The sequence below is a fragment of the Salmonella sp. SAL04213 genome, from assembly GCF_046550535.1.
Classification (GTDB): domain Bacteria; phylum Pseudomonadota; class Gammaproteobacteria; order Enterobacterales; family Enterobacteriaceae; genus Salmonella; species Salmonella enterica.
Map to the genome: position 1 here is coordinate 112047 of NZ_JBGDXS010000003.1, position 57671 is coordinate 169717.

Consider the following 57671-nt stretch of genomic DNA (forward strand, 5'->3'; position numbering starts at 1 on the left):
TTAAGCCACTCAGAGCGTAACAATGTTCGTGCTGCGTATATTCATACTTCTGAGCATTTAGACGAGCGTCGATTGATGGTTCAATGGTGGGCTGATTATTTAGATAGTAATAAAGAAAAATATGTAACACCCTATGATTATGCTAAATGAAAAAAGTAGCATGATGGAAAATGACATTTATTCTAATTGCAGCAATGAAAATATAAAGGTGACTTATGATTAGCAAAGGAAATGTATTAAGCGCGTATAATTGCTTGAAGTCATATGCATATTACGAAAATTTAAATTTCTATCTGAAAGCTGAAATAGCAAAATTTGAAAACACAGGATTCGATCGTAAAATAAAAAAAGTGGTTGATTTATTCAATGGCGATGATAAATCCGTTTTTGATCAATGGTTACAAGGCATCAATGTTGAAATTTTACCAAAGAAGATTAAAAGTCATTTAGAGAGTGAGCAAAGTAATGGTGCTTTGTTTCTGAGTAATAATAAAACAGCGAGCGAATATATAGTTGAATCTGTAAATTATTTGGTTGTGGCACCTGTTGAAATATATCTTATTGAGACATTGTGGTCAATATATGTTGGTTCTTTGCTGGACGAAAATTTCACCAATTACACCTATGGTAATCGAGTATCAAATGTGGTAAAAAAATACGCAAGAGATTACCCGACAGAAGAATCAATTTCTTCTGTTAATATATTCCAGAAATATGTTGATAACTATAACAAATGGCGTGATGGCGGAATAAATAAAGCAATTGATACTGTTGAAAAAGATCAGGAAAATGTAGCTATATTATCAATAGACTTAAAAAGCTTTTATTATAATATAAATATAGATTTTAAAAAAATAGAAAAGGTGATAATAGATAACTCTCCATCTGAGAGCATGGAATTGTCATTGTATTTGAATGAAAAGATTTCACAAATGCATGACATGTATAAGCAGATTATAGCTCCTTATATTTGTGTTACACATGAAGAGTCTGTATCGAAAGGTATTCCAATAGGATTTACTTCTTCAGCTATATTAGCCAATTGGTATCTTTCAGATTTTGATGCTGATATTAAATCTAAAATCAACCCTGCATATTATGGTCGTTATGTAGATGATATTTTATTTGTGTTCTCTTCTCCTTCGATACAGCCTTCTGAAAAGGGTAAGGAAATTATAAATTTTATTGATAGTGCATTAGGGGATTTTATAAATCATGATAATAAAGGTGATGCAATTTTTAGATTGTCAGATGAATATCATTCCTTACCTATACAAAAAGACAAATTAATTTTTCATTATTTTGATAGGAACCATAGTCTGGCAGGGTTACGAGTCTTTAAACAAGAGGTTGAAAACCGTAGTAGTGCATTTCGTTTTTTACCCGATGAGCATATAGAGAGTGATTTAGATAAATTTGCCTATGATGTTTTATTAAATGGTTCGGCTAATAAATTCAGAAGCATTATGGGGTTGGCAGAGAATGAAACTGAACTTTCAAAATATATATCATCGCATATTCTTGCTCATCGTTTATGCAACCTAACGTCTAATGAATCAACATTAAAGCAAATCACTCTTTTCTTTAGAGGAGAGAATTGCATACGATTCAGTAGATTATGGGAAAAAGTATTAGCGTATACATTGATAACTAAGAAATATACCTTTTCTCGATCGTTTTATAAATCTATTCAAGACAGTATTGAAAAGATAAAATGGCATGGGGACAATGATGAAAGTGATATCTCATCAAAAATTAAAACTGCAATGAACGAGTACGCTGATATTTCACTTTGCCTGAATCTTGCACTGCTTGATCTTGATGTAATCCTAAATGATACACAAGAGACAGAGCAGAAGGAGTTAATTCCTATACGCAAAATGATTAATGGTGATGCGGATAAGGTAAAATTAATTGAACGTTTCAGAGATAGTAATTTAATTAGACACAATTTGGTTTCTTGGCCATTAGTGAATTATACGAATTATAGAGGAGATTTGACAGAAGAAGAACTTTATAAAAATATATCTGAGCTTGATATTGAGCTTGTGAAAAGTAAAAAATCAAAAACTCCAAGATTTATACATGCTGATGAATATCAACTTTTTTATCTGATTAGATCTTTGAAAAAAAAAGAATTGCATAAATTTACAACAAGAAATGATTTTCATCAGGGGGCTTGCGTTGTAAATAAAAACAAAAACACAATTTCGATAAAGGTTAATGATAAGTTTAGTTCTAAAAATGATAAAATAAAAGTTGCGTTAGCTAACATGTTGGTTGATAGAGACTCTATACAAAGAGCATGTCGAAAGGATCAGTCGCCAAATCTAAGTTATCAAAGACAAAAAGGACTGTATCATATTCTTAATGCAGCAAATAAAGAGGAAGCTGATGTATTATTACTGCCGGAATTGTCTATCCCAGTTTCATGGCTACCATTTATGGCTGCTCACTCTCGAAGAAAACAAATTGCGCTTATATTCGGTCTTGAACATTGGGTTCTTGATGAGCGCGCATATAATATACTTGTTGAAATGTTACCTTATAATACTGATGAGAATTATAAATCAAGCATGCTTGTGTTTAGAGTTAAAAACTATTACGCTCCTAAGGAAATTGAACTCTTACATACATTAAGACTTAGAGCAGGAGCACCAAAGCCTAAGAAGCAACGATATCATCTTATTAGATGGAAAAATGTATCATTCGCTACATATAACTGCTTCGAACTCGCGAATATTGAGCATCGCGCTTTGTTTAAGTCAAAGTTGGATATTCTTTTTGCTTGCGTTTGGAATAGGGATGTTAATTATTATCAACATATAACCGAATCAGCGGCAAGAGATTTGCATTGTTATGTAGCTCAGTCAAATACTTCTCATTATGGAGGGTCGTGCGTTCTTCAGCCATCGAGAAGCTCTATCTCAAACAAAATATACGTAAAAGGTGGAGAGAATCACTGTATTCTAACTACAACATTAGATATTAAAGCCTTAAGGGAGGCTCAATATCGTTCTTTTAGAGATAATAATGACATAATCAAGCATAATCCCCCCGGGTTTGATTATGATGCTTTATTAGAAAGGGCCAAAAAATGAATCAGATTATAAATGATATCTTATCTTCAAGTATCGCATTAGGTATTATTGCATTTATATGCAAGATGATTCTCAAACATATGGATAAGAGAGGGTTGGAGACCTATAAAAATAAATTAAAAATTGAAAGTGATTTATTAGCGAAAAGAATAGATTTCGAGTTTTCACAAAAAAAAGAAAGGGAAATAGAATTAGGGCGTTGGGGATTAACTTTATTGAGTTCCATTAACGGTTTAATAGGGCGTTTGAAGTATATTAAAGACAATGGGTCGTTGACGGAGGACCCTTATTATGAAGTTAGCACTAGATATTATGTGTGCCAGTTCCTGTGTTGGGCGCAGCTTTTTCGTAAGGAAAGAAATACTGTTGTTATATCTCCTGTTAATGATGAAATTTTGATAGGCGAATTACTTAAAAATATATCCATTGTTTTAAGGAATAATAATTTCAACTTTCCTGCTATTCGCTCTCTCGAACAACAATATATTGGTGAATCATTGATTTATGAAGGAAGTTGCATGCAGTTTAAAAACTTTAATGATTCTAAAATATTGCAAGATTATGATGTTCTAAATGGTTATATAAATGCTCTCTTGAGTGGCGATAATATTGAATATATCAATGAGCTTATAAGTAAATTAGAGGATTTACAAAAACATTTCAGGAAAATTCTTTCCTTAAATTAAATTTTCAAGGGTTGTTTAGTTTGTTTAAATGACCCTTGCACAGTCACCCGTACTCAGACTTTATTCTTAGCAAGGATTGGCGGGATAATCCACTTATTTTCGCGATTGCGCACAGCCCCGCCCGCCTGCCCGCTTCGCTTAACAGACTGGTTTTCATGCATTCCGTAAATCGTCTCAGAAGCCACCACACAAGGGTTTTCGCGTCAAAAATGGCGCATGAGACTCATGCGTTTTCATGCACCATAGATATACACTTATACGATCTCAGGCCAGCCAGGGAAAAGGCGTAAAAAATCTCGGTACTGGACCGGGACTATATGGGCGTATTTTTCTAATCAGACAGGAATTTGCTGACGCCGTGAAGCCAGCGGTTGAGCAGGTGTGAAGCGCACATAATCTTCCTCCGGCATTTAGACATCGCGGGTAAGCCGGATGCGTTGGTGGATCTAGGCATCCACCTCGCTTTCCAGCTAGGCGACGTGGCGGCTGTTGAGTCGGATGGACGGCGGAAACTGTTGCAGCTGGATTTGTCGATAAATCCACGATTTACCGAAGCCGATTTTGTCTTCCACCTGGCGTAAGCGTAAAAATCTGTCGCTATTCATAACCATTCCTCCTGTGTCCAGATTCGTTCACATCAGCACGATGGGCGTGGTTATCAAAGCAGCAGCGACCCTGCCAGGCAGTAAAAATCCTTATCTGGGTTAGTGAGAGTTGTTAGTTGAAAGAGTTAGTTGATTGCGTTATGGCGGAGCGCCGCGCTGGAGTGCGGTTTTCAACGTCTCGCCACTCAGTGGCTGGTGCATACCATCCTCACGTGCCCAGCGTTCGAAAATGTTCAACAGTTTGTAGGGATGGTCCAGTAGTTCATCATCCAGTAGCGGGTTGTGCTTGCAGGCCAGCTACAGTAAACGGGAGAGCGCGGAGGTGATCCGTTCCTTTGATTCCGGCTGATGGCGGGTCAGGAAGGCTTCGAGATGAGTGCGGCGGATGACGAATAGTGCGTCAGGAGGCAGCGTGTCCTGCAGGTAGCAGACGGACAGACTGAGCCGGGATTTAAGGTCATTGCGGCCATTGCCATACAGCTGGCCAATCAGCAGATGCAGCTCTTCCTGAAGGTTGTTTTGCGTGGCGAGCAGTTCCAGTAAAAGCTCCCGCAACGATTTGCGACAACAGAGTTGGTAGTAGCTGTCGTTCTCATCGCAGACCACAATGCCAATCTGGTTGCAGCAGTGGGTATCTTTGGGGCAAGGACGATTCAACGTTTTCGCCAGTTGCTGGTGGAGCAGTAGGAGCTCAAGGCCGATTAACGGCAAATTCCACAGATGGCTGGTGGTCAGTTGCAGAGTCGGGTCGCGTCTGCATGGTGGAGAGTTCGCCATCACTTTGCGGTTGCCGGGTTTGTTGCACTGCGAAGGTGGAAAGGGCGGCTTGCTGAATCGGCAGGCCAGGCGGCGAGGAGGATTGAGCGGCTTCAGGAGGACTGGCGAGGGGAAGTAGACCGAGAGCGACAGATCGCTGTGAAGGGCATGGCGGATCAGGTCGGCGGGCAGCAATGTGATGTTGTGCTGTCGGATGACTTCTGCGGCCTCGTCCAGCGCCAGCCACTCCTGACGGATTTTGTGTGGGGGCATAGCGTGTTCCTTTTTGTGTTTTGAGTGCGTACGAAAGTAATTGTAAATAGCCATAAATTATTGGATGTGTTGTTTTATTCATATAAAACAATTGGTTATGTATTTTCTGTTTGTAGATAAAACTGTTGGATAGCTTGACAATGAGAAAGATACGAGAATAATGAATCCCATAGAAAGATAATGGGATGTATACATCGCAACACGTTAAATCTAAAAGGAAAAAAGAATGCCAAAACTCACATTTGAATATCCCGCAATAAAAATCAAACAAAATGAAATGTGTAGTGATGTTGTGTTGTTTGGTGCTTCTGCTTATGAGATTCATCAATGGGCAGGTGTCCCACAAAAAAAATCATTTGAAGATATAGAAACAGTTGGTTTTCAGCGTGTTGACAATAGAGCAAGATTAAATGAGCTGAAAAAATTTTATCTGAATCAGAAAAATGTAGTTCAAAATACACTTATTTGTGCAATAAGAGATATAGCTGGGTGTAAGGTTAGCTTCAAGGGTAAGGATAGCAGTGATTGTGCTGGGACTTTAAAAATTGAATTTCCTAGCTTTTATGATATGCCGATAATCGATTTGTTTGGCATCTTAAGGCAGTCTCTTGAAAGTCGGTTAAATGGTAAAGTAAAAATTTCAATTTCGGAAGAAGATAAGCAGGAACTTAAGAAACAACTATCAATTCTGAATGAAGCGAAAATAGATGACCAAGAAGATAAACATCCGCTAGATGATTTAGAAAGTGAGAATGTTGAAGAAATAAAAGAGTCCGAACAGGATTCTTTGATTTTTGATGAATCACATATAGCTGATTTTATTAAAGAAATAGCTTTACGTCATGAAATTCTGAAAGAAAATCCTGAATTATATATAGAGCGGGACGAATTTTTAGGATTTAAAAAAGATTCTCTTATTTCGTTTATTCTTCCTGTTTCATTAGTTGATGGACAGCATAGGTTGTTAGGTGCTATTGGTGAAATAAATACCAGATTGGAAACGGGTGAGTTTGATGATGAGTTATCATTATCTTTGAATAATGGTACCGATGCTACAATGGCTAATACTGAAATTTTGAAAAAACATACACGAGTTTTGCCGGTTTCGTTATTAATGTCAGATAGTCCATCTGAACAAGTATTTCAGTTTGTTGTTATTAACCAGAAAGCTACACCAATTGAACGCTCATTGCTAGGAACTATAGTATCAACAACATTAACTAATGATGAAATGGAAGTTGTATCTCAGCGCTTAATGGATTCTGGTATCAAGCTCGAAGAAGCTCGTGCTATAACATGGATAGCTAAAAACCCAGTCAGCCCATTTTCAAACCTTGTAGAGCGTGGTGTAAACAGCGATTCTAAAGATATGTTGCAATGGTCTGTTATGGGGAAAATCATAAATATTTTTAAAGAGTTGAGAGGCGGGATTTTATTTGGTGAAAGGAACGACTACGCTAAAATTTGGCAAGAAAAATACCTTTCCACATCTGGGGTTGTTTCTGAGTTTGATGATAATGTATTTTCATCAGCATATGATTATTGGCGTTCTCTTGAAGGGCCTTGGAGAGAATTATTTGTTTGTTTTTGGAACAAAGTTAGCGATAAACTCGCTCAACGTGAAAATAAAGATAGGAAAAATTTTTGGGGAGCACCTCGAGAATCTAATATTTTTAACAAAATATCTTTAATGATCCTGTCTTCAGATTTTTTCCAATTTCTTGTTGAAACGCGAACTGGGATTGATTCTAAAGAGCATCTAAAGTCTTTAGTTGATGAATGGTTACAGGATATTAAACCAGCATATTTTGATCGTGATTGGGAATTATCTGGTGTTAAAAAAGACTCAAAAGGAATCAGAGACCGATGGGCTCAGCTGTGGTCTGATTATAGAAAAAATCCATCAGCTTTACCTCAAATTAGAATGTATCGTAACCCTAAAAAGACTGACTGACTTATGGAAAGAGACTTCAATTTTGTCATCAATAGTATATTAAATATACAAAAAGCATGGTGTAATGATACGCAAAATGAGTTGTCTCATATGTCTTTTCCGGATCCAATGCTTGGATTCAGAAGAGATCTTTTAAAGGGCGATATGTATCGAGAATGGGGGCGTTGGTTTATTGAGCAATTTATTGATGTAAAATACCTATCGAGTAATGTGACTTATCCTGAAATATTTTATGATGTCTTTCGCATTATCGATACAATATGTGGATGGACTTATGACCGAACTGATAAGATGGAAGTGTCGGGTATAATATCAAGATATGTTTTGCAAAGGGTAAAAATCATCACTGAGAGTAATAAACGAAGGAGAGTTTCTTTATCAGAACGACGTGAATTATTGGATCTTCTTGGTGAAAAACCTCGTTGCTGGTTGACTGGCATGCCTTTTTCACCTGAGGCTATTGCTATTTTTTTAGGTGAGCGCGATGTCAAAATAAAATTGCCTGATTATGTAGATAAATATATGCCAATTGGTTTGGTTGAACGAGATCTAAAAATAGAAGTAGATCATCTCTATCCTTTTGCATTAGGAGGCGATGATTCTATCGAAAACTTTAGATTAATTTGCGGGTGGGCCAATATGGTGAAAAGTTCACAGGTATCAATGTATGGTCGAGGAACCAAATATACTAAATCTATACGGCCTTATCAAAGTATTGATAATTATTATTGGGCGATAAGGACATTAGGGTTGAAGAGAAAATGTGAATGTGATGGGTGTAAAAATAATTTGGAAAATTCACAGTTAACAATATCGTCATTTCATGGTGCTGGAAAAATAATAAATCCTATAAGTATGAAAATCATGTGCTACGAACATGCTTATGAAAATGACCGTTTTGTTTTGCGCACGAATTTTGAGCTTTAATGATCAGTAAATTTTATAATTTAACTCAAAAAGGCACATGTTATATTTGTGCCTTTTTTGGTATATAATTACATTTCTATTATGTCATCAATGCTATTGACTTTATTTATCATATATGAAATGCCACGGTGCAAGTGAATTTTGAATAGATAATTTATATCTATATTTTCATGATGTTCATTATAATCATCATGAATTCGTTGTTTTAATATCGCTAAATATATTTCTGATTGATCACCAGAAAACGTTTTCCATGTCATTTCAATTGAGCTATCGGTGATAATATCCTCATGCGGAGGAACGGCTTTCTCCGCAAGAGATAGGCAAAATGCCCAACGACACAGTACATTCCAATTATCGATGCCAGTTCGTCGTTTTAGAGTGATCAGCTGCTGTTTTGCTTTTTCGGAAAGTCTTACATGCTCGATGCTCATAATGCACTCTCCAGATATCCATTTGAAAAATATGAAGTTTTTTCTGTTTCATTATAGACAATATTATATTCTTGAGCTATGAATGGCTTCAATTTGGAATAGTATTGACCATAAATCTCTTCATCCGTAGATAAAAGAATAACTTGTGAGGCAGCATTTGGAAAATATTTCTCTATTAGGCGAGTTCTGTGTTCTCCATCTAGTCTTCCCATAGGAGTATCAATTATTGTTGGTAATTCTTTTCCCGAACTATCGGCTAATCCCCAGAGAATAGCTATGGCGAGTAATTGTCTCTCTCCGGCAGAAAGGCGATCTGCTGGGATTTCTAGTCTACCCGAGGTATACAAAGTCATAGAATAATCAGTCGGACTAATTTCTATCCTATTCACTAAACTTTCTTTTCTTTTCAATTGATCAAACTTTGATTTTATTTTTTTCTCAAGCTTGCTAATATTTTCACTTACAAGTTGTTTATTAAAGGATATAATTATTTCTTTTAATGTATCAATGTGATTGATAATTTGACTCTGTCTTTTCTGCTCGAAATGGGCCGAGTTGCTACTAATTAAAAGAGTATTATACTCAGTTTCATTGCTTTTTATCTCGTTATCTATTTCTTCTAATGAAACCAATAATATTTCTTTTTCTTTTCTGACTGAGCGTAATTTTTCTTCTTGTTTTGCATATTCTGAAAATAAGCCTTTTACTGATTCAAAGGTTGGGATTGTATTTATTTTTCGATCTATTAAAATAATTTCTTCTTCTATCTTTTTCTTTACTAAAAGTAGATTGACTGCTGAATTTTTGTCTTGATGAATTCGGCTATTTAAATCAAAAAAATACAGAGGATCGGTGTTTATATAACAATCTACCGTATGTTTTTCCTTTTCGATGATTTGTGCTTCATCAAATTTCATTTTTAGATCAGACAGTTCGATACTATCAACTTTATCAGAAAGCATATTTAAGAGTTGTTCTTTCTGTTTCTGTAAAAGTGATTCAGCATCATTAAATATTCTATAGTTTTTTTCAAGTAAAGCCTGTTTTTCTGCTTTAATAGCTACATGTTGTACTAATCCTAAAGGCAGTACTCCAGAGGCTAATTTTAATAATTCATGTTTAACCACGAAAAGTTTTTGTTCTAATTCTTTTTTTTCTTTTTCAAAAGATGTTTTTAATTCTAACTTGTCAGCACCGCTAGACTGTAACTTTTCTTGGAGAAACGACAAGTTTTCATCTTCATCTTTCTCTTTCTCCTCTAGAATGCCTATCTGAGAAGTTAACTGCTTTTTCTGTTCGTTTAATGACGCTATTTTTGTTTTTATTTCATCTACACTGACAGCATCTTCTTTTTTAAGTAGTTTTTCTTGTTTTTTCTTTTGTAATTCGTTTAAATCACTCGATAGAGTTGAAAGTAGTTCTAGCCCTAGTAAAGCTTCTATTCCCGTTTTAAGTAATTCGGCAGAACGCTTAGGATCTGCTAAATTTTCTATTTTTTCACCATCAAAGAAAAATAACTCTGATATTGACTGAGGGATAAATTCGTTGACAAATTCCTCCCAATGTTCACTGATCAATTGATCATACTTGCCATTAAAATGAACAGAGATATTTTCTTTACATTCTTTGTTCCCATTTTTTTTCCAAGATCTCTTAATTTCATATATTTGAGCGGTCTTTTTGTTATCTCCATGACGAAACCGTAAAGTGATGCTCGCAGATCTGTCTGTAGAAAATGAATTAATGTTTTTTTCTAGATAGGTTAGGTAGCCTAACCGCCCTCTGTTGGAACATTTCGCAAATTTGCCATATAGTGCCAACTGGAGAGCATCAAGGAAAGTAGTTTTCCCTGCGCCATTAAGAGCACCTATCAATATAATTGGTTTTTTATGATCAGGACTATCAAGGGAGATAGTATGATGTCCTTGATATATTCCAAAGTTATAAAGTCTTATTTCTTCAAAAATCATAATTGTATCTCTTGAACATCAATTTGTTCTAATTGCAAATAATCATAGTTAATGAGAGATTTCTCTATTTTTTCTATTTCCCATTGTAGTTTGTTTCTCTCATCGTCATTTATACCTTTATCTTCAATCTTATAGATGTTCTCATTTAATCGTTTTTCAAGTGCGAATTTCCGAGCTTCTGAAATATCATTAAAGGCAGTTTTGTCTAAAGCTGATTCTAACTCTTTATAAAGTGTAGAACGCCGTAGAAGATGTTTGTGCTTGTCTGCAATCGTAAGTAATTCACGGACCTGTTCATATTTCAAACCATCAGTATCATCAAATTCAGCACATTTTTCTTTTAATTTTTGCATAATGTTACGGTTCAGCAATGGATGATTTTTACCTTTACTACCTGGATAAGGTTTATTCATCACTGACTGGTAAATTGTAGGTACGCTATCCTCAACTTCATTTTTGCTTTCTACCCACAATTCTCTGATAGCTTCCAGATCATCAATTGTGAGAAGCTCCAATTCTTTCACTTCTTCAGGACCCAGAGCTTGAACTTGAAGTTGAGCCTCCAGTACTTTACGTAACATATGTTCACGGAAAGCCTGTCGATAAGGTCCTCGAACCAAGTCTGCGCCATATTCATTAATATGAACTGTTAAGCTTCCATTCATTCGCCTAAAATCGCGACGGTCTTTATCTGCCTGTATTTTTTTAGCTTTTTTGTCTTTGTTTGAATCATTTATGTCGATCTCGTTCCGTAGTGCAAGAAGTGGATACATCCACTCTTTTTCACTATCGTTCTGAATCATTGCCGACATTGACTTATCTTCTCCTACCATCGTGCAGACATAACATCCAAAACGGCTATCACCGCAGCTTGGAGTTGATTTGTCGACGACTAAGGGGCATTCCCCATCTTCCGTTGCACCTTGATACATAGTTAGTAGTTCTTGGTTTTTAAAACCCCAAGGATTTTTTACTTGCATCAAAAATTGCCATACATCGTCGTTGCTCCAGTCAGCAATTGGGGTATATACCCAGACTCTGTCTAGTTCCTTATTAACAGACAAACCAGCAGCACGTCGGGTGTTATCTGCACGATTTTCGTAGACTTCCATTGTTGTTGCACGAGCTGTACTCTCTGCTTTACGAGTCCCTAGAACCAAAATTGCTTCGCCATTATTCTGGACAACACTTTTAATGAAGTTGTTTGATGGACTAATTTTTAAGCGATCTGTACACCATCTGAACTTATAACGTGGAGCAGGGTAACCTCTACCGATTAAATTCACCCAAAATCGATCATTTACTGCTGGTGTCAAACGGTGAGGTATCAATGGAATTTTTTGCTCATCTACAGCTCTTTCCATCTGTTTGAGAGAGCGGGTAACCCACAAAGCAACAATAGGATTTTCGACTAACGTATCAGTGCTGATGACATGCACCTGCTTGTGAGCCTTGTTATCAAGAGCGAGCTCTGAAAGCGCCTGCCAGACTAACTGAAGAATTGCTGTTGAGTCTTTGCCCCCGCTATAGCCGATAACCCAAGGGATATCATCACTCAAGTAGAGGTCCTTAGTTTGCTGTACTAGCCTGACAACAGTCTCTCTGAATCCAAGATCGTCAAAGGCTGAGCGGGTTGATTGATGATTCTGTACTGTCATTTTCTACCTTTGGTTAGTCTGAGAGCTTGAAGCGCTACTTTAGCAACAACTACAACATCCACAATTGGCGTACCACTATGTAAACCACGAAAGCAACCTCTAACTTTACAACCTATGATGGATTTTGTCTCTTAAATGCGATATCGGGAGGAATCGTACTATTTTTGGCGGAGAAACGTTAACTTGCAGACAAATCTATCTATTTATCACTACATTCTATGTGGGTAATTTGGTTATCAAGTCCTCTTTCATGATGGCTATCTTAAGGTGTTGGCGGATGGCGTCAATAGTTAGCCTACTATAAGCACTATATGTCTATACAGCTAATTGATTTAGAAAGTGCGCTTACACTTCTTGATGTACCAAGGTCGGTATGTCAGCATATAGTGCCCAAGAACCTGTAATCTTATGTGAGTGGAACCTTGATGACTATCTACCTTGATTGCAATGCAACAGCCCCTATTTCTCCCTCGGTTTCAGCTCTGGTTACACATTACATGTGTGAGGAATTTGGGAACGCAGGCAGTCGTACACATGAGTTTGGTTTGAAGGCGAAGCAGGCTGTGGAGAAGGCTCGAGGGCAAGTAGCATCTTTGGCCGACGCTGATAGAAGCGAAGTATTTTTTACCAGTGGCGCGACAGAAAGTAATAATATTGCCATTTTAGGATTGAGAGCAGAAGCAGCTAAGAGTGGGAAAAAACATATAATTACAACCTCCATTGAACATAAAGCTGTTCTCGAGCCTATTGATTACCTTACCAAAAATGGGTTTGATGTAACATATTTAAAGGTCAACAAAAGTGGTATTGTAGATCCGACAGATCTTCGAAAGGCATTACGTGAAGATACTCTTTTAGTATCTATTATGCATATAAATAATGAAACAGGTTCAATTCAACCTATTAGTGAGATTTGTAAAGTACTCGCAGGCCATAGTGCTTATTTTCATATTGATGCAGCGCAAGGTTATGGAAAATATCCCGAAGAGCTAACAAACAAAAGAATTGATATGTTGAGTGTTAGCGGGCATAAATTATATGCCCCTAAAGGTATCGGTGCACTTATTGCCAGAAGACGAGATTTTGTAAAAATTCCTTTGGAACCATTAATGTTTGGTGGTGGGCAGGAGAAGGGGTTACGACCGGGAACACTTCCAGTTGCATTGATTGTAGGACTGGGTTTAGCCTGTTTTGAAGCCCGGGAAAAACATTTGGAGTGGCGTGAGAAATGCCAAAAAATTAAATCTTCACTACTCGATACTCTTTTGCCACTCGGTGCTAAAGTGAATGGAGAAAATACTGCTAGTCATGTTTTAAATATTTCTATACCGCATGTGAATTCTGAAGCCGCAATGGTCGCTTTAAAAGGGGTAGTAGCAGTATCGAATGGTTCAGCCTGCACTTCCCAAAATTATACTGCAAGCCATGTTCTTGAGGCGATGGGCTGTGATGAAGAACGTATTGATGGGGCAATCCGCATTTCATGGTGTCATATGACAGAATCGCTTCCTCTAGATATCATTTTTGAGAAAATTCAGGGATTGCTGTGATATCGAAAAGTATAGCAAAAGCAGCCATTGAGGCATTAAATATACTCAATCGTGCATCATCTGTTTCTGATATATATAATGCCATCATTGAGTATAAACTATATGAATTTGGAGCCAGAGATCCAAAGTCTGTCGTAAGAATAACTTTGGAACGACATTGTATAAATAAGACTATTGGTGTTATGCATCAAAAACGTTTTTTTAAGAAACTAAATGATGGTCGATATGCCTTAATGTCTAATATAAAGAGTGAGAGCGAATGCGTATTGAATGAAAATAAAAATAATACAGATGATGTTTATCGCTCAATACTAGAACTTTATTCTTTAGCATCTTTACAGAAAGATAGGGTAAAAAAAGAAATTATTGAATATTTAAGAGGCTTAACAGCGGAACAATTTGAAGACTTTTGTCGAATATTTTTAATAAAATATGGTTTTCTAGAAATGAAACTAACGAAAAGAGGGCGTGATGGTGGTGTCGATGTCAGTGGATTATTGAGAGTAGGTTTGGCAAGCATGAGGGTTGCTGTGCAATGTAAAAAATACGCCGCAGAGAACAAAATAGGAAGGAGCATGATATCAGCATTTCGTGGGGATATTACTGGGGAGTTTGAACAAGGTATATTTATCACAACTAGCAGTTATACAAAAGAGGCTTTGGAAATATCTTTTAAACCATCATGTGTTCCAGTTGTGCTTATCGATGGTGAACAATTGGCAGACTTTATGATTGATAAAAGAATTGGAGTTCAGAGGGAGTTAATTGAAATATATGACTTTGAACAAGATCTACTATGGGACTAAAATAATAAATTGTAGTTATATTGTAAGTATCCCGCATAATCGTGCCATTCGCATTTAGAGATCCTCCGGCATAATCAATCTGCCAACAAAGGAGATCGCTGTGCGTAAAGCCCGTTTTACTGAGCATCAGATCATTGCCGTAATTAAATCGGTTGAAGCCGGACGAACCGTTAAAGATGTCTGCCGGGAGGCTGGTATATCTGAAGCCACCTGGTACAACTGGAAGTCCAGATACGGCGGCATGGAGACTTCTGATATTAAAAAGATCAAGGATCTTGAGGACGAGAATCGGCGTCTCAAACAGATGTTTGCCGACCTGAGCCTTGAGAACCGTGCGCTGAAAGACGTTATCGAAAAAAAGCTTTAAAACCAGCCTTTAAGCGTGAGCTGGTCACTCATCTGATAACGACATTTGGACTCAGTATCCGTCAGGCCTGCCGGAGTCTGAACCTGAGCAGAACGGTTTACCATTACCATCCGGATACCACGCGTGACGAACCCGTTATTGTCGTGTTGCAGGCAGTGGCAGAGCGATACCCACGGTACGGTTTTCCAAAACTTTTCCAGGTTCTGTGGCTGCAGGGATACCCGTGGAATCACAAAAGGATCCATCGTATTTATTGTCTGCTGAAGCTGAATTTTCGCCGTAAAGGCAAACAACGGTTGCCGGTGCGTAATCCCTCGCCACTGGCCACACCGGAAGCGCTTAACCAGAGCTGGTCTGTCGATTTTATGCATGATGCTCTGGTCTGTGGCCGTCGTTTTCGCACGTTCAATGTCGTTGATGACTTTAACCGTGAGGCATTGTCGATTGAAATCGATCTGAATCTGCCAGCTTTGCGCGTGGTCCGGGTACTCGACAGGATCGCGGCAAATCGCGGCTATCCGGTTATGCTACGCATGGATAATGGTCCGGAATTTATCTCACTTGCACTGGCTGAATGGGCAGAGCAACATGCAGTAAAACTGGAATTTATTCAGCCGGGTAAGCCGACGCAGAACGCTTTTATTGAGCGCTTTAACCGAACATACCGTACAGAAATACTCGATTTTTATCTGTTCAGAACGCTGAATGAAGTGCGGGAAATCACGGAAAGATGGGTGTCAGAATATAACTGTGAACGCCCTCATGAATCACTGAACAATATGACGCAGGAGGAATATCGGCAACACAATCATTTGGCCGGGATCTCAAAAAATGCCTGGAACTAAAACGGGTCTATTTACATTCAGAGGAGGGCATTGATCTGGGGGAGTATTTTGAGTGTGGTATACGTTATCTGTTAAAAATAGCTCCACATCAAAAGCATCGAAGTAATCGGCCACGGTTCTCGCACTATGGTCTGTAGCGCGCTGGTGGAGTCACACCTGTGGTCAAGCGGCGCGTAGAGCACCAGATGAGCCATCATGAGCACAAGCAGAATTTATAAGGGCGGTGCCTTAAAGAGCACAGGGAGATTGTAAGTAGCCCGATATTGCTGGCTTTTGCTTATCTTGCTGACGGGATTCGTCGTATGAAACATGAAAATTACCTCATGTTTTATATAAGGATTCGACACTATATCAAAACCGGTAACTCTCAATCTTTCAAAGCTATGTGTCAGATCAGGTCGTGATAAGACACATAAATTTAAAGATCTATATATCTGGCCAGATAGACTTTTTTATAACAGCTTTATAAATTAAACAAATCTGCCATAGAGACAGATTTGTTTAATTTATAATTAGAGGTTTGCAACGTTATGATATACTTTTTGCACATCATCATCATCTTCAAGGGCATCAACAAGTCCTTCAAAGATTTCTAAATCTTCTGGTGAAAGTTCAACTTCTGATTGAGCAATCATTTCTAATTCTGTTGTTGAAAATTCAGAAATTCCAGCTGCTTTTAGCGCTGCGATTCCTTTGTGCAGGTCTGTAGCTTCAGTATAAATAACGATGTTTCCTTCTTCTTCGGTTACATCACGAACATCAACTTCAGCATCAAGCAAAATTTCAAAAATATGGTCAGGGTCTGTTCCTTTAAATACAATCACTCCAGTATTGTCAAACATATAGCTGACAGCACCTGCCGCTCCGATATTCCCGCCTTTTTTATTAAAAATTGTGCGGATATTAGCAATCGTACGGTTAACATTAGACGTCAACGTTTCAGCGATAACCATTGAACCATTGGGTCCAAAGCCTTCATAACGCCCTTGCACGAACGTTTCATCTCCGCCACCTTTGGCTTTATCAATGGCTTTATCAATAACATGTTTTGGAACCTGTGCTTGTTTCGCACGTTCAATAACGAATTTTAAAGCTGAGTTTGATTCCGGGTCTGGTTCACCTTGTTTAGCCGCAGCATAGATTTCTACACCAAATTTTGCATATACTTTAGACGTTGCACCGTCTTTAGCTGTTTTCTTAGCAACAATATTTGCCCATTTACGTCCCACTGGAAACATCTCCTCAAAAAATTATTTACATTAATGGCAGGTTAATAACCTGCATGTTCTTCTGCCGTATTATATCATAATATATAAATTCTCGTCTATGAGAAATAAAAACATCCAGCTTTTACGGGGGATTACTTTGATTTTAACAATGGCTAATATGGTGGGTAAGTCATTTTTTAATTTTCTTCTGGCTCTTTTTTTATTTTTAATAATTGAATCGCAGCAATAACGTCTTATTGATGGTGGTTTCGCTCATCAGGTGAGGTGGAACGCTTGCACGTCTTGCGACATATTGTGGCAGAAACTTAATGGCGAAATTAAGAGCCTATCCCATTAGGGCTATTTTACTTGCCATTTTGGACCTGGGCAGTGCTCAAAATCCTCACGTACTACGTGTACGCTCCGGTTTTTGCGCGCTGTCCGTGTCCAAACTGGCTGCGCCAATAACGCCTGGTGGGATAGTCTCTAAGACGATATATTCCCGCCTTGAGCCGTGTTAATTTGTTGCATACTTTTAAACGGAGGTATACCTCTTGTAGGCTATACCTCCTGCTTCACGTTATCGCGCGATTAACGCAAATACGCCCCAGCCAAAGTATTCTCGCGTCCAGGTGACGTGACGTTTGGGGGCTACCGTCAGTTCTGTTCGAACCTCTTGCGCAAACTCATCGTCAGGGTTTTCCTCCAGCCAGCGGCGCATGGTCATCCACTTCGCGGCTTCATATCTGTCCCAGCCTTGCGGGTCCGCCAGCACCATTTCCACTACGTCATAGCCGAGTTGGTCAAAAAAGGCGACCAGCTCGGGCAGGGGACGAAAATCGGCGACGGATGAGACGCCACAGGCGTGGGCGATCTCTTCCGTTGCGGGGATCCGACGCCAGTACGGTTCACCGATGAGAATGATCCCGCCAGGTTTGAGGCTTTTGGCCAGCAGATCTATTGTCCCCGCGACACCGCCCGCAATCCAGGTCGCGCCTACGCAGGCCGCCACGTCATATTTTTCCTCGTCGATATAACCGGCCGCGTCGTTATGAATAAAATGTACGTATTCACTGACGCCGAGCTCTTCTGCACGTTGTTTTGCCTGTGTGGTGAAGAGCGGGCTTATATCAATGCCAGTACCTGTAACACCGTAATCGCGAGCCCAGGTGCAGAGCATCTCACCCGAGCCGCTACCGAGATCGAGAATCCGCGTGCCTGGCTTCATGCGTAACGCATGGCCCAGTGTGGCGTACTTTTCCGCTGTAAACGGATTATGGATACGGTGTTCGCTTTCGCTAATGGTAAAAATACGTGGGATATCCATTGGGTTATTCCTTTTACTGAGGGCAATACCCTCAGAAGTGGATGCTTTTTCAGCCAGCAGCGCATACAGCTTGCCTGCAAAAGTCTCGCCGACCGGCCAGGTGTGACTGTCCGGACGCTGCAACACAGTGAAGCCAGCATCACCAAGCAGGCTGATATATTCATCATCGCGCCAGGCCTTCATTTGACTGCCGAAACGGGTGGTACAGCCGTTTTCCGCTATCGCCCAGAACTGCGTTGAGCTGGTTTGGGCCTCTTCATCCCAGGCATTTTCCGTTAACAGCAGATGAGGCACGGCAAGAAACAGGCCGTGCGGACAACGCTGCCAGCCTGGCTGCGCCATGCCCTGGCGTTTAACTTCATCGAAGGTATGCACTTCAACAAGCAGTTTGCCGTCCGGTTTCAACCACTGCGCGCAATGACTGATGAGGCTTTGCGCATCCGCAGCGCTAAAGACATTCAGTTCACCAAACGTCATCATAATAAAATCAAAAGGTTCCGTGGGGTGGTATGTACGAATATCCTGCTGAATGTAGTCAATATTCAGGTTTGCGGCTTGCGCCTGCTGGCGAGCCCATGTGATGGATGCCGGAGAGAAATCTACGCCTGTGCAGTGAAACCCCCGCTCTGCTAACAGGCGGGTATAAAAACCGGGTCCACAGCCGAGATCCAGAATGCGGGCGCCAGCGGGTAACTGACGGGTAATCCATGTTACCTGTTGCTCAATCACGGTTAGCCGGCGGCTGGCCCAGTCGTGGTCCTGCGACAGATGCTTTTCCAGCATGCGTTGGCTGAAGGCTGGCTCGTCCCAGGGGATTTTGCCTTCATTGGGTAATAGCCGAATGCGTTGCGTTGCAAAAATAACGGTGCTGATATCCATCATCATCTCCTTAGCGATTATCAGGCTGGGCGCGAACGTTGTTCAGCCCGGTTGTATTAATGCGGTAGGGCTGACCGTTAACGGATTTGATCAGCTTTTTGGTTTTGAGTTTTTTGAATACAGCGAGCGTGCAATCGGCGAGCAACAGCCCTTCGCGGCTATAGCACTCAACGGCGGTGACGCGGCCTGACGCATCGCGGATGTGCGTAATGCGTCCGCCTTTGGCGAGAACGTGTAAGGTACGTTGTTCCTGACGGGATAAATTCATACTGAAGAACCTGTTTAATCATCATAGGCAAAACGTGCAAACACACTGCGGTGTCCGCATTCGATTTCGGCGCATTGATAATCAGTCCGGCCTGAAAAGGTCGGGGAACTGATTATCAGATGATGACATTCTCCAGCATCAAAGCCTCGGGTTGAGTTGAAAGGTATTTACGTCGTGAATGATAACACCTGATTTCTGTAAGTGAATAACCGGGAGTGAAAAATGTGATCTCAAAGGGAGGATCATGCGTTTAGTAAGTCAGTTGAATAGATCCCGCCGCTACCATAATGAATATTGATTAAACTCATATACCCGATAATGGCCGCTTTGATAATCTCGGCGTATCTTTTTAGCCATTGACAGGGTTGTTGCGTTGGAAATCTTTTTTTAACCCACTGAAAAATATCACTTAAATATTTTTCATACATAAACATTTATGGTCCGCTGAGTTCGGATCCGGTTTTGTATGGGTTAAAAAAGGTACGTTATGAAAGTCATATGGACTGTCACTCCTGTGGGGTATCAGCGCATAGCGAAACGTTGCCCTTCATGCAGCGTAAAACGGGACTTCACGCCTTCTGGGGCATTTCGGGTTAATTCGCAAAAGAAGGTACTCGATGTCTGGAGTATCTATAAATGCACACACTGCGATTACACCTGGAATATCTCCCTGTTCTCGCGCCTGCCAGTCAGCAAAATTAACCGCGGTCTTTATGGCCGACTGATGGCGAATGATGCCGCCACGGTGCAATATTTTGCTTATGACAACGCGATCCTGAAGCGAAACAATGCTGAATTATCGGGGCAGCCTGATTTTCACATTCAGGAACGGTGGCTGGTCAGTATCGCCTCCCACAAGCAGGTCAGTGTTAGTGTCAGGATTTCCCGTTCTTTTCAGGTCAGCCTGCTGTCGATTTTGAAGAAGCAACTCCTGTTAAGCGCAGCCGAAATCAAGAGACGGATTGAAACAGGGCAAATAAGTGGCGTCACGATGAAAATGCTTAAATCGCGAAAACTGAAGAATGCAAAATATGATTTGCAGCTCTCAGTTGAAACACTGTATGACCGGCGAAGGATTGTTCTGACCCGTCGATAAAAACAATAAGCTCACCTTACGTTTAAGTGTGCTGGTATGGCAACGACGCAACGGAATGAAAGAAGGACTAAGGGACAGGTGAGCGTTAGTTGAATAACCCTTGTTTGTCTGTGGCATTCAGTGAAGACTGAATGCCATGGATAATCCAGACGTTTTCGCACCAGTGATGATCAGCAGAATGACAAAGGGCGATGGGTTACAATTATCTGTAGAGTAAATAAATATTCACGCAACACCATTAAAAAATAAGAAAAAATGGCTCACTGTTGAGCTGATATTAATACCTGAACCACTGAATTAGAGTAATGTGGCGCTATTCATAGCGTATTTTTTTCTGTTGCGGTTACAGGAGGAGGAATGCACACCTTTAGACCATACTCACTAAGGCATAGCGATCTGTTATATGAAGATATTCCGTTAGAAATACGCGAGCAAATAATCTTATTGATTATCAATACGCTAGGAAATTGCTCCTCTTTTTATGATATGACATTATACTGCTATCATAATAGTCATTCTGACGAAGTTTATCGAAGAATATGTAAAACGTTGCGCAAAGAGTATGGCTTATTCACCTTATATGCGCATTCAACGTCATATCTGGATGAAATGAGTAATCTGTTATTAAAAACAGATGATAAAAGAAAGCATATTGATACCATTGAGCTTGCTTTTAACTATATAGATACCTACCTTCGAACCTATGAAGTTACGCTTGGGTTAGAACCGGATAAGGCGATTAGTGAATTAAACAATATATTTCATGAGCATAGTTTAAAATATCGCTATGAAAATGGTAGAATTGTAAGGTTGCGCAGAATAAAACGGCTTAAAAACATATGTTATTATTTGTACTCCCCTGGAGAGTATGGCTTTGTCGAATATGATCTTATGGAAGCGTATAATCGCCTGATACTTAATGATTTTTCCTGTGTCGTAAAGGAATGTCATGCAGCCTTCAGAAGCGTTCTTCTCAGAATTCATGAGAGAAAAGGTATCGTGTATCATGAACAAGATAGTTTAAATACACTAATGGCTAATCTGATGGCGAGAGGCGTTATATCTGCTGAATATGTACATAAATTTCATTTTTTAAGTGACGTGCTGGAGTCAGAAATATTTCTGCCGATGGCGCCAGAAAAATCGCATCATCACTACGCAATGATGCTCCGTATCTCTGAAGAGTTGGCCTGTAGTATCTATTATCTTACTGAGCGGAGTATATTCTTTCTTACCCAGCGGGCTGAAGAAGATGGTGTCGCGCCATAATAATGATCGCGCTGTCGCTCAGTCAGACTGCATCATCGTTATTTAAATTTGTTCAGACGTCGGAATTTTTTGTTCTGCCGTCTGTTTTTTTAGTGATGAGCTGTTCAGTGCAATAATAAGGGGTACAGTACGATGACTGATTTTTAAACTGCATATCATCTGTGTCGCATTTACTCATGGGTATTGGGTCAGGGAGAGAGAAGAATGAGCGCTATTTTAAAGCCTTTTTTATTGGCAGTAACCCTGATGTTAATCTTAATAAGGCCTGGCTTTGCAACGGAGGATGGAGCGATAACCATGGTTAAAACCTACAGCGCTTATGACTATTTGCAGACCCGAGCGCGGTTGATGCACGCTGTCGCCGATCACGGTCTGGTGTTATTTGGGGAATTTGATCATGCCAGAGCGGCACAGAATGTTAACCTGAAAATGCCGCCGACAACGGTTCTGGTCTTTGGCAATCCTAAAGGCGGAACGCCTCTCATGCTGGCGCATCCCGAACTGGCGCTGGATTTACCGTTTCGGGTGCTCATTAGCCAGCAAGCCGATGGGCGAACGTTAGTCAGTTATCATCCCGCTGAAACGCTGCAACGTTATGGTCTTGATGCCGCAGACATACAGGCTTTGAAAAAACTGGAACAGCTCGTTGAAAAAAGTCTCCACTAAAGCTGAAAATCGGGCGATGTGTTTGCACGGGTGATGTCGCGAATAAATGCGCTCACATCGTCCATTACCTGATGCGACAAGGCGGCATCGAAGGTGGCGCTATCAGCATCACAGAACCCGTGCCGCGCATCGTACATTTTACACTGCACCCGGGGTCGCTTTTCCAGCGCCTGTCGCATGGCGAGGGGATCAAACGCCGGCTCATAACGCGCGATAATAACCAGTGTCGGACAGAGAGGCGCAAGATGAAGGTACTGGCGTATACGGGAACCGTAATAGCAAATGACGCCATCGCATAACCCACTGGCTGCACTTAGCCATGCGAGCGTTGCGCCGACGCTATATCCTACGACGATTAACGTCTCATACTGCGTTCTGAGCTCGTGGAGTAACGTGGTAACGACGGCGGGATCAAAGCCGACATTTGCTGAAAAGTGACGGTAAGCCTCCTCCTGCTGTTCATAGCGAAAGGGGGTATGGTGAGGAAACAGCGCGGGAATATAGATGTCGAATCCGCGCGTCATCCATTCATGGCCTGCGCGTTGGATATGAGCGTTAATACCATAAATTTCATGCAGAATAATCGCTGCCCGGCGATGGCGGCTCGCCAGACTGGAGGCGTTGCTCCCCCCGGATACGCCTGGGGCGAAAAACACGGTGTCTTTTATCATAACGCGTTCTTGATACAAAGAGAGCGGCTGGATTTTCGCCGATCACGCTATGTCAGAGGCGTTGTTCCTGTCAATGTACAGACACATTTTATGGCCTGATTTTTGGTTGATAAATTTTATATTGGTAAACCAATATGCTGTTCATATTCAGGCATCAGGGCTAAAGGTGGAACATCAGTCGTGTATTGTCTATTGCCTTTCCTTTCATCTGGCCTCACTAGCGAAACGGGGCGCATTATTATTTTGTTGGTTGACCAGTTTCGCGTTTTTGGTGTGCTACGCGTGCTATCCCTCTTTACAAATGCTATAGTCTGATACCGGGAAATCGCATCGGACGGGCACGACCAATATGAAATCAAACACTTCTCAGCAAAGACCTTACCAGGAAGTGGGCGCAATGATACGGGATCTGATTGTTCAGACGCCGTACCGCCCCGGGGAGCGCTTGCCGCCGGAAAGAGAGATCGCTGAGAGGCTCAATGTGACGCGTACCGTCGTGCGTGAAGCGCTGATCATGCTGGAAATTAAAGGTCTGGTTGAAGTCCGCCGCGGCGCCGGGATCTACGTGCTCGACAGCGCGGATAATAACGAGATGGAAGGCGCTGACGTCAATCACTGTAATGACGCCGGGCCGTTTGAACTGTTACAGGCGCGTCAGTTGCTGGAAAGCAATATCGCTGAATTTGCCGCTCTGCAGGCCACCCGCGAAGACATCATTAAAATGCGCCAGGCGTTACAACTGGAAGAGCGAGAGCTCGCCTCCAGTGCGCCGGGCGGCTCAGAAAGCGGCGATATGCAGTTTCATCTGGCCATTGCCGAAGCGACCCATAACAGTATGTTGGTAGAGCTCTTCCGTCAGTCCTGGCAATGGCGTGAAAATAATCCGATGTGGCTCCAGCTTCATAGCCATCTGGGCGATACGCTTTACCGTAAGGAGTGGCTGGTCGATCATAAGCAGATCCTCGCGGCGTTAATTAAGAAAGACGCCCGCGCAGCGAAGCTGGCGATGTGGCAGCACCTGGAAAACGTGAAGCAGCGTCTGCTGGAGTTTTCCAATGTTGATGACATCTACTTTGATGGCTATCTGTTTGAGTCATGGCCGCTGGACAACGTTGATGCCTGATTATACCTGGAATAGCGTGGGCAGGCCCAGTCCACGTTTTACTTCCTGTAACGTCTTTTGAGTGACCTCATGGGCCCGCTCGCTACCTTTTTTCAGTAATTCCATTAGCATTCCCTTATCTGCAATAAAGGTTGCCCGTCGTTCGCGTATGGGCGCGATCAGTTCTTGCAGGCAGGTCTCCAGCTCATTTTTACAGACACGGTCGCCTAATCCGCCTTGTTGATAATGTGCTTTCATCGCCGCGACTTTGGCTTTATCCGGATGGAACGCATCCAGCCACGTAAAGACGACGTTACCTTCTATTTTTCCCGGATCGCTAATTTTTAAATGATTGGGATCGGTGTACATCGCGCTGACCGCAAGGTGGATGGTCTCTTCGCTGGCGGAAAGAAGCAGGGTATTGCCGAGCGATTTCGACATCTTGGCGCTGCCGTCAATGCCTGGCAGACGGCCCGTATCGCTCAGGAGCGCCTGACAGGGTCGCAATACCGGCGAGGAGAAAAGACTATTCATCTTATGAACGATCTCATTCGTTTGCTCAATCATGGGCAATTGGTCGTCGCCAACCGGTACCATTTCGGCCTTAAAGGCGGTGATATCTGCCGCCTGGCTAATGGGATACGCCATGAACCCGACCGGCAGGGAACGGGTAAAGCCTTTTTGGGCAATCTCATTTTTTACCGTAGGATTACGCTCCACTCGGGCGACGGTAACAATATTCATATACAGCACCGTTAATTCGGCGAGGGCGGGTAACGCGGATTGCAGGCAGATCGTCGTTAGCGCGGGATCGATGCCGACGGCCAGATAGTCAGCTAACACTTGCGGAATATTATCGCGGATTTTTTGCGGATTACTGCCGTTATCGGTGAGTCCCTGCAGATCGGCAATCAGGACATACTGTTGGTGATCCTGCTGTAGCGCGACGCGCTGGTGCAGTGAACCGACATAATGGCCGAGGTGCAGCGAGCCGGTAGGGCGATCGCCAGTCAGAATGATGGGAAGGGTGTTCATTAAGGACTCCTTTATGCTTACTGTAAAGCCGAAAGACGTCCCGAAACGCAGTAGCCGCCTTTCGGCGGCTACTTAAAGAGGGATAGTGATCCGTGCCGCCTTCAGGAAGGCAGCCACCAGCGGAGATGACGTTGCGTAGCGTTGGATCGTTTCGTGTTCATGTGATCTAACGTATCACGACTAAACGTAAGGGTAAAGCGGCTGGCGTGTCGTCCGGGCATAAAGTCATATCGCCTGAACAGAGAACATGTTACTGACTTTGAAACGCGATTTTATAATTTGCTGCCCAAAAATACGTGGCGCTGAAAGGCGCATTTTTGATGCAAATCATTTATTACTGTGATAACACTGTGCGCGATAAAAACATTAAATATATTCACATAGTAAATATGTTCTATTGGAATGGTTGTTTTCGATATGACAAAAGTCTAAAAAGCCCATTGATGTGAAAAGGAATAAGAATTGTCTATATTCCGATTCGGTGTAATTAAGTAATTTCTCGGATAAAAATAAGAAATGATATTGATATTTCTTTTTTGATATGGTTCTTATAGCGGCTATGGTTATTCAGGAAACGATGCTTGAATGCCTGGCGTAATAGATTTCAGGTCAGTAGCGCTATTGTAAAATGGATTGTTGATGGCAGAAGGTATTTAGCAAGAATCCAGTTATAGCAGATTGTCGGTATTTAATCTGGTATACAGAGACACCAACGAAATGGCTGGAAAATGGAACGTTCTTTCATTGTTGGCGTTCCGTCCTTGTCAGCCTGCTTTGCCGCATGATAATCACGGAGGGGGGATGGACGCCATCTATTTAAAACTGGACGGTATTGAAGGCGAAAGCCGGATCAAAGGTTTTGAAAACCAAATAAAACTTATTGCTTACAACCACAACCCGACGAAACGGGAGTCCGGCGAAGCGAGAGGGACTTATATTGGAGGGTTGACACTGACAAAGCCTGTCGATCTTGCTACGCCTGGCCTCTATGAGCACTATTGTAACGGGAAAACGGTGAAAGAAGGCGTGCTGACATTATGCCGTCGTGATAAGGGCGCAATACTGCCATTTATTATTTATACGCTCACCAATGTGCGAATTTCACGCATGAGCAATCATGGCGACGCCGAAGGCAGCGCCACGGAGACCGTGGATTTGGTTTATAGCCATATTCGCTGGGATATTCCCGCATTAGCGTCGAAAAGCAAAACACGGCGGCCCCTTCACCGACAGGCGCTGTGGCGATGAGGACAAAACAAGTTTGCGGACTCGCAGTGGGCGATGCTGTATAGCGAAATGGCATTTAGCGGCTTGCGAAGGTCGATGAGCGCTCATGTAACCAATCGATTGCCTGAAAAGGCGATAACGCGTGGCTCTTACATCCGTTATGATTTTTACGCATAGCCGCTAATAAAACGGCATTTTTTATATACACATCAAGTTGATAGTGTGTTTCTGACCTTGACGTAAATAAGCGGGAAAAGCGATGAAACACACCATTGGGATACTGGGGGGGATGGGACCTGCGGCAACGGCGGATATGTTGGAAAAATTTGTTGAATTGCGACATGCCAGTTGTGATCAACAACACATCCCGCTCATTGTCAGCTCTATCCCTGATATTCCCGATCGTACAGCATGTCTGTTATCCGGCGGGCCTTCGCCATACCGTTATCTGGAGCGTTATCTGCATATGCTGGAAGACGCCGGGGCGGAGTGTATCGTTATCCCATGCAACACTGCGCATTATTGGTTTGATGATTTACAGAACGTCGCGAAAGCGCGAATGATCAGCATTCTGGACGCTACCCTGGGGGATATTCCGCCATCGGCGCGGCACGTTGGTCTGCTGGCGACCAATGCGACGCTGGCGACCGGGTTATATCAAAAGAAAGCGCTGGCGCGGGGGCTGACGTTAATTCAGCCAGAAGACGCGGGGCAGGCGTTGGTAATGCAGGCTATTTATACGCTTAAACGTGGCGATAAAACTGCGGCGCAAGCGCTGCTGCTGCCGCAAATCGATAGCCTTATTGCCCGTGGCGCTCAGGCAATTATTATGGGGTGTACCGAAATTCCGCTTATTGTGGCCGGACATGAACGCGCGATAGCGTGCCCGATGATTGATTCCACAGCGTCGCTGGTGCGCGCGGCGATTCGTTGGTATGAGTCCTGGCCAGACACCCGCGCCTCTTTGACCGGGGAACAACGCCTTACCGCCTGAGGTGTTTACAGCGCGGCCTGAAGCCCACGCAGGTCGCGCCAAAATGTTTCGGCTACCTGACTCATGCGGGTATTCATGCGATAAGCATAAGCCTGGATCGGGATAACCAGTTCGTCGGCATCAAGCACTATCAGGCGCCCGTCGGTAATCTCCTGACGGATAGCATACTCGGGCAACCAGGCGATTCCGCAGCCGTCCATCGCAACCTGTTTTAACAATTCACTCATCGAAGAGACGAAAAATGTACTGAAACTCAGTTCAGCATGGCGAGTCAGAGTACGATTTATCAGCCGGCCCATATAGGAGTTCTGACTGTAATTAAGCAGGGGAAAGTGCGGCTGCTCAAGCGTATAGCGCGGCTCGCCCCGGCCATTGTTGGCGCAAACCGGAAACAGTCTCGACTCAAACAGGCGGATGTTATCAAACGGCGCTTGTTGCAGATTTTCATCGTGATAAGAAAAGATAAAATCGCTTTGCCCCTCACGTAACATATCCACCGCCTGGTCGACATCTATCGCCTCAACGGCGTAGGTAAACTGCGTCGGCATCTGCTTAACGATGGTCGGCAACAGGCCGAGGGAGAGCGAGTGGGCGGCGGCAATCTTGATTTTACGCAGCGTATAATCGCTGCCGCCGCGCAGTTCGGTCAGATTACTTTCCAGCTGCTGTAACAGGTGGCGAACCTGGGAGTGAAAGATTTTACCCTGTTCGGAAAGCTGTAGCGGCGAGACCTGTCGGTTAAACAGTTCAACGCCCACGGCATGTTCCAGGGCGCGAATCCGCCGGCTAAAAGCGGGTTGCGATACGTTGCGGATAATGGCGGCCTGAGAGAAATTGCGGCACTTTTCCAGCGTCAGAAAATCATACAGCCATTTTGTCTCAATATTGTGCAAACCTGCTCCAGTTACATCCATTTACCGTTATCCTGTCAGCCGCCCGAAGGGGCATTCTACGTCCATTCGGGCGGCTGACAACCGCTTATCCCGTCCTCTTTCAGAATGCCGTGATGGGGCAGCCTGAAACTAGCGGGAATTACGCCGGTTCAAAGGTACCTTTTACGCAGGCTTTCCCCTCATTGACCATGCGTTTGCCGCGCGCATACACCTGCTCAATGCGTAAATCTGCGCTAAAGACGAGCAGATCCGCATCGTTACCGGGACGGATTTCGCCTTTGCCGTCCAGACTGAGGAAGGCGGCTACGCTGGTCGTCAGCGGACGCAGAGCATCGGTCAGGCTGAATCCGTAGTGGTTAACCAGCGTCTGCAACGTCTCCAGCAAACTTTCGAAGCCCGCGACGCCGATGCCCGTCAGATTTCCGGCAGCGTCAAATAGCGGCTGGCTGCCGTTGCCGTCTGAACTGAGCGTCACCCGGGAAAGCGGGACGCCGGCTTTTACCGCTCTGGCAATGCCCTCCGCCGGCGCGACGGGATCCGGGATACTGGTGGTAATGTCGATCACGCCGCCTTTAAGCGCAAACGCCAGCGCCTGCTCGAAAAGAGATTCGCTACGGTTGACGTGGGTAGGCAGCAGTTTACCGATCGGCACGTCGCTGTTTTCCAGGATGTCATACAGCGGCTGTAACCCTTTTTTGCTGCTGCCCATATGAAAAACGCTGACACCGGGTTTGCCGCCCAGCAGGCCGCCAACGCGTGATTCGGCGGCCATGCTGGCGAGTTGATTCCCGCTGGGCGCGGCGGAACGGTGGTCGGAGACTGCGCATTTCACGCCAATGACGCGATCGATCAGCGCGACGTCTTTTTCTACCGAGCCAGTAATGGTCGGCGACGGAACGTGATAAGCGCCCGTGAGCATCCAGGCGGTGATCCCCTCCTCATTTAGCGCTCGCGTTTTGGCTAACAGCGACGCGGGATGACGGCTGACGGAGTCGGTGCCAAGCAGGCCGACGACCGTTGTTATCCCGGCTTCCGTCAGGCGGCTCAGGGAGACTTCCGGCGTCCGCGTCGTCGGCCCCGCTTCGCCGCCGCCGCCGATCAGATGAACGTGTTGGTCGATAAAGCCCGGGCACAGCATACGACCGCTAAGATTAATCACCGCACAGTCCGGTACGATATCGCCGGGGATGTCAGCGCCGACGGCAATAATTTTGCCATTCGCGAGCAGAACATCGCAGATGCCCCGGTCTTCTGGCGCAAACAGGTGCGCACCCTGTAATAAGGTAAACTCCGCGGCGGATAAATCAGGCATGATAACTCCTTATTAAACAATAAGCTGCATGACCCAGATCGACAGCAGCGCATTGATGGCGCAGACTGCGATAATATGCGGGTAATATTTGGCGTTGACTTCGGCAGTACCGAGACAGCGGCCGACATTCTGTACCGGGTTTCCCATCAGGTAAATGGCTGGCAGTAGTACGGTAACATCGTGGCCGCTTAGCGCGCCGGCGGTAGCCAGACTGGCCGCCACGCCAACGGCGCCGCCCATACTCATCAGCGAAGCCAGAAGCACCGTAGCCGCTTCGCCGGGAAGCCCCCACAACGCCATCACGGGCTGGCAGATATGGCCTACCCAGTCGAGCAGACCGGTAATTTTCAGCGCCTGAATAATGACAAATGCCATGACCACATTGGGTAACAGGTTGGTCGTGGCGATGGTAAAACCGCGGCGTGCGCCATCGATAAACATATCCATGACATTCTTACGTACCTGAGTCGTCATGATTGGGCTCCTTGCGCAGGGTGACGGCGTTCTTCGATGTTAATCCAGACGCGCAAAAGGTTTGCGCCGATAAATTTGAATAGCAGAATGACCACCAGCGGAATGATGACTGACGTCCCCAGAAAGGCGAATACCGCAACGCCGGAGGAGAAATAGTTGGTGATAATAGCGCTGCCGCTGGTCTGCCAGGCGGCAAAAATCACTTTATCGCGTTCGGTGATTTCACCTTCCTGCGCCAGCTCTTTAGTCATACCCGCCGCGGCGTCGGTATTTTGCAGGTTGGCGATCAGCGCCAGTGAGCAAATGCCGGGAATGCCAAGCAATGGTTTCAGGATGGGCGTCATCAATTGCTGTGCCGCCCGCAGACCGCCAAGCCCATCCGTAATCGCGATGATACCCAGAGAAAGGATAACCGACGGCGCCAGCTCCAGCGCAAAAAGGAAGCCATCTTTCGCGCCCGTTCCGCCCGCGCCGCGAAAGGTCTGCGTACCGGTCACATGACCGAATGACCCGTTGAGTACGGTAAAATCAAAAACGCGCCACCAGCCTTCGCTTCCGGAAAATACGCCGGAAAAGAAAATAATGGTGAGAAAAAACGCCAGGTATCCCTTTATCCCGACCTTTTCTGTATCAAGCGGCATGGCCGCCCCGTCCACTTGTTGCGCCATAGCGATCCCCGAATTTTTTTGATGATGTGTTGGTTGTAGCCACAGGCCAAAAAGCCCGAAACAGAAAGACCTTATCAGCCATAAGGGTAAGGACAAAATGCAAGTATGTATCGTGCTATGCGTTTCTTGCATAGCAGCGCGAAAAATCACCATCCTCGCTACTGCCGGAGGCGCGGGGAACCGTGGACGGTATAACGCGAGGTAAAAAAGCAAAGAAACAGGTGTTGACGCAGGCCGGAGCTGGGAGCAGGAAAAAAGGAGAAATAAATTTGACGTTAGTCAATTTCACGCCACTTAATTATCGTTGTTAAAAAATAGGATTTTTTAACCTAAATTTTACTTTTTTACTGTAATTTTTCACGCCTTAAGAGGAATTGTCACGGTCAGGTCAGTAGCCGCTGATAGGTCAGCTTGCGCCCTAAGAATCCTACGGGCAGGTAATAAAAAACGAATAATCGAATTAATTTCATGATGTGATTTATTTATAATTGTGATGATTTGAGAGGCAGCGATAATCATCATAATGGAATATATACCCAAAATAATTCGAGTTGCTTAAAGGCTGCAAGGGAGTGAGTCCCCGGGAGCATAGATAACGATGTAACTGGAGTGAGCAACGGCCCGTCAGGGCGAGGCCCATGGATGGGCCGGGTAATCCGTAGCCAACACAGAAGCCACTTGAAGTAGGAAGGGTATATAAAATAATAGGCAGTTTGATAGCACTAAAAACCATAGAATAAGTATAGTTTTTAGTGGCATCTTTACCTTGAAATAACGTGTTGAGGATGTGCTATTAAAAACAGATCCGCATTGCGCCGCGAATAGCATTAAAGATACAACCTGGTGCGGAGAGCGTGGGTTTACTCTACCGCTTATTCACGTATCACAAACCGTTTTTGTTTTATCTGCTGCGCGGCGCTGATCAGCGCGGCAAAAAAGAGCGCCGCGGCACCGCAAAGCGTGGCGTTGATAATTGCCGACGCGCCATTGCCTGACAGACTGGCGGCGAGCGGACCGAGAATTTGCCCAATACCATACGTTAGCGTCACCAGGCCTAACAAATTAATATTGCCCGGCGCGCTGAGTTGTCGGGCAAGCGGCATCACCAGCGAGGTTGTGCCCATAAACGTGGCGCCAAAACCAATACTGCTCAGTATTAACAGCAACAACGAGTCGCTGGCGAGAGACAGCAGCACGCAGGCGCTCTGGATCAACAGGTTCGCGGTCAGGCATGGCAGGACGCCCCAATGTTTTGCCGCCCACAGCCAGCCGAAGCAGCCGGGAATGATCGCCAGGCCGACCAACGACCAAAGGTGCGCCGTGAGTAGCGGAGAGCCCGCGCTTTTCGCCATCAGCGGCAAATAGGTAGCGACAATGATGTAGCCGAATCCGGCGAAACCGTACAACAGCGCCAGTTGCCACCAGGGCATAGGCTGATTTTCGATTCTTGCTAAGGGCGCAGGCGGCAGCGCATGAGCGCGGGGGGGAATCAACATTGCCACGATTAATAGTAATATACCGGCGAGCGCTCCGGCCCCCAGCCATAGCGAATGGGCCGAAAGCGCATAATGTAAACCGCCAATGACATATTCGTTGCCCAGTGCAATCCCGGCCCCGACGCCGGAAAAGAGCGCGGCGATAACAAACGGATGGCGGGTATGATGCAACACAATCATTGATCCAAAAATCATCATTCCCGCGCTCGCGACGCCTGCCAGGAAGCGTACCAACATGACGACCGCGGGCTGAGTAAATATCGCCATGGCCAGAATAAGAATACCGGTGGCGACCGCCGAAGCCAGCAGCATGGGGCGTAGACGAGAGGGGAGATGAAAAAGGCCAAAGGAAAACAGTAAGCTTCCCGCCAGGTACCCTGCATAATTGGCGCTGGCAATCCAGGAGAGCTGATTAAACGTTAGCTGCTTTTCCGCCAGCATTACCGGCAGCATGGGCGTATACAGAAAGCGGCCAACTCCCATCCCCAGCGTCAATACCATCATACCGAAAAGCGCCGTAAAAATGGGATGGCGAGGTGAAGCGCTCTGAGCATGAACCATGGTTTTTCTCTTTGCTAAAGTAAGGCAAGAATGCCGGATTGTTGTTGCAAATGATAATAAAAAGTAAAATTAATGTTTCAAGTTTGCAAGAAAAGAAAGTGAAGCGCAGGCGAATAACGGATTGAGAAGAGGGGCATCGGTGGGAAATGGCATTAAATTAATGCCTCCCACGTGCGGGGTTTGGCAGTTAATCTGAACGAGAATTGCGCCTTCCCCTTCTTAGATACTGAGCAGTGCCGGTATTTGCGACAGTAAATATAACACCAGACCGATAGCGCCGCCGACCAGCGTGCCGTTCACGCGGATAAACTGCAAATCTTTACCGATATTAAGCTCAATCTGCTGCGACATATCGCGCGCATCCCAGCCTTTTACGGTATCGCTGATGTGGCGCGTCAGGAAGGCGGCGAATTCCGGCGCGACGCGGTGCGCGGCCTGTTCCAGATGACCGTTAAGCGAGGCGCGTAATGCGTCGTCGGCGATCAGCGTCTCGCCAAACCATTGTCCGGCATGAGCGATGCGCTGCTTCACCTTTGAGTCTTCGGCGTTGATATCTGTTTTTAACCACTGGCGCAGATCCGCCCAGATCTCGCCGAGATAACGGTTAAATGCCTCATCTTCCTTCAGGTAACTTTTAATGTTTTCTGCCCGGGCAGCCATTTCCGGATCATGTTTAAGTTTATCGATCAGCTTATACGTCGCGCGATCGAAGGCATGACGAATCTGATGCGCGCGATCGTGACTGATATCATCCAGCAGAGAATTTACCGCGTCGGAGACCAGTTCAGCGCTGTGTTCTCCCAGCCATTCGGTCGGCAGGATCTTCGCTTTTAACGGATGTTCGGTCTCCAGCCAGCGTATGATCTGTCTGGCGATAAATGTTCGGGAGCTGTCACGCTGTAACAGGGCGATAAGCTGGGCGATCAGCGTATCGAGTAACACCTGGTGACGATCGTTTTTGGTCATGCTTTCCAGCATCAGGGCGCTGGTGCCGGAAAGATCCACTTTATCAATCGCCTTATGTACCGCTCGCTTGAGCAGCCGCTGAATACGGGCGTCATCGGTCAGTTCCAGAAAGCCGCTCATAATTTGCAGCAGATGCTGCCCGACCCGGCTGGCGTTGTCCGGCTGGCTGAACCAGTTTCCGATAAGCAGCGCGGGTTCATGGCGGCGGATTAGCGCGATCAGCGACTGCGTATCAAGGAACTTCTCCTGCACAAATTGCCCAAGATTTTCTCCGATTCGGTCTTTGTTACGGGGAATAATCGCCGTATGTCGTGAAATAAACGGAATGGGAATGCGGCGAAATAGCGCCACCACGGCAAACCAGTCCGCCAGCGCGCCAACCATCGCCGCTTCGGCAATAGCTTTTACGCCCAGCACCCAAAAACTGGGCGGCAGGAAAAGCGTGGTCACAAACGTCGCGGCGGCTATCAGCAACAGTGAGAGCGCCAGGCGTTTGGCGCGTTTGAGTTCGGCGATTTTATTCATAGGGTTAAGGATAGAGCCAGACGGCAGGAACGTGCAAAAAACATCAGATGATCCTGTGCCGGATAAGCCTCTATCCGGCAGAGTGTTTACTTCTCAGCGGCCAGTTCTGCCGCCTCATGCTGGCGCACGCGCTGTAATAATGTCGCCAGGGTGAAGACCACAATCACCCCGGCCACCGCTGCCAGCAGGTGAAACGGCAGTCTCCCGCCGTGAAACCACAGCCAGCGGCCAACTTCGACCGACACCGCCATTACCGTCAGAATCACCATGTTCAGCGAGGCTGAAACCGTCCCTTTTGGCAAGTTGTTGGAGAAAAGCGTGAAGCGAAACAGCGTCGGGAAAATCATGCCAATGCCGAACGCGTACAGGCTGGTGCCCAGCACAGACCAAAGCCAGACGTGCGGCAGAAGAAGATTACCGAGGAGTAATGTCGCCAGCCCGCTTAACTGGATTGGTACGGCGCGCCAGATAAAACGCGGTCGGGTCGGATCTTTCACCAGGCGCACAACGATCATATTGGCCACGATCACCGCGCCGAATACGGGCACCTGCGCCCAGGCGAATTGCGAAGTACTCATCCCGCCGGCATCGATCAGGATCACCGGCGACACCGCCACCCAGCTCATCATCGGGATGTAGCTCAACGACAGCGTCGCCGCCCCGGTGAGAAAAATCGGGTTGCGAAACACATTACGAAAATCGCGCAGTACGCTCACCGCGCTGAACGGCACCGCGCCGCGTTGCACCGTTTCTGGCATCGCCAGCAGCAGGCCGCACAACGCCAACAGTCCCATCACCGCAATAATACCGAACAATACCTTCCAGTGAACGAAGTGCATCAGCGCGGCGCCGGAGAGCGGGCCGATAACCGGCGCGACCAGCACAATGGAGGTAATAATCGCCATCAGCTTAATGGCTTTGGTTTGACCGAAGGCCTCCTGTACCGTGACGTAGCCGACCGTTGCGATAAAGCAAATGCTGGTGCCCTGCACAAAACGGGCAATCAGAAACTGCGTCATTGAGGTCGTCAACAGCGTTGCCGCGCAGGAGAGAGTAAAAATTAATGCCCCTGCGATCAGCACTGGCCGGCGGCCAATCCTGTCGGATAGCGGCCCCAGAAGCCATTGCAACGCCATTCCGCCCGCCAGATAGAGACTGACCGAGGCCGGCGCAAGACTGACGTCAGCATTAAAATCGCGCACGACGTTAATGATGCCAGGCTGAATCAGATCCGTCGTCAGATAGGCGGCAAAATCGTACAAAATCAGCGCCATCGGGAAAAATAACGTTGTGGCGCGTTGGGAGAAAAAGTGAATAATCCGTTGCATAAAAAATGCGCTCCATGTCGGAGAACCCCATGATGGGACAGCGAAACTCAATACCGTCATCGTGACGTCAGGCAGGCGATGGAAACAGCGGCTGCGGATGTACTGAATTTCATGTAATCAAAAACGCTGCCGGTGAAAACACAGACAGGAAGAGACGCGTTCTGAATCTCGTCAGAACGTGTGGCGATTACAGATAACAATCAGCACATCACACCTCGGGAAATTTACGTTGCACGGAAAATATACACATTAAGTGTAATTAAATTTTGATGTTAATCAAAAGAGTTTGTCTGGTTAATAAAGATAAAGGCAGGGCGCGCAGACTGGCATTTTGCGTGTTCAGTTCCGAAAATGCATGTGCATTACAGATAACAGGATTTATCTTTCGTCGCGCCTCGCAATGCTGAAAAGGTACGGATGAGAAAGGAATTTTCAGGAGGTAGAGTCGCAGCATCCTGGTTTGGGGTGACGGAGCGCCATGAAAAAATCGACGACCTCAACACCGCATGATGCGGTGTTTAAAACCTTTTTGCGCCACCCGGAAACCGCCCGCGATTTTATGGAGATTCATCTGCCGGTGTCGTTACGCCAGCTTTGCGACCTGCGGACGCTAAAGCTGGAGCCCGGCAGCTTTATTGAAAAAAATCTGCGAGCCTATTATTCCGATGTGCTTTGGTCGCTGAAAACGCTCGAGGGCGACGGTTATATCTATGTCGTGATTGAACATCAGAGCACGCCGGATGCGCATATGGCGTTTCGGCTGATGCGGTATGCGATGGCGGCAATGCAACAGCATTTGGATGCGGGGCATAAGCATCTTCCGCTGGTGGTGCCGATGCTGTTTTATCACGGTGTTGATAGCCCGTATCCTTTTTCGCTGTGCTGGCTGGATGAGTTTGCGAACCCGGAAGTGGCAAGAAGACTCTATGCCGCTGCCTTTCCGCTGGTCGATATTACGGTGGTATCGGATGATGACATTATGCAGCACCGCCGCATTGCGCTGCTGGAGCTCATTCAAAAACATATCCGCCAGCGGGACCTGCTGGGACTGGTTGAACGGATTGCTTCGCTGTTAGTTACTGGTTGCGCTAATGACAGGCAGCTTAAAGCGCTGTTTAATTATCTTATGATTCAGCACGGACATACGCCTCGTTTCACCACGTTTATTCGTGATGTGGTAGGGCATGTCCCGCACACTAAGGAGAGACTGATGACGCTGATAGAGAGGATCCGCGCAGCGGATCGCAGAAAAGGGGAACGGCAAGGAAGACAGCTCGGTCTGGAGGAAGGGCTGGAAAAAGGGCTGGAAAAAGGTCAGCATGTTGCCGCATTGCGTATCGCCAGACAGATGCTGGCGGACGGACTTGACCGCGAGACTGTCCAGCGGTTCACCGGCCTTACGGCTGAAGAGCTTCAGGATGTTAGCCACTAACGCGGTTCCAGTCTGAATGTTGCAGGCCCGGTGCCCGCCGGGCAACGCTCTCTATAATTATCGCTGATAACCGCACGAATATACCGAACTTTACCGATAGCGCCAGCCATCTCTACTACCCTTATTGTTCTGAGCGGCATTTCCGGCTGCCTTAATGACGATAACAAGGAGACATGTGATATGGCTTACCAGACAGTGAATCCTGCCAATAATCAGCTCATTAAAGAGTACCCCCCGCACACGGACGCGGATATTGAAGCCGCGCTGCAAAAAGCTGACGCGCTCTATCACTCCGATTGGTCCAAAGGAGAGATTGACCAACGTCTGCCGGTACTGCATAAGCTGGCTGACTTGATTGACAGCCGTGTTGAAGAACTGGCAAAAATCGCCAGCCAGGAGATGGGCAAGCTCATCGAGCAGAGCCGTGGCGAAGTCAAACTGTGTGCGCAGATCGCTCGCTATTATGCGGATAACGCGAAGCAGTTTCTTGCCCCGGTGCCTTATAAAACCGAGTTTGGCGACGCGTGGGTAGAACATCATCCGATTGGCGTCATCATGGCTGTTGAGCCGTGGAACTTCCCGTACTATCAGTTGATGCGTGTGCTGGCGCCGAACCTGGCCGCAGGTAACCCGGTGCTGGCGAAACATGCCAGCATCGTACCGCACTGCGCCGAGACGTTTGCCCATCTGGTGCGTGAAGCCGGCGCGCCGGACGGCGCATGGACCAACCTGTTTATTTCCTCCGATCAGGTAGCGAACATCATCGCCGACCCGCGCGTGCAGGGCGCGGCGCTGACCGGATCTGAAAAAGCGGGGAGCGCCGTGGCGGCACAGGCGGCGAAGCACATTAAAAAATCGACGCTGGAACTGGGCGGGAACGATGTGTTCGTCGTGCTGGACGATGCCGATCTTGAGAAAGCGGTGAAAATTGGCGTGCAGGCACGGCTCACTAATGCGGGGCAGGTATGTACGGCGGCGAAGCGCTTTATCCTGCATGAGAAAATCGCCGATCAATTCTTCAGCCAGTTCACCGAGGCGTTCAGGAAGGTGAAGGTGGGGGATCAGATGGACGCATCTACCGAACTGGGGCCGCTGTCGTCGAAAGATGCGCTGGAAACATTGACCAGACAGGTCGAGGAAGCGGTGAAAAATGGCGCGACGCTGCACGTTGGCGGCAAGCCGCTGGAAAGCAAAGGCAACTTCTTTGAGCCGACCATTCTGACCCACATTACGCGTGACAACCCGGCGTACTTTGAAGAGTTCTTCGGCCCGGTGGCGCAGATGTATGTGGTGAAAGACGATGACGAGGCGGTAAAACTCGCCAACGATTCCCACTACGGCCTGGGCGGCGCGGTGTTTAGTCAGAATATCGAACGCGCTAAACGCATGGCCTCCCGGATTGAAACCGGGATGGTTTATATCAACTGGCTGACCGACACCGCAGCGGAGCTGCCGTTCGGCGGCGTTAAGCGTTCGGGCTTCGGACGCGAGCTATCGGATCTGGGGATTAAGGAGTTTGTGAACCAGAAGCTGGTAGTGGTGCGTCGCTAATCCCTGTTGCCCCTCTGAAAACGGGAGGGGCCTGGCTTTTTGCAGCGAAGGACGCGGATCTTAAATCAGAACGAAATAAGCGAACAAAACACCTTCAATCGCCCTCCTTATTTATCCACGTTGCACTAACCGTGCTTTTTATCCCGATATTGTTTGTACAGACATTCATGATGCCCGCATTTTCTGTTCTATGCGGAGGCCGGTATGGAATTTTACGAGAACCGCCCCAGACAACCATTCATTGGCTTTGTGCAGCTCAGACGGGCGCTAAAAAGGTGGTGGCTGCGTAAGCGGGCCTGTCAGGCGCTGCGACGAATGAGTGACGAGCAGTTAAGGGATATAGGGTTGGAAAGGAAGGATGTGGAATAACAGATAAGAGCCAGTAAAACTGGAAAGGCTGGATAATCTTATCTTAACCTCTCCAGTAGGCGGGTATCCTGGAACGCTAATTTTCTTGCCAGGCTTTCTCGATCAGCAGCTTGGCTTTATCCAGATCATGTTCGTTACGCACAATCAATTCGACGTCGCCGGTTCCCCAGTGGCCAACGTTTGTGACGTCCCGGCTAAATCCTTCTTCAAGCTGGATATGCTGTGGATTGATTTTCAGCCACAGGCGTAGGTGTGGGTCGGTCACGGGATAAACGGCTACGCACAGAAAGTTGCGAATGAGGCGGAAGGCGTCATAGAGCTTAAGCTCTTTAAACTGAACCTCATCACTGAGTGACAGCACATAACTTTTTAGCTGTTCATATAATGAAAGCAGCGCGGGAGAGGCCGAAGAGAGCTGTTCGCGCTGCGTGCGGGTATGGCGTTTACCGCTGCTGACGGAACCGTTCGCGATGATGTACTGAGGGCTATTTTCGACCACGGCGTTAACCAGTTCCAGCATTAACAGGTCGTCGGCAAAAAGCTTGTAGCGAATCAGGTTGATATTGCGGTTGATTTGCTGAACGGCATGTTCGTCGTATTTATTAAAATCGGCGGCAATACAGATTAACCGTGTGCCGGACCAGTCAATGGCTTTGGCCGCGGTTTTACTTATTTTTTCCATCACCAGCAACTGAAATTCCGCTTTATGATCGAGCAGCCAGTCGAGATAAAAGAGCCCCTGGTTAATGACGTTTTCATTGCTGTGGCGCTTATATTCAATAATCACCGGGCAGTTATTTTCATCGAGGCCGAGGGAATCAATTCGCCCACGATGGGTTTTACCCGTGTGGTATTCGGTCTCGAGAAAGCGGACGCCAAGGAACGTTTCCATATGGGATTCGATCAGCATTTGCAGATCTTTTTCAATGGCTGCGGCTTTGCCCGGCAGTTCTTGTACTTTCCCGCCACCGAGGCGGAAAAGCTGGATATCGCTCATGGATCCCTCCTGTCTTTCATATTACCGGGTATGATACTGCACAGAGTAGAATCAGAAAGCATAAAATTGAGTCTGAGGATATGTTATTTGTGGTAATTTATTAATTTGAAAAGAGAAAATGGCAGGAGCGCCAGAATGAGTACGTTTGACACGACGAAAATTGCTTTAAAAGATATCCTGGGGCAGATTACTGATGGACGGGTACAGTTGCCTGATTTCCAGAGAGGGTGGGTATGGGATGATGAGCATGTCCGGTCTTTGCTGGTCAGTATTGCCCGTTCTTTTCCCGTTGGTGCGGTTATGCTGCTGGAGACTGGGGGAGAAGTTCGCTTCCAGGTGCGTCCCGTTGAAAATGTAGAATTGCAGAAAACCGAGCCTGAGATGTTGATTCTGGATGGCCAGCAACGTTTAACGTCCTTGACTCAAGTCCTGATGCTGGATACGCCCGTTAAGACTTTTAACGAGAAAGGAAAGCAGATAGACCGTTTTTATTATATTGATATTGAGGCCGCTCTGGACAATAGGCTTGATGAAGCTTTTATTTCTGTTGAAAAGTCTAAAAAAGTAACGATGAATTTTGGTCGTGATATAAAAACTTTTGTTAACTCATTTGGGGAAACGGTTGAAATGGATTTTTCTACCGTGCAAAAAGAGTGCGAAGCATTATTTTTCCCTTGTAACCAAATTATCAACTCTGATGCATGGGAAAGTCATTTATATAAGTGCTCACAAGAAAAGTTTTTCACTTATATGCAGTTCCGTGAAAAAATTCTGAATGCCTTTAGGAACTATTTGCTGCCTGTTATTAAATTGGGTAAATCAACTAGCAAAGAGGCCGTTTGCCTGGTGTTTGAAAAGGTTAATACCGGTGGTGTTCCACTATCCGTATTTGAACTGGTGACCGCCAGTTTTGCGGCTGATGGGTTTAATCTTCGGGATGACTGGTTTGGCAGTAATTTGCGTCAAAAATTTGGCCGCCGAAATGTACTGAATAAAGAAGCTATCCTACAGGGCGTAGAGCCGACAGACTTTTTACAGGCTATCAGCATATTGAATACGCTAAAAAAACGGCGTGCCGATCTGGCCGAAGGGAAGACAGGGAAATCAGTTACTGCAGTAAGTGCTAAACGAGTTTCAGTATTAGCCCTTTCTCTTGAAGATTATCATTGCTGGGCCGACGATGTGGAAAAAGGCTTCTTACTTGCCGCTAAATTTCTCCATCATGAATGTTTTATGCACTCATGGGATCTTCCTTATCGTACGCAGCTTGTGCCGCTGGCGGCAGTATTATCGAAATTACAAGGCAATTGGCTGGAGCCCAAAATTTATGACAAACTGGCGCGCTGGTTCTGGTGCGGTGTCCTGGGGGAACTGTACGGCGGCGCGGTAGAAACACGTATCGCAAACGATGTGGAAGAGTTACTAAACTGGATTGAGGGGGAAGGTGAAGAGCCCCGGACGATTTATGAAGCCTCATTCCAGCCAGGGCGTTTATTGACGTTACGTTCCCGATTGAGCGCCGCGTATAAAGCGTTAAGCGTGTTGATCCTACGCAATGGTGCTCAAGACTTTTTCTGGAAGTCGACGATCCAAAAGTTAGATTATGGTGAGATTGCACTCGATATTCACCATATTTTCCCAAAGATATGGTGCGAGAATAATAATATTAGTCCAGCAGTGTATAACTCTATCATTAATAAAACATCAATCTCCTATAAGGCCAACCGAATGATTGGTGGGAGATCTCCGGCTGAGTATCTGTCGCAGATCCAGACGCATCCGCAGGTCGGTCTGGAGGATGCCGAGATGGATGCGATCCTACGCAGCCACTTTATTGAGCCTTCGCTGTTACGGCAGGATAGTTTCGAGGCATTTTTTGCCGATCGAAAAAAACAATTGCTGAAATTGATCGAAGCGGCAATGGGGAAAAATATTAGTCAGGATGATGTTGCTGAATTAGAGACAGCAACAGACGAGATTGATGTCTGATACTGCAACCCAGGTACGAATTAAATCGCACCTGGGTTTCCTGCCTATTTAGAAGAAATCACGCGGATAAACGTTTGAACTTGCTTTTGTTTACGTACTGACAGCTTGCTTACTTGCCGTAAAGACTCAACCAGCTCAGGCTCGGGTGGTTTCATGGTCAGCACGATGCAGCCTTCCATCACCTTAATATCCATTTTACTGCCGGTGGTAAAACCGGCGGCTTCCAGCCACTGGCCTTTCAGGGTGATGGCGGGAATACGGGTGTATTCCGGGTAGCGGCTCGCATAACTGACGGTGGCGAGGCGGTTATTTGTTGGGGAGACTTCTGGATCGGTGAATTCTGCAATAGAATGCGGGGTAGTCATGATGGCTATTCTCCTAAAATAGTGATTGTGATTAGCGAGGCGCTCGTGTTGCAGCACGGGCGTCTTGCGTTAAATACCTGTATATATCATCAGGGAATAGAAGGAAAGTCCAGCTGAAAATGAATGAAAATAGTGGGGTGGATGCGAGGATGGATTATTTTTGGTGATGGGAATAAAGCGGCTATTTAGCCGCTTTATTGGTTTATGAAGGGCGGGTTAATTGATGGCTGCGTCGGTGAGGGCGTCGGCCAGGTGGACCTGGGTTTGTTGGGCGGATTGGATGCTAACTTTCAAATTAGATAAAGTTGTATCTATTTCATTAATTTTTTTAATGATTATCCCTTGTTCATTTTTTGGTGGAAGAGGTACAAGAAGTCCCATAAGTTCATTTGAATTAATGTTTTTGACACCTGTAGTTGTTCTAATAGGACCTTCAATTTGCTCACGTATTAAATTTGATTTCATTACCATGTTTATATATCTGGCATTAATATATTCGTTATGTAGCCGTACTCTAATTATATAGCCAGCATAAGCATGATCTTTTAGATCGTGTTGAACTAATGTACTTTGACCGACAATATTAGTGCTGCCATTAGATCTTATAAATAAGAGATCATTTTTATTTAGTGTAAGATCTTTTAATTCAGAATCGGTTAATGCACCATACTTTATGTCGGCAAGATCGATAATACCTTTTACAATGTTAGGAATTCTTAGAACAGGATAGCCTGAAATATTATAATCACATTTTTGAGAAGTTCCATATTTTATATCATGGAGTATATTTCCCAATTTAACCCATTCCCACCCATCTGGCAGTTCAAATGGTTTTTCCTCATCACTAATCGGTGGCAACGGTTTTTGCTTTTTCATTTTCCCGTCTTTCACCAGCTGTGCTTTTTCCTGCGCAATACGTTTGAGCAGTTCAGAGGCCGGTTCATCGTTCGGATCCTGCGGTACCAGTTTGCCCATCACCGCCAGTTGCAGAATGGTCTGTTTTAAGGCGTCAATGCTGGCTTCGGTGGTAAACAGTGTGTCGAAATGCTCGCTGATACGCGACCAGTTTTCGGCCAGTTGATCGGCGTTCTGGCTGTCGGTTAGCGTGGTTAGCAGGGTTTCAACCAGCTGTTGGTGGGTGTCCAGACTGGTCAGGGAATGCTGCTCCAGTTGGTCGCAGAGGGACATTAGCTCTTCGACCTTAGTTACTATTCGGATTTGTTCACATAAAGGTGGTAGAGAAAATAATTTCTCATTTAACATTTTATAATGCCTAGAATACCCCCTTGATTCAATTTTAAAAGACTTAAGCTGCCAGTAAAAATATTTTTCGTTAATAATGACAGGGGAAAGTATTTTCACACCATCAGCACCCACGATAAAATCAAAATCAATATATTTTATATTTCTGGTATGATCGCCAAATATTATAACGGGATTGTTAATATTAATTAATAGCTCTGAGTTGTTAGAGTAACCAGATATAAATTCAGCATTTTGTTCAATAACAGGGTGACGGCCTTCATCTATAATATCAGATGACTTAACTTTATGTGATGATTCTGACTGAGGGATGTATATTTGTGGTAATCTTGCCCACTCCCACCCCTCCGGTAGCTCAAACGGTTTCTCCTCCTCGCTAATCTCCGGCAGCGGCTTTTGCTTTTTAATTTTCCCCTGCTTCACCAGCTCGGCCTTTTCCGCCGCAATGCGTTTTAGCAGCTCAGACGCCGGTTCATCGTTCGGATCCTGCGGCACCAGCTTGCCGCGCACCGCCAGCTCCAGGATCAGCTCGCGCAGCTTCTTAATGCCGTACAGGTCAATCTTGCCCGAACTGCCGCGCCCCGCCGTGGAGCGGGTTTGCAGCGCCGTAGTCCAGGTATCGATATGGTCGACAATCAGTTTTTCCACCGCCATCAGTTGGCCCCCTTACCGGAGAGCGCCGCGCCGAGAATATCGCGCAGCTGGTGGCGCAGGGTCTGAATTGCTTCCTGCTGCTTGGCGTACTGCGCCAGCAGTTCATCCGGATCGTGGCTGACGGTTTCCGCCTGGTGCGGGTTCTTGATATCGAGGTTAAAGTTGCGGGCAATCACCTCGTCGATGCTGACCTTCCACGCCTGTTCGTTCTCGACGCGGCTGGCGAAGCCGTCAGCCTCGTTGCCCCACCAGTCGATCTCGGCCTGGAACTCCTCAAACTTCATCGGTTTGGTTTTGCTGTAGTTCTTCACCCCCGCCGGGTACGGATGCTCGTAGAACCAGATGTCTTTGGTCGGCTGACCTTTGGTAAAGAACAGCAGGTTGGTTTTGATCCCGGTGTACGGGTTAAACACGCCGTTCGGCAGACGCACGATGGTGTGCAGGTTGCACTCCTCGGTGAGCAGCTTTTTGATCTTGGTTTTCACGCCTTCGCCAAACAGCGTGCCGTCCGGCAGCACCACCGCCGCGCGGCCATTTTTCGCCAGCACTTCAATAATCAATTGCAGGAACAGATCCGCCGTTTCACGGGTCTGCATATCGGAAGGGAAGTTCTTCTCGATGCCGTCTTCTTCGGTGCCGCCGAACGGGGGATTGGTGATAATCACATCCATCTGCTCGTCCCAGGAGGAGAGCGGTTTGTTCAGGGTGTTGTCGTGACGGATCTGTACCGGTACTTCAATGCCGTGCAGCAGCATATTGGTGGTGCAAAGCAGATGCGGCAGCTGCTTTTTCTCCACGCCGTGGATCTGTTTTTGCAGGATCTGGTGGTCGGTGACCGTGTGCGCATAATGATTTTTAACATGATCAAACGCGCAGGCGAGGAAGCCGCCGGTGCCGCAGGCCGGATCCATAATCGATTCGCCGAGTTTCGGATCGACGCGCTCGACCATAAAACGGGTCACGGCGCGTGGGGTGTAGAATTCACCCGCGTTGCCTGCGGCCTGTAAATCCCGGAGGATCTGTTCGTAGATATCGCCGAACAGATGACGTTCGCTGGCGCGGGTAAAATCGATCTCGTTCAGCTTGTTGATCACCTGACGCAGCAGGGTACCGTTTTTCATGTAGTTATAGGCATCGCTGAATGCCTGCTTAACCACATAGCCGCGCGGGTTGATATCGATCTGCGCGGGCAGATCTTTTAGCGTCGGAAACAGGTCGTCGTTGACGAACGCCAGCAGTTTATCGCCGGTGATCCCTTCGTTATCGGCCGCCCAGTTGCGCCACAGGTAGCGCTCCGGCATCGGCAGCCTGTATTTTTCCTGCTCGATTTCCAGCGCCTGTTCCTGGGCGTCGAAGATCTTCAGGAACAATAACCAGGAGAGCTGACCCAGACGCTGTGCGTCGCCATCGACGCCTGCATCTTTGCGCATGATGTCTTGTAATGATTTGATAGCCGAGCTGATTGACATGGGGTCGTCCCTTTATAAAAAAACAAAGCCACCTGCGGCAGACGGGCCGCAGGTGGCGTAATCAGGATGTTCAGGCGGAGCGGGGAGGAAGCTGGTAAATTTCGCTTTCCAGGTCACTCACTGCCTGCATATAGGTGCCTTTGTCACCAAAGCCGTCGGTGATGATCTCCTGCAGAGTGCCCATCTGGTCGAACGGTTTGAGCTTCAGCACCTGAATATTCTCGATTTCTTCCACGCCCGCATCGGCATATTTGTCCAGCAAATTGCTGAGTACAGTCTGCGCGGCATCGGAATATTTGGTGAAATAATTACGCTTGCGAACATTGTCTGCGCGCTCTTTGCGCGTGAGCGGCGGCTGACCATACACCACATGACAGAGCATGTCGAACGGGTCAAGATCTTTGCCCACCTCTTCCGCCAGAACATCCCAAAGGATGCCCTGTAATTCGAGCTCTTTGATCACCGCCGCTTTGCGGTCAGCATCTTGCCATTTCCGGACAAAATCATCCAGTGAGGCGCACTCTTTGAGCACGGTTTTGCGGGTGTAATCTTTGAAGGATTCGGTGACCAGCCTGCCGTCGGCGTCGTAATACTGGACGCGTTGCGAGACCACACCAACGGTGACGCCGTTAATGTGGAATTTACGGACCCGGTTGTCTTCCTCTTCCGGTAACGGGCCGGAGCCGCCCATCGTGCTGGTGGTGTAGGTGGCCGGATCTTCGTCTGCCCCGTTGATATCCTCGTCGGCAAAGACGTCAGGCGTTTCTTCCTCCAGCGTTTCGTTGAAGCCGGAGTCCGGGGCCGAAATGTCATCTGGCGTGGCTTCCATCACTTTTTCCGGGATACCGTCAAAGCGCTCGTCGGCAAACAGTTCAGTGGCCTTTTTGAAATCAAGAATGGTGAACCACAGTTTGCCGTAGTCTTGTTCGATGCGGGTACCCCGGCCAATGATCTGTTTAAATTTAGTCATTGAGCGGATGGTTTGGTCCAGCACGATCAGTTTGCAGGTCTTAACGTTTACGCCAGTAGTCATGAGTTCTGAGGTGGTCACAATCACCGGCCATTCTTTTTTCTTGTCGCTGAAATTCTGCAGCTGGCCTTTCCCTTCTTCGTCATCCCCGGTGATTTTCATCACATATTTATCGTTACGTTTTACCATCTCCGGGTTGAGGTTGATCAGCGCCCGGCGCATACGTTCAGCATGCGGAATGTCTTCGCAAAACACGATGGTTTTATCCATCGGATTGGTGCGTTTGAGGTAATCGGTAATGGTTTTCGCCACCAGTTCAGTCCGCTCGTCGATGACCATCGTGCGGTCGAAATCTTTCTGGTTATAGATTCTGTCATCGATCAGTTCACCGTTGAGGTCGCTCTGGCCGCGCACGGGTCGCCAGCCTTGTAAATCAACATCAATATCGACACGAACCACTTTGTAAGGAGCGAGGAATCCGTCCTCGATCCCTTCTTTCAACGAATAAGTGTAAATAGGATCGCCAAAGTAGTCGCTATTGGAGACCTCGTGAGTTTCCTTCGGCGTGGCGGTCATACCAATCTGTGTGGCGGAGCTGAAATAATCCAGAATTTCACGCCAGGCGCTGTCTTCAGAGGCGCTGCCTCGGTGGCATTCGTCGATGATAATCAGATCAAAGAAATCCGGCGAAACCTGCTTAAACGCTTTTTGATGCTCTTCATTGCCGGTTAACGCCTGATAGAGCGCAAGATGGATTTCGAAAGCGGGGTCGAGAGTGCGCCCGGTGATTTTGGTCATTGCGGAGCCGAAAGGCTGAAAGTCATCAAGTCGGGTCTGGTCAACAAGGACGTTTCGGTCTGCCAGGAACAGGATGCGTTTTTTAACGCCTGACCGCCATAAACGCCAGATGATGTGAAACGCCGTCAGCGTTTTACCGGTTCCTGTCGCCATGACCAGTAATAATCTGTTTTGCCCGTTAGACACAGCCTCCAGCGTTTTGTTGATGGCCTGAAGCTGGTAGTAGCGCAGCCGCTTTTCGCTGCCGTCGTTGTAATAATCCTGGGTGACGATCGGCATTTGCGCGGCGGTGTACCCTTTCCACTGGCAGTATTTTTGCCACAATTCATCAGGCGTTGGGAATTCGTCGAGGGTAATTTCTCGCTCAATCGCGCCGGTTGCCGTTTTATCATGGAAGATAAAGCCATCGCCATTGGTAGCGAAGACGAAAGGAACGTCCAGCAGGTGCGCATAACCCAGCGCCTGCTGCATACCTTTGCCGATTTCATGTTTATTGGCTTTAGCTTCGATCACCGCCAGCGGCATGTTTAATTTGTGGTACAGCACGATATCGGCAGATTTCACCGTTCTACGCGCCGCGACTTTGCCGCGCACGATGACCTTACCGTCCCGGAGTTTGACTTCCTGTCGGATTTGAGTTGTGTTATCCCAGCCAGCTTTCAGGATGGCGGGCATAACGCGTTTGGTGATGATGTCTGCTTCCGTCAGGGTACTCAGGTTCAGGTCAGCCATTGGGGATTCTCATCGAATAGCGATGCGCAAATTCTACACACAAAATCAGATGAAATCATTACACTCTGTGTGCATTATTGGTGTTAAGTCTCTGTTTTAGATGAATTCGTGAATTCTGTACCCAACATATAAGGTTTTAATATGGAAGTTATTAAGATTTGGAGATCCTTTCTTAAACATTTTAAACAGAAAAAATTAGATTCTGCGGTGATTGTCTATGGCGTGATCGCAATCTATTTAATCCCCTATAAAGTTCCTTTAAAAAGTTACCTGGTTGCATTTCTCTTTGTATCTATTCTAATATTCTCTTGCACTCAAGAAAATCGAATTAGGGAATATATCAGTTTCTTTGTACGCACAGACAATGATCATTTATTGACTCGGTTTGCTGGTATTCTATCGCTAACTGCATGGTCAATTTTTTTGCTTTTGTTGTTGTCTGCTAATGTGTTTGTCAACACCATAACGTATTGGTTAGCTATTTTATTTTCAGTCTCTATCCTCATTAGTAGCATTTTGACTATTTTAGATTTTGCCAGAAATAATACAGCAAAAACCTTTAAGGTAATCGGCTTGGCGGTTACCGCATTTTCAGGTGTTTTTGTTTTTACTAGTAGTTACTCTGCCAGTATTTTCTGGCAAATCAGTAATCTGGAGCTATCCTCTTCTCCATGGTTAGAATATTGTTGGAAAGCCACCGCATTTCTTATGTTTTTCCTGTGGTTATCACAACCTATTTGCTATGGGCTATTTCTGCGTTACGGTGATAAAGCAAAAGGGTATCGAATCTTTACATTAACAGGTGCTTTTATTATGTCTATGTTTTTGTTTCTGCTTGTTCCTATGTTGATTGGTGATGTCGCTTATTTTGTGCTAAAAAAGACCATCAACCATGAATGGCGCAATGAAGCAAAGTGCGGTGAATTGGAAGTGAAGAATAAAAACGAAAAATATTTTGGTTTTAATACTGATAAATATACTGTGTTTTATTCGGATAAAAATGATAAGTGGGGTTTCTATGAGATCACCTGCAAAAAAGGGAGCGACAGGAGAGATACTTATAGTGTGGAGCCTTTGCCGGAGTATAATATCCCCTCGTGGTTAAGGTAGTTTGTATTTATCATTATGTAGTGGTGCGCTGGTGGAAGATATAATATACTAACGGTGAATAGAGAGTGCCATATCTGCTTTGAAGGCCATCATTCTGTGATGGCCTTGATGCGGGTTACTTCCTTAACCCCGCAAACGCCGCTCTGATCTCGTCTTCCGGCAACTGGATCCCGATAAACACTAGCGTGCTGTGCGGCGTTTCGTCGCCCCACGGTCTGTCCCAGTCGGCGCTGTAGAGACGCTGCACACCCTGGAACAGCAGACGGTTGGGTTCGCCGTCGATCCACAGCATCCCTTTGTAACGCAGCAGTTTATCCGCTGATTCCAGCAGCAGGTTTTCCATCACCCGCGAAACCTCGCTGATATCCACCGGGTAATCCAGCTCCACCACAATTGACGACACATCGTTCTGTTTATCGGCAATAAAGTGGAAACGCGGTTGGCTTGCCAGCACGTTCTCTTCCAGCATAAAGCCGCTGGTATTAAACAACTGACTCAGGTCAATATCGCCGTGTACCACGGTGTAAACCGGGGCGCGGGCGTTGATACGCGCCAGCCGCTCGCGCAGTTTCTCGCTGTCGCCTGCCACGTCGGTTTTGGTCAGCAGGATACGGTCGGCGTAGCCTATCTGCGACTGGGCGATGGTGAACTGGTTCATCTGCTCGTTAGCGTGCACCGCGTCGACCAGCGCAATCACGCCGTCTAACAGGTAGCGTTCGCATAATACGTCATGGGAGAAAAAGGTCTGAATAATCGGGCCGGGGTCGGCCATGCCGGTGCATTCAATCACCAGGCGGTCGAAAGCAATATCGCCGCGGTCGCGGCTGTCGAGCAGGTCTAATAGCGCATCTTCCAGCTCGTTGGAGCGGGTACAACAGATGCAGCCGTTGGTCAGGGTTTTGATCTGTGTGGCGCGATCGCCAATCAGTTGATCGTCAACGGAGACTTCGCCAAATTCGTTTTCGATAACGGCGATTTTAAAACCATGTTGTTCGTTGAGGATATGGCGTAGTAGGGTGGTTTTGCCGGCACCAAGAAAACCGGTAAGTAGGGTAACTGCAATCGGGGTCATAGTCTCTCCATTAACAACAGCGCATACCGCCTTTGCCATCGCCGCCGTAACGTGCTTGCTGACGTTCGCGGAAGAACTCTTCATAGGTCATGTACGGCTTGTCGGGATGGTTGGTTTTCATGTGCTCGACATAGTTGTCGTAGTCCGGAATACCAATCAACATTTTTGCCGCCTGGCCGAGATATTTTTTTGCCTGACCTAAAGTATCAAACATTCTGCCGTCCTGTTAATGAATAAAGCCGGATGGCGGCTTGCGCCTTATCCGGCCTACACTAGCCGGGGTCGCTGTGCGCTACCCGGCATCAGTTTTAGTGGTGTGAAGAGATCTTCACGCCGCCTTCCGGCACGGGCACATACGGGGTTTCTTTGTCGGTACGTTTATCGCTGTTGCGTACCTTCATCCAGGTGGTGAAACCGTAGAAGATAATACTGTACACCACCACCAGGAACAGAATACTCAAACCAGCGTTAGTGTAGTTGTTCACCACGATATGGTTCATGTTGGCAATCTGCTGCTCGGTCAGGTTGGCGCCGTTGGCAATCTTCTCTTTATACAGGTTTGCCATGTAGAAGAAACCTTCCATCTGTGGGTTGGCGCTGAACAGTTTCAGGCCCAGTGCCCAGGTGGTGCAGATCAGCAGCCATACCGCCGGGATCACCGTCACCCAGATGTATTTGGTGCGCTGCATTTTGATTAGTACCACGGTGCTCAACACCAGCGCCACGGCGGCCAGCATCTGGTTAGAGATACCGAACAGCGGCCACAGGCTCTTCACGCCGCCCAGCGGGTCGACCACGCCCTGATACAGCAGATAGCCCCACAAACCGACGCAGCCTGCGGTACCGATGATACCCGCGACCAGAGAATCGGTTTTTTTCAGGAACGGGACGAAGTTACCCAGCAAATCCTGCAACATAAAGCGGCCGGAACGGGTACCCGCATCCAGTGCGGTCAGGATAAACAGCGCTTCGAACAGAATACCGAAGTGATACCAGAAGCCCATATCCGCCATCGGCAGGACTTTGTGGAACACATGCGCGATACCTACTGCCAGCGTTGGCGCGCCGCCTGCGCGGTTCAATACTGACGGTTCACCGATATCTTTCGCCGTTTGCAGGATTTGTTCCGGGGAAATCACAAAGCCCCAGGAGCTGACGGTCGCCGCTGCATGTGCGGTAACGTCTTTCAACTGCGCCATAATCAGCGGCGCGTTCTCGCCGCCCATCTCGTGCAGGTTTGGCATGGTAATGCCCAGACCTGCCGGCGGGGTGTTCATCGCGAAGTAGAGACCCGGTTCAATGATCGAGGCCGCCACCAGCGCCATCACCGCAACAAAGGACTCCATCAGCATCGCGCCGTAGCCGATAAAACGCGCATCAGTCTCACAGGCCAGCAGTTTCGGCGTGGTACCGGAAGAGATGAGCGCGTGGAAGCCAGAGACGGCGCCACAGGCGATGGTGATGAACAGGAACGGGAACAGAGCGCCTTTCCACAGCGGGCCGGTACCGTCGACGTACTGCGTCAACGCCGGCATTTTCAGTTCCGGGTTGAGGATCACAATCCCCAGCGCCAGACCGACGATCACGCCGATTTTCAGGAAGGTAGCGAGATAGTCGCGCGGGGCGAGGATCAGCCATACCGGCAGCAGCGCGGAAACAAAGGCGTAGCCGATCAGCGCGAAGGTAATGGTGGTGTCTTTAAAGGTCAGCGCCGGGCCCCAGTAAGGGTCGTGGGCAATCACGCCGCCGAAGTAAATAGACGCCACCAGCAGCACGATACCAATAACGGAGACTTCGCCTACGCGTCCCGGACGCAGGAAGCGCATGTAGATGCCCATAAACAGCGCAATCGGCACCGTTGAGCAGACGGTGAAGACGCCCCACGGGCTTTCGGCCAGCGCTTTAACCACGATTAATGCCAGCACCGCGAGGATGATGATCATGATTAAGAAGCAGCCGAACAGCGCGATGGTGCCTGGAACGGTACCCATCTCTTCTTTGATCATCTCGCCAAGAGAGGCGCCGTTACGGCGGGAAGAGATGAACAGCACCATAAAGTCCTGCACTGCGCCCGCGAGCACCACGCCCGCCAGTAACCACAGCGTCCCCGGCAGATAGCCCATCTGCGCGGCCAATACCGGCCCGACCAGCGGACCTGCGCCGGCGATGGCGGCGAAGTGGTGACCAAACAGCACGTAGCGGTTAGTCGGCACGTAGTTCAGGCCGTCGTTATTGATGACCGCCGGCGTCGCGCGCGTCGGGTCGAGTTTCATGACCTTCTGGGCGATATACAGGCTGTAGTAGCGGTAAGCCACCAGATAGACGGAAACGGAAGCGACCACGATCCACAGGGCGCTCACGTGTTCACCCCGACGTAGGGCAACGACCGAGAGGCAGAAAGCACCGATGATTCCGAGAATCACCCAGGGTATGTGCTTGAATATCTTTTTCGTATCCATAGTAAAACCTGGTTGTAAGTTTAATTATCAGCCGAAGCTGGGTGGACATTGAGTTCGTGTTTGAGGAGGTAGATTGACTGCTATGCTGAGAGGATCTTGCCAGATCATCGCGCGCGTAAAGTTAGGTAAATCAGTGAGTGGTTGTATGGCGGTTTAAGCGGTCGGACGTACCGGTAAGCGGTTTCGCGGAGGAGGGCGTGGGCTATTTTATGTGATTGAGATCACGATATAAAATGGGATGATCCTTGTTGCGCGGGGCGTCATAACGACTTAACTGAGCTAATCGTGATATTAATGGCGCGCATCCCATAAAGTTTTCCCTTTCCAGGCCGAAAATTCTGTATCTGTCTAGCGGAAAGAGAAAACATGTTAAAGCGAATTAAAATTGTTACCAGCTTACTGCTGGTATTGGCGCTATTTGGCCTTTTACAACTGACATCCGGCGGGCTGTTCTTCAACTCGCTGAAGAATGACAAAGAAAACTTCACCGTATTGCAAACCATTCGTCAGCAGCAGTCTGCCCTGAATGCAACCTGGGTGGAGCTGTTGCAAACGCGTAATACCCTGAATCGCGCGGGTATCCGCTGGATGATGGACCAGAGCAATATTGGCAGCGGCGCAACTGTCGCTGAACTGATGCAGGGGGCGACCAATACGCTGAAGCTCACCGAAAAAAACTGGGCGCAGTATGAGGCGTTACCGCGCGATCCACGTCAGAGTGAAGCGGCTTTCCTTGAGATCAAACGAACCTATGATATCTACCACGGCGCGTTGGCGGAGCTTATTCAGCTTCTTGGCGCGGGTAAGATTAACGAGTTTTTTGATCAACCGACTCAAAGCTATCAGGACGCTTTTGAGAAGCAGTACATGGCCTATATGCAGCAAAACGATCGTCTGTACGATATTGCTGTTGAGGATAACAACAGTTCCTACAACCAGGCGATGTGGGTACTGGTCAGTGTGCTGATTGCCGTTCTGGTGGTCATTATCGCCGTCTGGTTCGGCATCAAACTGTCGCTTATCGCCCCGATGAATCGTCTGATTGAAAGCATTCGTCATATCGCCAGCGGCGATCTGGTGAAGCGTATCGACGTGGAAGGCTCCAACGAAATGGGGCAGTTGGCTGAAAACCTGCGTCATATGCAAAGTGAACTGATGCGTACCGTTGGCGATGTACGTAACGGCGCGAATGCGATCTATAGCGGTGCCAGCGAGATTGCGATGGGCAACAACGATCTCTCTTCCCGTACTGAGCAGCAGGCAGCGTCTCTGGAAGAGACCGCCGCCAGTATGGAACAACTGACCGCCACCGTGAAACAGAACGCCGAAAACGCCCGTCAGGCCAGCCATCTGGCATTGAGCGCCTCTGAAACAGCGCAAAAAGGCGGCAAAGTGGTGGATAACGTCGTACAAACAATGCGCGATATCGCCTCCAGTTCGCAGAAAATCGCCGATATTATCAGTGTAATCGACGGTATTGCTTTCCAGACCAATATTCTGGCGCTGAATGCGGCGGTAGAAGCGGCGCGCGCAGGCGAGCAGGGACGCGGGTTCGCGGTGGTAGCCGGTGAAGTCCGTAATCTGGCCCAGCGTAGCGCGCAGGCGGCACGAGAGATCAAGAGTCTGATTGAGGATTCCGTGAGCCGTGTTGATGTGGGGTCGACGCTGGTCGAAAGCGCCGGTGAAACCATGGATGAGATCGTCAATGCAGTGACCCGCGTGACCGATATCATGGGCGAGATTGCCTCGGCGTCCGACGAGCAAAGCCGTGGTATCGACCAGGTGGGCCTGGCGGTAGCGGAGATGGATCGCGTAACGCAGCAGAACGCCTCGCTGGTGGAAGAGTCCGCCGCCGCGGCTGCGGCGCTGGAAGAGCAAGCCAGCCGTCTGACCCAGGCCGTCGCGGTGTTCCGTATTCACCAGCAACAGCAGCGTGCGCGTGAAGTGGCTGCGGTAAAAACCCCGGCAGCCGTGTCGTCACCAAAGGCCGCTGTGGCCGACGGCAGCGATAATTGGGAAACGTTTTAAGGGCGTATGGTGAACAGTCGGCCTACAGACGACCGTAGGCCGGATGAGATGTTCACACTTTTGCCTGATGGCGCTTCGCTTATCAGGCCTGTGCGCCAGTTTATTGATAAAGATGATGTGTAGGCCGGGTAAGGCGCAGCCGCCACCCGGCATATACGACATTCTCTTTTAACCCTCAACATTCACCACTTTGATCTCCACCATGCCAATCCCCAATTTGCGCGGCGAATGGCCCAAAATATTACCTTCGTTGGTGGAGACGGGAGCGGGCGGCGCAATGACTAAGGTATTCGCGTCCGTCGGGTTGTTGAAATGCAGCGTGATAGTGGACACATCGTGACCCAGCACCAGCGTCTGCTCTTCGTTGCCTACGCGTACCGGAATCGGCCGATTCGCGTTGTCGCCGAAGGCTTTGGCGGTGATCACCAGATCAAACTTTTTCGGCAGCGGCGCTTTATATTCGATTTTAACCTCATCGCCCAACTGCGCATTTGACCAGCGGCCCCAGGACTCCGGCCGGGAAATGCCGCTAAACTGCTTCACCTCCTCCGGCGCGCCCGCCACATTAAAGATAAAGCTATCAGCTTTATAACGAATATCGTTATCGACAATCTTTAAGGTATCGACGTTGCCTTTATAGCGTTCCATATCGATCATCGTGTCTTTAAACGCTGTCTTGCCTTTCCACTGCGCTTTATCGACATGCTGTACGGTTTGCTGCCCGCCAAGCTGGCCCTGCGAGACACACCAGTCGGTAGAAAGCGCCAGCTCCGGCGCCCATAACTGCGCCATCTTGTAGCAGCGGTCGACCCAGACGAAGTTATCGCGCGGGGCAAAGTCGGCCAACTGGAACCGTAGCGGAGCGGAGTATTCACTTTCCGGTAACGGTTCAACACGCTTATCCGATACGCGCAGTAGTAACGGCAGGCGGAAGTGGCTGCCGGAAAAAGCGATCATGTTTTTGTCCCGATCGACGGTAAAATCTTTTATCTCTTTCGGGAAATTCCACAGGCGAATGATATCCGGCTTCATCGCCAGCACTTTCTCTTTTACATTCAGGAACACTTCCGACAGCGACTGCCCGGAAAGGCTGCTACGTCCCAGACCGATAAAATTATCGCCGCCGAGAATATCCAGCACCGTTGCGCCGTTGTCCATCGTGTTGCGTTTGACCGCCAGCGTCTCCTGCTGTGGTTTATCGCCGCGCAGAATGAAAAACAGATTGTTGCGATCTTGCTTATTCAGGTATTTCCAGGCCGTATTGTTCATCGCCAGATGGTCGGAAGAGACGACGATAACGGTATCTTTAAACCACGGTGACGCTTTGATTTTGTTGATAAACTCGGCGATGTTTTCCTGGCTGCAACTTACGGCGCTAAAGGACTGGTTGGGCTTGCCGTCGTAATCGTAGCGTTTGCGGTTGCAGGTGCGTGAGATAAACCCGTCCGGGTGGTGAGTATCTACGGTCAGCGTAAACAGCGAAAAACGCTGGCCTGAGCGGGAAAGCGCTTCAAATTTCTTCCATGCCTCATCAAGCACCGTATCGTCGTAGAAGCCCCAGTCGTTACGATAAGACGGGTCCGCCACCACCGTTTTTAGCTCTTCAGCGCCGTACAGATGATCAAATCCGTGTGATTTCAGGAACACGTCTTTCCCGGCAAAACGCAGGTTAGCGCCCTGCACGAAATAGTTCTGGTAGCCGGAGTTTTTCAGAATATCGCCGAGGCAGATATTCTGCGGGAAGAAGCTGGAAACCGACGCTGAGGCATTGCCCTCAAACGGCGCAAACAGCGGAATACCACACTGGGAAGCCACCATCCCGGCGATGGTGTAATCCGTTCCCGGCAGTTGCATGGTATGGCTGAAATCCAGCCCCTCATTTTTCAGCGCGCCCAACTCTGGCGTGAGATTGGGGAACGCGTCATTATCAAAATAGGTCCGTTCCAGGCTCTCGCCGTAGATATAGACCAGATTGAGCTTCGGATGAGGAATGGTTTTTGCTGGTTCTTTATAATAAACGGCAAAATCCGGATCGCCATCGCGCATTTGTGATTTTACCAGTTCGGTAATCTGGCGAAACGCCGGGCTGGCGTCGACCGAACCCAACGCCAGCAGTAACGCCAGCAGGCTGTAACCGACATGATGAGGATGATGACGGCGGCGGCGTAGTACCCATCCCAGCGCGCCGAATACCGCCACTAACGCCAGGGCAATGCCGATTCCCGGCAGAATATATTTGCCGACTCCCGCTCCCGTCAGACTATTCGTGAGCGTATAAAGCACTGCGTCGTTGATCCCGTCGCCGGTAAAATAGTCGCTGGCATACAGGGTAATATTCAGAATGACAAAAAGTCCCAGCACCGTGAGAGTGGCGGCAAACCACCAGGTGTTACGGCCCGCCTTCCAGGCATATATCAGCACAGAGGCGAGAAACAGAGCGACAGAGAGCAACTCGGACAACTGACGATCCTCAATAAACCAGGCTTATCGCTGGCAGGAAAAAATTTCTAACAATG

The 57671-nt window shown here is 47.0% G+C and carries 47 protein-coding genes (1 of these 47 only partly in view); 20 read left to right on the plus strand and 27 right to left on the minus strand.

Annotated elements, in window-relative coordinates; translation table 11 throughout:
* The 3 genes from ACLJPQ_RS10020 to ACLJPQ_RS10030 all read left to right on the plus strand — a co-directional run.
* A protein-coding gene (locus tag ACLJPQ_RS10020) for a tyrosine-type recombinase/integrase (RefSeq protein WP_000772675.1) crosses the window boundary here: on the plus strand, window positions 1-150 show its 3' end. The gene continues 1101 nt to the left of window position 1, outside the view; only the last 150 of its 1251 coding nucleotides appear in the window; the start codon falls outside the window, past its left edge; its stop codon occupies window positions 148-150.
* Between the two features lie 65 nt (window positions 151-215).
* Window positions 216-3101: a reverse transcriptase domain-containing protein gene (locus tag ACLJPQ_RS10025; RefSeq protein ID WP_000623838.1), complete on the plus strand. Its 2886-nt coding sequence runs from the start codon at window positions 216-218 to the stop codon at window positions 3099-3101.
* Window positions 3098-3787 (plus strand): hypothetical protein, encoded by a 690-nt coding sequence (locus ACLJPQ_RS10030; RefSeq protein WP_080184889.1) that lies wholly within the window; start codon window positions 3098-3100, stop codon window positions 3785-3787. The genes ACLJPQ_RS10025 and ACLJPQ_RS10030 overlap by 4 nt, the downstream gene beginning before the upstream one ends.
* A 470-nt stretch (window positions 3788-4257) precedes the next feature.
* Here ACLJPQ_RS10030 and ACLJPQ_RS10035 read toward each other — a convergent pair whose 3' ends face one another.
* Window positions 4258-4392 carry a helix-turn-helix transcriptional regulator gene (locus tag ACLJPQ_RS10035; protein WP_022630072.1) on the minus strand — a complete coding sequence of 45 codons (135 nt, stop codon included), beginning with the start codon at window positions 4390-4392 and terminating at the stop codon, window positions 4258-4260.
* Window positions 4393-4689: 297 nt separating this feature from the next.
* Window positions 4690-5421, minus strand: coding sequence for a hypothetical protein (locus ACLJPQ_RS10040; RefSeq protein ID WP_001134748.1), 732 nt, complete (start codon window positions 5419-5421; stop codon window positions 4690-4692).
* A 226-nt stretch (window positions 5422-5647) separates the two neighbouring features.
* Here ACLJPQ_RS10040 and ACLJPQ_RS10045 point away from each other — a divergent pair, with 226 nt between their 5' ends.
* Window positions 5648-7375 carry a hypothetical protein gene (locus ACLJPQ_RS10045; RefSeq protein ID WP_001125368.1) on the plus strand — a complete coding sequence of 576 codons (1728 nt, stop codon included), beginning with the start codon at window positions 5648-5650 and terminating at the stop codon, window positions 7373-7375.
* Window positions 7376-7378: 3 nt separating this feature from the next.
* A complete protein-coding gene (locus ACLJPQ_RS10050) occupies window positions 7379-8302 on the plus strand; it encodes an HNH endonuclease domain-containing protein (protein WP_000439000.1) in 924 nt (307 codons plus the stop codon).
* A gap of 68 nt (window positions 8303-8370) precedes the next feature.
* Here the strand turns inward: ACLJPQ_RS10050 and dndE are convergent, their stop codons facing one another.
* From dndE to dndC, 3 genes are read right to left on the minus strand one after another with little or no spacing between them, the layout of a single operon-like run.
* Window positions 8371-8736 (minus strand): DNA sulfur modification protein DndE, encoded by a 366-nt coding sequence (gene dndE, locus ACLJPQ_RS10055; RefSeq protein WP_000021009.1) that lies wholly within the window; start codon window positions 8734-8736, stop codon window positions 8371-8373.
* Complete coding sequence (dndD, locus tag ACLJPQ_RS10060; RefSeq protein ID WP_000575666.1) at window positions 8733-10706, minus strand: DNA sulfur modification protein DndD; 1974 nt, start codon at window positions 10704-10706, stop codon at window positions 8733-8735. The genes dndE and dndD overlap by 4 nt, the downstream gene beginning before the upstream one ends.
* Window positions 10703-12364 carry a DNA phosphorothioation system sulfurtransferase DndC gene (gene dndC, locus ACLJPQ_RS10065; RefSeq protein WP_001529639.1) on the minus strand — a complete coding sequence of 554 codons (1662 nt, stop codon included), beginning with the start codon at window positions 12362-12364 and terminating at the stop codon, window positions 10703-10705. Before dndC ends, dndD begins: the two co-directional genes overlap by 4 nt.
* A gap of 425 nt (window positions 12365-12789) precedes the next feature.
* Between dndC and dndA the strand changes: the two genes are divergently transcribed.
* The 3 genes from dndA to ACLJPQ_RS10080 all read left to right on the plus strand — a co-directional run bounded on the left by dndA (window position 12790) and on the right by ACLJPQ_RS10080 (window position 15932).
* Window positions 12790-13914: a cysteine desulfurase DndA gene (dndA, locus tag ACLJPQ_RS10070; RefSeq protein ID WP_000158337.1), complete on the plus strand. Its 1125-nt coding sequence runs from the start codon at window positions 12790-12792 to the stop codon at window positions 13912-13914.
* Window positions 13911-14720, plus strand: a complete 810-nt coding sequence (locus ACLJPQ_RS10075) for a restriction endonuclease (RefSeq protein ID WP_000624114.1) — start codon at window positions 13911-13913, stop codon at window positions 14718-14720. The genes dndA and ACLJPQ_RS10075 overlap by 4 nt, the downstream gene beginning before the upstream one ends.
* A gap of 100 nt (window positions 14721-14820) precedes the next feature.
* Window positions 14821-15932 (plus strand): IS3 family transposase gene (locus ACLJPQ_RS10080; protein WP_093976780.1). Its coding sequence is split into 2 segments (ribosomal slippage): window positions 14821-15082 and window positions 15082-15932, totalling 1113 coding nucleotides; the frame shifts between segments, so codons are not numbered across the junction.
* 512 nt (window positions 15933-16444) lie between these two features.
* On the opposite strand, the gene ACLJPQ_RS10085 is transcribed toward ACLJPQ_RS10080, so the two are convergent.
* The 3 genes from ACLJPQ_RS10085 to ACLJPQ_RS10095 form a co-directional block, all read right to left on the minus strand.
* Window positions 16445-17161, minus strand: a complete 717-nt coding sequence (locus ACLJPQ_RS10085) for a YebC/PmpR family DNA-binding transcriptional regulator (protein WP_000532937.1) — start codon at window positions 17159-17161, stop codon at window positions 16445-16447.
* Between the two features lie 559 nt (window positions 17162-17720).
* On the minus strand, window positions 17721-19352 hold the full coding sequence (locus tag ACLJPQ_RS10090; RefSeq protein WP_193627511.1) for a class I SAM-dependent methyltransferase: 1632 nt from the start codon (window positions 19350-19352) through the stop codon (window positions 17721-17723).
* A 4-nt stretch (window positions 19353-19356) separates the two neighbouring features.
* Window positions 19357-19614, minus strand: a complete 258-nt coding sequence (locus ACLJPQ_RS10095) for a YjhX family toxin (RefSeq protein ID WP_001054380.1) — start codon at window positions 19612-19614, stop codon at window positions 19357-19359.
* 487 nt (window positions 19615-20101) lie between these two features.
* Between ACLJPQ_RS10095 and ACLJPQ_RS10100 the strand changes: the two genes are divergently transcribed.
* From ACLJPQ_RS10100 to ACLJPQ_RS10110, 3 genes are all read left to right on the plus strand, one after another.
* On the plus strand, window positions 20102-20710 hold the full coding sequence (locus tag ACLJPQ_RS10100) for a DUF1062 domain-containing protein (RefSeq protein WP_000864870.1): 609 nt from the start codon (window positions 20102-20104) through the stop codon (window positions 20708-20710).
* A gap of 357 nt (window positions 20711-21067) precedes the next feature.
* Complete coding sequence (locus ACLJPQ_RS10105; protein ID WP_000556774.1) at window positions 21068-21979, plus strand: STM4504/CBY_0614 family protein; 912 nt, start codon at window positions 21068-21070, stop codon at window positions 21977-21979.
* Between the two features lie 204 nt (window positions 21980-22183).
* The gene (locus ACLJPQ_RS10110; RefSeq protein WP_023227009.1) at window positions 22184-22645 is read left to right on the plus strand and encodes a DUF302 domain-containing protein; all 462 of its coding nucleotides are present in this window, start codon (window positions 22184-22186) and stop codon (window positions 22643-22645) included.
* On the opposite strand, the gene ACLJPQ_RS10115 is transcribed toward ACLJPQ_RS10110, so the two are convergent.
* Window positions 22642-23316: a dienelactone hydrolase family protein gene (locus ACLJPQ_RS10115; RefSeq protein WP_064012916.1), complete on the minus strand. Its 675-nt coding sequence runs from the start codon at window positions 23314-23316 to the stop codon at window positions 22642-22644. The two genes, ACLJPQ_RS10110 and ACLJPQ_RS10115, sit on opposite strands and share 4 nt — an antisense overlap.
* 349 nt (window positions 23317-23665) lie before the next feature.
* On the opposite strand from ACLJPQ_RS10115, the gene uxuR reads away from it, so the two are divergent.
* A complete protein-coding gene (gene uxuR, locus ACLJPQ_RS10120) occupies window positions 23666-24439 on the plus strand; it encodes a Uxu operon transcriptional regulator (RefSeq protein WP_000841654.1) in 774 nt (257 codons plus the stop codon).
* Here the strand turns inward: uxuR and trpS are convergent, their stop codons facing one another.
* The gene (gene trpS / locus ACLJPQ_RS10125; protein WP_080185042.1) at window positions 24440-25453 is read right to left on the minus strand and encodes a tryptophan--tRNA ligase; all 1014 of its coding nucleotides are present in this window, start codon (window positions 25451-25453) and stop codon (window positions 24440-24442) included.
* A gap of 717 nt (window positions 25454-26170) precedes the next feature.
* On the opposite strand from trpS, the gene ACLJPQ_RS10130 reads away from it, so the two are divergent.
* Together ACLJPQ_RS10130 and ACLJPQ_RS10135 are read left to right on the plus strand one after the other, a co-directional pair.
* Window positions 26171-26701, plus strand: a complete 531-nt coding sequence (locus ACLJPQ_RS10130; RefSeq protein WP_080185043.1) for an Hcp family type VI secretion system effector — start codon at window positions 26171-26173, stop codon at window positions 26699-26701.
* A 238-nt stretch (window positions 26702-26939) separates the two neighbouring features.
* Window positions 26940-27674, plus strand: a complete 735-nt coding sequence (locus ACLJPQ_RS10135) for an aspartate/glutamate racemase family protein (RefSeq protein ID WP_000683247.1) — start codon at window positions 26940-26942, stop codon at window positions 27672-27674.
* Between the two features lie 5 nt (window positions 27675-27679).
* Here the strand turns inward: ACLJPQ_RS10135 and hypT are convergent, their stop codons facing one another.
* The 7 genes from hypT to mdtM all read right to left on the minus strand — a co-directional run bounded on the left by hypT (window position 27680) and on the right by mdtM (window position 35897).
* Entirely contained in the window at window positions 27680-28588 is a 909-nt protein-coding gene (gene hypT, locus ACLJPQ_RS10140) for a hypochlorite stress DNA-binding transcriptional regulator HypT (protein ID WP_000383509.1), read from the minus strand.
* A 118-nt stretch (window positions 28589-28706) separates the two neighbouring features.
* A complete protein-coding gene (iadA, locus tag ACLJPQ_RS10145) occupies window positions 28707-29879 on the minus strand; it encodes a beta-aspartyl-peptidase (RefSeq protein ID WP_001113057.1) in 1173 nt (390 codons plus the stop codon).
* A gap of 12 nt (window positions 29880-29891) precedes the next feature.
* Entirely contained in the window at window positions 29892-30353 is a 462-nt protein-coding gene (locus ACLJPQ_RS10150) for a YjiG family protein (RefSeq protein ID WP_000211979.1), read from the minus strand.
* Window positions 30350-31021, minus strand: coding sequence for a nucleoside recognition domain-containing protein (locus tag ACLJPQ_RS10155; protein WP_000068752.1), 672 nt, complete (start codon window positions 31019-31021; stop codon window positions 30350-30352). The genes ACLJPQ_RS10150 and ACLJPQ_RS10155 overlap by 4 nt, the downstream gene beginning before the upstream one ends.
* A gap of 872 nt (window positions 31022-31893) precedes the next feature.
* Complete coding sequence (locus ACLJPQ_RS10160) at window positions 31894-33078, minus strand: MFS transporter (protein ID WP_020898334.1); 1185 nt, start codon at window positions 33076-33078, stop codon at window positions 31894-31896.
* Window positions 33079-33297: 219 nt separating this feature from the next.
* Window positions 33298-34569 (minus strand): DUF445 domain-containing protein, encoded by a 1272-nt coding sequence (locus ACLJPQ_RS10165; RefSeq protein WP_001033033.1) that lies wholly within the window; start codon window positions 34567-34569, stop codon window positions 33298-33300.
* Between the two features lie 86 nt (window positions 34570-34655).
* On the minus strand, window positions 34656-35897 hold the full coding sequence (mdtM, locus tag ACLJPQ_RS10170) for a multidrug efflux MFS transporter MdtM (RefSeq protein WP_080185044.1): 1242 nt from the start codon (window positions 35895-35897) through the stop codon (window positions 34656-34658).
* A 478-nt stretch (window positions 35898-36375) separates the two neighbouring features.
* Between mdtM and ACLJPQ_RS10175 the strand changes: the two genes are divergently transcribed.
* Together ACLJPQ_RS10175 and ACLJPQ_RS10180 are read left to right on the plus strand one after the other, a co-directional pair.
* Entirely contained in the window at window positions 36376-37329 is a 954-nt protein-coding gene (locus ACLJPQ_RS10175) for an Rpn family recombination-promoting nuclease/putative transposase (RefSeq protein ID WP_080185045.1), read from the plus strand.
* Between the two features lie 180 nt (window positions 37330-37509).
* Complete coding sequence (locus tag ACLJPQ_RS10180; RefSeq protein WP_080185046.1) at window positions 37510-38880, plus strand: NAD-dependent succinate-semialdehyde dehydrogenase; 1371 nt, start codon at window positions 37510-37512, stop codon at window positions 38878-38880.
* A 94-nt stretch (window positions 38881-38974) separates the two neighbouring features.
* Here the strand turns inward: ACLJPQ_RS10180 and ACLJPQ_RS10185 are convergent, their stop codons facing one another.
* Complete coding sequence (locus ACLJPQ_RS10185) at window positions 38975-39118, minus strand: hypothetical protein (protein WP_001541460.1); 144 nt, start codon at window positions 39116-39118, stop codon at window positions 38975-38977.
* On the opposite strand from ACLJPQ_RS10185, the gene yjiS reads away from it, so the two are divergent.
* The gene (gene yjiS / locus ACLJPQ_RS10190) at window positions 39085-39249 is read left to right on the plus strand and encodes a DUF1127 domain-containing protein YjiS (protein ID WP_000397917.1); all 165 of its coding nucleotides are present in this window, start codon (window positions 39085-39087) and stop codon (window positions 39247-39249) included. The two genes, ACLJPQ_RS10185 and yjiS, sit on opposite strands and share 34 nt — an antisense overlap.
* 76 nt (window positions 39250-39325) lie before the next feature.
* On the opposite strand, the gene ACLJPQ_RS10195 is transcribed toward yjiS, so the two are convergent.
* On the minus strand, window positions 39326-40246 hold the full coding sequence (locus ACLJPQ_RS10195) for a DUF5655 domain-containing protein (RefSeq protein ID WP_080185047.1): 921 nt from the start codon (window positions 40244-40246) through the stop codon (window positions 39326-39328).
* A 135-nt stretch (window positions 40247-40381) separates the two neighbouring features.
* On the opposite strand from ACLJPQ_RS10195, the gene ACLJPQ_RS10200 reads away from it, so the two are divergent.
* On the plus strand, window positions 40382-42235 hold the full coding sequence (locus tag ACLJPQ_RS10200) for a DUF262 domain-containing protein (RefSeq protein WP_000102839.1): 1854 nt from the start codon (window positions 40382-40384) through the stop codon (window positions 42233-42235).
* Between the two features lie 44 nt (window positions 42236-42279).
* Here the strand turns inward: ACLJPQ_RS10200 and symE are convergent, their stop codons facing one another.
* From symE to hsdR, 4 genes are all read right to left on the minus strand, one after another.
* On the minus strand, window positions 42280-42600 hold the full coding sequence (symE, locus tag ACLJPQ_RS10205; protein ID WP_080185048.1) for an endoribonuclease SymE: 321 nt from the start codon (window positions 42598-42600) through the stop codon (window positions 42280-42282).
* A 216-nt stretch (window positions 42601-42816) separates the two neighbouring features.
* Window positions 42817-44517, minus strand: coding sequence for a restriction endonuclease subunit S (locus ACLJPQ_RS10210; protein ID WP_021001108.1), 1701 nt, complete (start codon window positions 44515-44517; stop codon window positions 42817-42819).
* Complete coding sequence (locus ACLJPQ_RS10215) at window positions 44517-45986, minus strand: N-6 DNA methylase (RefSeq protein WP_021001109.1); 1470 nt, start codon at window positions 45984-45986, stop codon at window positions 44517-44519. The genes ACLJPQ_RS10210 and ACLJPQ_RS10215 overlap by 1 nt, the downstream gene beginning before the upstream one ends.
* A 70-nt stretch (window positions 45987-46056) precedes the next feature.
* Complete coding sequence (hsdR, locus tag ACLJPQ_RS10220) at window positions 46057-48486, minus strand: EcoAI/FtnUII family type I restriction enzme subunit R (RefSeq protein WP_080185049.1); 2430 nt, start codon at window positions 48484-48486, stop codon at window positions 46057-46059.
* Between the two features lie 141 nt (window positions 48487-48627).
* Here hsdR and ACLJPQ_RS10225 point away from each other — a divergent pair, with 141 nt between their 5' ends.
* Window positions 48628-49596: a hypothetical protein gene (locus ACLJPQ_RS10225; protein WP_000452023.1), complete on the plus strand. Its 969-nt coding sequence runs from the start codon at window positions 48628-48630 to the stop codon at window positions 49594-49596.
* 115 nt (window positions 49597-49711) lie between these two features.
* Here ACLJPQ_RS10225 and yjiA read toward each other — a convergent pair whose 3' ends face one another.
* The 3 genes from yjiA to btsT form a co-directional block, all read right to left on the minus strand.
* The gene (yjiA, locus tag ACLJPQ_RS10230) at window positions 49712-50668 is read right to left on the minus strand and encodes a GTPase (protein ID WP_000187838.1); all 957 of its coding nucleotides are present in this window, start codon (window positions 50666-50668) and stop codon (window positions 49712-49714) included.
* Window positions 50669-50678: 10 nt separating this feature from the next.
* Window positions 50679-50882 (minus strand): YbdD/YjiX family protein, encoded by a 204-nt coding sequence (locus tag ACLJPQ_RS10235; protein WP_000460616.1) that lies wholly within the window; start codon window positions 50880-50882, stop codon window positions 50679-50681.
* 94 nt (window positions 50883-50976) lie between these two features.
* Window positions 50977-53127 (minus strand): pyruvate/proton symporter BtsT, encoded by a 2151-nt coding sequence (btsT, locus tag ACLJPQ_RS10240; protein ID WP_000379927.1) that lies wholly within the window; start codon window positions 53125-53127, stop codon window positions 50977-50979.
* 366 nt (window positions 53128-53493) lie between these two features.
* On the opposite strand from btsT, the gene tsr reads away from it, so the two are divergent.
* Window positions 53494-55155, plus strand: a complete 1662-nt coding sequence (tsr, locus tag ACLJPQ_RS10245) for a methyl-accepting chemotaxis protein (protein ID WP_000919511.1) — start codon at window positions 53494-53496, stop codon at window positions 55153-55155.
* A 168-nt stretch (window positions 55156-55323) separates the two neighbouring features.
* On the opposite strand, the gene opgB is transcribed toward tsr, so the two are convergent.
* A complete protein-coding gene (gene opgB / locus ACLJPQ_RS10250; protein WP_080185050.1) occupies window positions 55324-57615 on the minus strand; it encodes a phosphatidylglycerol--membrane-oligosaccharide glycerophosphotransferase in 2292 nt (763 codons plus the stop codon).
* Window positions 57616-57671 lie beyond the last annotated feature (56 nt).

What these genes read in the sequence shown, in the direction of transcription:
- ACLJPQ_RS10025 (WP_000623838.1), top strand. Translation starts at nt 216, where the DNA reads ATGATTAGCAAAGGAAATGTATTAAGCGCGTATAATTGCTTGAAGTCA.
- ACLJPQ_RS10030 (WP_080184889.1), top strand. Translation starts at nt 3,098, where the DNA reads ATGAATCAGATTATAAATGATATCTTATCTTCAAGTATCGCATTAGGT.
- ACLJPQ_RS10035 (WP_022630072.1), bottom strand. Translation starts at nt 4,392, where the DNA reads ATGAATAGCGACAGATTTTTACGCTTACGCCAGGTGGAAGACAAAATC.
- ACLJPQ_RS10040 (WP_001134748.1), bottom strand. Translation starts at nt 5,421, where the DNA reads ATGCCCCCACACAAAATCCGTCAGGAGTGGCTGGCGCTGGACGAGGCC.
- ACLJPQ_RS10045 (WP_001125368.1), top strand. Translation starts at nt 5,648, where the DNA reads ATGCCAAAACTCACATTTGAATATCCCGCAATAAAAATCAAACAAAAT.
- ACLJPQ_RS10050 (WP_000439000.1), top strand. Translation starts at nt 7,379, where the DNA reads ATGGAAAGAGACTTCAATTTTGTCATCAATAGTATATTAAATATACAA.
- dndE (WP_000021009.1), bottom strand. Translation starts at nt 8,736, where the DNA reads ATGAGCATCGAGCATGTAAGACTTTCCGAAAAAGCAAAACAGCAGCTG.
- dndD (WP_000575666.1), bottom strand. Translation starts at nt 10,706, where the DNA reads ATGATTTTTGAAGAAATAAGACTTTATAACTTTGGAATATATCAAGGA.
- dndC (WP_001529639.1), bottom strand. Translation starts at nt 12,364, where the DNA reads ATGACAGTACAGAATCATCAATCAACCCGCTCAGCCTTTGACGATCTT.
- dndA (WP_000158337.1), top strand. Translation starts at nt 12,790, where the DNA reads ATGACTATCTACCTTGATTGCAATGCAACAGCCCCTATTTCTCCCTCG.
- ACLJPQ_RS10090 (WP_193627511.1), bottom strand. Translation starts at nt 19,352, where the DNA reads ATGATGATGGATATCAGCACCGTTATTTTTGCAACGCAACGCATTCGG.
- ACLJPQ_RS10095 (WP_001054380.1), bottom strand. Translation starts at nt 19,614, where the DNA reads ATGAATTTATCCCGTCAGGAACAACGTACCTTACACGTTCTCGCCAAA.
- ACLJPQ_RS10100 (WP_000864870.1), top strand. Translation starts at nt 20,102, where the DNA reads ATGAAAGTCATATGGACTGTCACTCCTGTGGGGTATCAGCGCATAGCG.
- ACLJPQ_RS10105 (WP_000556774.1), top strand. Translation starts at nt 21,068, where the DNA reads ATGCACACCTTTAGACCATACTCACTAAGGCATAGCGATCTGTTATAT.
- ACLJPQ_RS10110 (WP_023227009.1), top strand. Translation starts at nt 22,184, where the DNA reads ATGAGCGCTATTTTAAAGCCTTTTTTATTGGCAGTAACCCTGATGTTA.
- ACLJPQ_RS10115 (WP_064012916.1), bottom strand. Translation starts at nt 23,316, where the DNA reads ATGATAAAAGACACCGTGTTTTTCGCCCCAGGCGTATCCGGGGGGAGC.
- uxuR (WP_000841654.1), top strand. Translation starts at nt 23,666, where the DNA reads ATGAAATCAAACACTTCTCAGCAAAGACCTTACCAGGAAGTGGGCGCA.
- trpS (WP_080185042.1), bottom strand. Translation starts at nt 25,453, where the DNA reads ATGAACACCCTTCCCATCATTCTGACTGGCGATCGCCCTACCGGCTCG.
- ACLJPQ_RS10130 (WP_080185043.1), top strand. Translation starts at nt 26,171, where the DNA reads ATGGCTGGAAAATGGAACGTTCTTTCATTGTTGGCGTTCCGTCCTTGT.
- ACLJPQ_RS10135 (WP_000683247.1), top strand. Translation starts at nt 26,940, where the DNA reads ATGAAACACACCATTGGGATACTGGGGGGGATGGGACCTGCGGCAACG.
- hypT (WP_000383509.1), bottom strand. Translation starts at nt 28,588, where the DNA reads ATGGATGTAACTGGAGCAGGTTTGCACAATATTGAGACAAAATGGCTG.
- iadA (WP_001113057.1), bottom strand. Translation starts at nt 29,879, where the DNA reads ATGCCTGATTTATCCGCCGCGGAGTTTACCTTATTACAGGGTGCGCAC.
- ACLJPQ_RS10150 (WP_000211979.1), bottom strand. Translation starts at nt 30,353, where the DNA reads ATGACGACTCAGGTACGTAAGAATGTCATGGATATGTTTATCGATGGC.
- ACLJPQ_RS10155 (WP_000068752.1), bottom strand. Translation starts at nt 31,021, where the DNA reads ATGGCGCAACAAGTGGACGGGGCGGCCATGCCGCTTGATACAGAAAAG.
- ACLJPQ_RS10160 (WP_020898334.1), bottom strand. Translation starts at nt 33,078, where the DNA reads ATGGTTCATGCTCAGAGCGCTTCACCTCGCCATCCCATTTTTACGGCG.
- ACLJPQ_RS10165 (WP_001033033.1), bottom strand. Translation starts at nt 34,569, where the DNA reads ATGAATAAAATCGCCGAACTCAAACGCGCCAAACGCCTGGCGCTCTCA.
- mdtM (WP_080185044.1), bottom strand. Translation starts at nt 35,897, where the DNA reads ATGCAACGGATTATTCACTTTTTCTCCCAACGCGCCACAACGTTATTT.
- ACLJPQ_RS10175 (WP_080185045.1), top strand. Translation starts at nt 36,376, where the DNA reads ATGAAAAAATCGACGACCTCAACACCGCATGATGCGGTGTTTAAAACC.
- ACLJPQ_RS10180 (WP_080185046.1), top strand. Translation starts at nt 37,510, where the DNA reads ATGGCTTACCAGACAGTGAATCCTGCCAATAATCAGCTCATTAAAGAG.
- yjiS (WP_000397917.1), top strand. Translation starts at nt 39,085, where the DNA reads ATGGAATTTTACGAGAACCGCCCCAGACAACCATTCATTGGCTTTGTG.
- ACLJPQ_RS10185 (WP_001541460.1), bottom strand. Translation starts at nt 39,118, where the DNA reads ATGGTTGTCTGGGGCGGTTCTCGTAAAATTCCATACCGGCCTCCGCAT.
- ACLJPQ_RS10195 (WP_080185047.1), bottom strand. Translation starts at nt 40,246, where the DNA reads ATGAGCGATATCCAGCTTTTCCGCCTCGGTGGCGGGAAAGTACAAGAA.
- ACLJPQ_RS10200 (WP_000102839.1), top strand. Translation starts at nt 40,382, where the DNA reads ATGAGTACGTTTGACACGACGAAAATTGCTTTAAAAGATATCCTGGGG.
- symE (WP_080185048.1), bottom strand. Translation starts at nt 42,600, where the DNA reads ATGACTACCCCGCATTCTATTGCAGAATTCACCGATCCAGAAGTCTCC.
- ACLJPQ_RS10210 (WP_021001108.1), bottom strand. Translation starts at nt 44,517, where the DNA reads ATGGCGGTGGAAAAACTGATTGTCGACCATATCGATACCTGGACTACG.
- ACLJPQ_RS10215 (WP_021001109.1), bottom strand. Translation starts at nt 45,986, where the DNA reads ATGTCAATCAGCTCGGCTATCAAATCATTACAAGACATCATGCGCAAA.
- hsdR (WP_080185049.1), bottom strand. Translation starts at nt 48,486, where the DNA reads ATGGCTGACCTGAACCTGAGTACCCTGACGGAAGCAGACATCATCACC.
- ACLJPQ_RS10225 (WP_000452023.1), top strand. Translation starts at nt 48,628, where the DNA reads ATGGAAGTTATTAAGATTTGGAGATCCTTTCTTAAACATTTTAAACAG.
- yjiA (WP_000187838.1), bottom strand. Translation starts at nt 50,668, where the DNA reads ATGACCCCGATTGCAGTTACCCTACTTACCGGTTTTCTTGGTGCCGGC.
- ACLJPQ_RS10235 (WP_000460616.1), bottom strand. Translation starts at nt 50,882, where the DNA reads ATGTTTGATACTTTAGGTCAGGCAAAAAAATATCTCGGCCAGGCGGCA.
- btsT (WP_000379927.1), bottom strand. Translation starts at nt 53,127, where the DNA reads ATGGATACGAAAAAGATATTCAAGCACATACCCTGGGTGATTCTCGGA.
- tsr (WP_000919511.1), top strand. Translation starts at nt 53,494, where the DNA reads ATGTTAAAGCGAATTAAAATTGTTACCAGCTTACTGCTGGTATTGGCG.